General features: G+C 66.6%; 54 protein-coding genes, 2 tRNA genes and 2 pseudogenes (2 of these 58 running past the window's edge). 26 read left to right on the top strand and 32 right to left on the bottom strand.

All coding sequences use genetic code 11. The annotated features are described in order from the left end of the window. The 3 genes from ribH to QFZ54_RS14130 form a co-directional block, all read left to right on the top strand. Positions 1-255: the 3' portion of a 6,7-dimethyl-8-ribityllumazine synthase gene (gene ribH, locus QFZ54_RS14140; RefSeq protein WP_307088088.1), read on the top strand. Its footprint begins 168 nt before the window's first position; 255 of the gene's 423 nt are visible here — the last part of the coding sequence; its start codon lies off the left edge, out of view; the stop codon is at positions 253-255. A gap of 18 nt (positions 256-273) precedes the next feature. Further along, complete coding sequence (locus QFZ54_RS14135) at positions 274-465, top strand: DUF4169 family protein (RefSeq protein WP_307088086.1); 192 nt, start codon at positions 274-276, stop codon at positions 463-465. A gap of 175 nt (positions 466-640) precedes the next feature. Then, the gene (locus QFZ54_RS14130) at positions 641-1,456 is read left to right on the top strand and encodes a DUF1206 domain-containing protein (RefSeq protein ID WP_307088083.1); all 816 of its coding nucleotides are present in this window, start codon (positions 641-643) and stop codon (positions 1,454-1,456) included. Between the two features lie 119 nt (positions 1,457-1,575). Here the strand turns inward: QFZ54_RS14130 and QFZ54_RS14125 are convergent, their stop codons facing one another. Continuing rightward, positions 1,576-2,070, bottom strand: coding sequence for a hypothetical protein (locus tag QFZ54_RS14125; RefSeq protein WP_307088081.1), 495 nt, complete (start codon positions 2,068-2,070; stop codon positions 1,576-1,578). Positions 2,071-2,198: 128 nt separating this feature from the next. Continuing rightward, complete coding sequence (locus QFZ54_RS14120) at positions 2,199-3,287, bottom strand: alkene reductase (protein WP_307088079.1); 1,089 nt, start codon at positions 3,285-3,287, stop codon at positions 2,199-2,201. Positions 3,288-3,413: 126 nt separating this feature from the next. On the opposite strand from QFZ54_RS14120, the pseudogene QFZ54_RS14115 reads away from it, so the two are divergent. The 6 genes and pseudogenes from QFZ54_RS14115 to QFZ54_RS14090 all read left to right on the top strand — a co-directional run bounded on the left by QFZ54_RS14115 (position 3,414) and on the right by QFZ54_RS14090 (position 9,459). Then, positions 3,414-4,332 (top strand): annotated as a pseudogene (locus QFZ54_RS14115) (DMT family transporter). Beyond that, the gene (locus QFZ54_RS14110; protein ID WP_307088077.1) at positions 4,329-4,982 is read left to right on the top strand and encodes a COQ9 family protein; all 654 of its coding nucleotides are present in this window, start codon (positions 4,329-4,331) and stop codon (positions 4,980-4,982) included. The pseudogene QFZ54_RS14115 and the gene QFZ54_RS14110 overlap by 4 nt, the downstream one beginning before the upstream one ends. Positions 4,983-5,165: 183 nt before the next feature. Further along, positions 5,166-5,441, top strand: coding sequence for a FeoA family protein (locus QFZ54_RS14105; RefSeq protein WP_060526089.1), 276 nt, complete (start codon positions 5,166-5,168; stop codon positions 5,439-5,441). Positions 5,442-5,450: 9 nt separating this feature from the next. Further along, positions 5,451-7,313 carry a ferrous iron transport protein B gene (gene feoB, locus QFZ54_RS14100; protein ID WP_307088073.1) on the top strand — a complete coding sequence of 621 codons (1,863 nt, stop codon included), beginning with the start codon at positions 5,451-5,453 and terminating at the stop codon, positions 7,311-7,313. A gap of 8 nt (positions 7,314-7,321) precedes the next feature. Beyond that, the gene (gene ssb, locus QFZ54_RS14095) at positions 7,322-7,921 is read left to right on the top strand and encodes a single-stranded DNA-binding protein (protein WP_307088071.1); all 600 of its coding nucleotides are present in this window, start codon (positions 7,322-7,324) and stop codon (positions 7,919-7,921) included. A 5-nt stretch (positions 7,922-7,926) separates the two neighbouring features. Next, the gene (locus QFZ54_RS14090; protein WP_307088069.1) at positions 7,927-9,459 is read left to right on the top strand and encodes a sensor histidine kinase; all 1,533 of its coding nucleotides are present in this window, start codon (positions 7,927-7,929) and stop codon (positions 9,457-9,459) included. Here QFZ54_RS14090 and QFZ54_RS14085 read toward each other — a convergent pair. The 4 genes from QFZ54_RS14085 to metX form a co-directional block, all read right to left on the bottom strand. Beyond that, the gene (locus tag QFZ54_RS14085; RefSeq protein ID WP_307088067.1) at positions 9,449-9,832 is read right to left on the bottom strand and encodes a response regulator; all 384 of its coding nucleotides are present in this window, start codon (positions 9,830-9,832) and stop codon (positions 9,449-9,451) included. The genes QFZ54_RS14090 and QFZ54_RS14085 overlap by 11 nt on opposite strands. Positions 9,833-9,926: 94 nt before the next feature. Continuing rightward, positions 9,927-10,514, bottom strand: coding sequence for a methionine biosynthesis protein MetW (gene metW, locus QFZ54_RS14080; protein WP_307088065.1), 588 nt, complete (start codon positions 10,512-10,514; stop codon positions 9,927-9,929). Then, on the bottom strand, positions 10,511-10,945 hold the full coding sequence (locus tag QFZ54_RS14075) for a GNAT family N-acetyltransferase (RefSeq protein WP_307088064.1): 435 nt from the start codon (positions 10,943-10,945) through the stop codon (positions 10,511-10,513). Before QFZ54_RS14075 ends, metW begins: the two co-directional genes overlap by 4 nt. Then, positions 10,942-12,096: a homoserine O-acetyltransferase MetX gene (gene metX, locus QFZ54_RS14070; RefSeq protein ID WP_307088063.1), complete on the bottom strand. Its 1,155-nt coding sequence runs from the start codon at positions 12,094-12,096 to the stop codon at positions 10,942-10,944. The genes QFZ54_RS14075 and metX overlap by 4 nt, the downstream gene beginning before the upstream one ends. A 431-nt stretch (positions 12,097-12,527) precedes the next feature. Here metX and hisC point away from each other — a divergent pair, with 431 nt between their 5' ends. Together hisC and QFZ54_RS14060 are read left to right on the top strand one after the other, a co-directional pair. Beyond that, complete coding sequence (gene hisC, locus QFZ54_RS14065; protein ID WP_373458598.1) at positions 12,528-13,625, top strand: histidinol-phosphate transaminase; 1,098 nt, start codon at positions 12,528-12,530, stop codon at positions 13,623-13,625. Then, a complete protein-coding gene (locus QFZ54_RS14060; RefSeq protein WP_307088060.1) occupies positions 13,625-14,533 on the top strand; it encodes a prephenate/arogenate dehydrogenase family protein in 909 nt (302 codons plus the stop codon). Before hisC ends, QFZ54_RS14060 begins: the two co-directional genes overlap by 1 nt. A 143-nt stretch (positions 14,534-14,676) precedes the next feature. Here the strand turns inward: QFZ54_RS14060 and QFZ54_RS14055 are convergent, their stop codons facing one another. From QFZ54_RS14055 to ftsE, 4 genes are read right to left on the bottom strand one after another with little or no spacing between them, the layout of a single operon-like run. Further along, positions 14,677-15,357 carry a lysophospholipid acyltransferase family protein gene (locus tag QFZ54_RS14055; RefSeq protein WP_307088057.1) on the bottom strand — a complete coding sequence of 227 codons (681 nt, stop codon included), beginning with the start codon at positions 15,355-15,357 and terminating at the stop codon, positions 14,677-14,679. Beyond that, positions 15,354-15,890, bottom strand: coding sequence for a YdcF family protein (locus QFZ54_RS14050; RefSeq protein WP_307088054.1), 537 nt, complete (start codon positions 15,888-15,890; stop codon positions 15,354-15,356). Before QFZ54_RS14050 ends, QFZ54_RS14055 begins: the two co-directional genes overlap by 4 nt. After that, on the bottom strand, positions 15,887-16,786 hold the full coding sequence (locus QFZ54_RS14045; RefSeq protein ID WP_307088052.1) for a cell division protein FtsX: 900 nt from the start codon (positions 16,784-16,786) through the stop codon (positions 15,887-15,889). Before QFZ54_RS14045 ends, QFZ54_RS14050 begins: the two co-directional genes overlap by 4 nt. Further along, positions 16,783-17,511: a cell division ATP-binding protein FtsE gene (gene ftsE / locus QFZ54_RS14040; RefSeq protein ID WP_307088051.1), complete on the bottom strand. Its 729-nt coding sequence runs from the start codon at positions 17,509-17,511 to the stop codon at positions 16,783-16,785. Before ftsE ends, QFZ54_RS14045 begins: the two co-directional genes overlap by 4 nt. A gap of 165 nt (positions 17,512-17,676) precedes the next feature. Between ftsE and QFZ54_RS14035 the strand changes: the two genes are divergently transcribed. Then, positions 17,677-18,468, top strand: a complete 792-nt coding sequence (locus tag QFZ54_RS14035; protein WP_307088049.1) for an MJ0042-type zinc finger domain-containing protein — start codon at positions 17,677-17,679, stop codon at positions 18,466-18,468. Here QFZ54_RS14035 and QFZ54_RS14030 read toward each other — a convergent pair. Beyond that, on the bottom strand, positions 18,465-19,829 hold the full coding sequence (locus tag QFZ54_RS14030) for an MATE family efflux transporter (protein WP_307088047.1): 1,365 nt from the start codon (positions 19,827-19,829) through the stop codon (positions 18,465-18,467). The two genes, QFZ54_RS14035 and QFZ54_RS14030, sit on opposite strands and share 4 nt — an antisense overlap. Before the next feature lie 112 nt (positions 19,830-19,941). Here QFZ54_RS14030 and QFZ54_RS14025 point away from each other — a divergent pair. Both QFZ54_RS14025 and QFZ54_RS14020 read left to right on the top strand, forming a co-directional pair. Beyond that, positions 19,942-20,028, top strand: a tRNA-Leu gene (locus QFZ54_RS14025). A gap of 77 nt (positions 20,029-20,105) precedes the next feature. Further along, the gene (locus tag QFZ54_RS14020; RefSeq protein ID WP_175518116.1) at positions 20,106-20,258 is read left to right on the top strand and encodes a hypothetical protein; all 153 of its coding nucleotides are present in this window, start codon (positions 20,106-20,108) and stop codon (positions 20,256-20,258) included. Between the two features lie 178 nt (positions 20,259-20,436). Here QFZ54_RS14020 and QFZ54_RS14015 read toward each other — a convergent pair whose 3' ends face one another. The 6 genes from QFZ54_RS14015 to QFZ54_RS13990 all read right to left on the bottom strand — a co-directional run bounded on the left by QFZ54_RS14015 (position 20,437) and on the right by QFZ54_RS13990 (position 29,165). After that, on the bottom strand, positions 20,437-20,679 hold the full coding sequence (locus QFZ54_RS14015) for a hypothetical protein (RefSeq protein ID WP_307088044.1): 243 nt from the start codon (positions 20,677-20,679) through the stop codon (positions 20,437-20,439). Positions 20,680-20,697: 18 nt separating this feature from the next. Beyond that, positions 20,698-25,737 (bottom strand): hypothetical protein, encoded by a 5,040-nt coding sequence (locus QFZ54_RS14010; RefSeq protein ID WP_307089474.1) that lies wholly within the window; start codon positions 25,735-25,737, stop codon positions 20,698-20,700. Between the two features lie 84 nt (positions 25,738-25,821). Then, on the bottom strand, positions 25,822-26,907 hold the full coding sequence (locus QFZ54_RS14005; RefSeq protein ID WP_307088043.1) for a hypothetical protein: 1,086 nt from the start codon (positions 26,905-26,907) through the stop codon (positions 25,822-25,824). Between the two features lie 57 nt (positions 26,908-26,964). Then, entirely contained in the window at positions 26,965-27,465 is a 501-nt protein-coding gene (locus QFZ54_RS14000; protein ID WP_307088042.1) for a hypothetical protein, read from the bottom strand. Between the two features lie 11 nt (positions 27,466-27,476). Continuing rightward, positions 27,477-28,418 (bottom strand): hypothetical protein, encoded by a 942-nt coding sequence (locus QFZ54_RS13995; RefSeq protein WP_307088040.1) that lies wholly within the window; start codon positions 28,416-28,418, stop codon positions 27,477-27,479. Positions 28,419-28,703: 285 nt separating this feature from the next. Further along, entirely contained in the window at positions 28,704-29,165 is a 462-nt protein-coding gene (locus tag QFZ54_RS13990; RefSeq protein ID WP_307088038.1) for a hypothetical protein, read from the bottom strand. A gap of 475 nt (positions 29,166-29,640) precedes the next feature. Here QFZ54_RS13990 and QFZ54_RS13985 point away from each other — a divergent pair, with 475 nt between their 5' ends. Genes QFZ54_RS13985 through QFZ54_RS13965 form a run of 5 tightly spaced genes read left to right on the top strand, consistent with a single transcriptional unit; the run spans position 29,641 to position 35,149 of the window. After that, entirely contained in the window at positions 29,641-30,705 is a 1,065-nt protein-coding gene (locus QFZ54_RS13985; RefSeq protein ID WP_307088037.1) for a type III polyketide synthase, read from the top strand. Beyond that, a complete protein-coding gene (locus tag QFZ54_RS13980) occupies positions 30,702-31,382 on the top strand; it encodes a methyltransferase domain-containing protein (protein WP_307088035.1) in 681 nt (226 codons plus the stop codon). Before QFZ54_RS13985 ends, QFZ54_RS13980 begins: the two co-directional genes overlap by 4 nt. Then, a complete protein-coding gene (locus tag QFZ54_RS13975) occupies positions 31,361-32,449 on the top strand; it encodes an NAD(P)/FAD-dependent oxidoreductase (RefSeq protein ID WP_307088033.1) in 1,089 nt (362 codons plus the stop codon). The genes QFZ54_RS13980 and QFZ54_RS13975 overlap by 22 nt, the downstream gene beginning before the upstream one ends. 31 nt (positions 32,450-32,480) lie before the next feature. Beyond that, positions 32,481-32,891: a peptide-methionine (R)-S-oxide reductase MsrB gene (gene msrB, locus QFZ54_RS13970; RefSeq protein ID WP_307089472.1), complete on the top strand. Its 411-nt coding sequence runs from the start codon at positions 32,481-32,483 to the stop codon at positions 32,889-32,891. A gap of 44 nt (positions 32,892-32,935) precedes the next feature. Next, on the top strand, positions 32,936-35,149 hold the full coding sequence (locus QFZ54_RS13965; RefSeq protein WP_373458528.1) for a transglycosylase domain-containing protein: 2,214 nt from the start codon (positions 32,936-32,938) through the stop codon (positions 35,147-35,149). On the opposite strand, the gene QFZ54_RS13960 is transcribed toward QFZ54_RS13965, so the two are convergent. The 3 genes from QFZ54_RS13960 to QFZ54_RS13950 are packed head-to-tail and all read right to left on the bottom strand — an operon-like array spanning position 35,125 to position 36,851. Then, complete coding sequence (locus QFZ54_RS13960) at positions 35,125-35,799, bottom strand: M48 family metallopeptidase (protein ID WP_307088031.1); 675 nt, start codon at positions 35,797-35,799, stop codon at positions 35,125-35,127. The genes QFZ54_RS13965 and QFZ54_RS13960 overlap by 25 nt on opposite strands. 15 nt (positions 35,800-35,814) lie before the next feature. Then, the gene (locus tag QFZ54_RS13955; protein ID WP_133020171.1) at positions 35,815-36,249 is read right to left on the bottom strand and encodes a YcgN family cysteine cluster protein; all 435 of its coding nucleotides are present in this window, start codon (positions 36,247-36,249) and stop codon (positions 35,815-35,817) included. After that, positions 36,246-36,851: an SCO family protein gene (locus tag QFZ54_RS13950; protein ID WP_307088029.1), complete on the bottom strand. Its 606-nt coding sequence runs from the start codon at positions 36,849-36,851 to the stop codon at positions 36,246-36,248. Before QFZ54_RS13950 ends, QFZ54_RS13955 begins: the two co-directional genes overlap by 4 nt. Before the next feature lie 79 nt (positions 36,852-36,930). Here QFZ54_RS13950 and QFZ54_RS13945 point away from each other — a divergent pair, with 79 nt between their 5' ends. Next, positions 36,931-37,539, top strand: a complete 609-nt coding sequence (locus tag QFZ54_RS13945) for an ankyrin repeat domain-containing protein (protein WP_307088027.1) — start codon at positions 36,931-36,933, stop codon at positions 37,537-37,539. A gap of 158 nt (positions 37,540-37,697) precedes the next feature. Here QFZ54_RS13945 and QFZ54_RS13940 read toward each other — a convergent pair whose 3' ends face one another. From QFZ54_RS13940 to tsaD, 3 genes are all read right to left on the bottom strand, one after another. Next, the gene (locus QFZ54_RS13940) at positions 37,698-38,207 is read right to left on the bottom strand and encodes an MmcB family DNA repair protein (protein WP_307088025.1); all 510 of its coding nucleotides are present in this window, start codon (positions 38,205-38,207) and stop codon (positions 37,698-37,700) included. A gap of 61 nt (positions 38,208-38,268) precedes the next feature. Then, a complete protein-coding gene (locus QFZ54_RS13935) occupies positions 38,269-39,246 on the bottom strand; it encodes an NAD(P)H-dependent glycerol-3-phosphate dehydrogenase (RefSeq protein ID WP_307088022.1) in 978 nt (325 codons plus the stop codon). Further along, on the bottom strand, positions 39,243-40,268 hold the full coding sequence (tsaD, locus tag QFZ54_RS13930; protein ID WP_307088021.1) for a tRNA (adenosine(37)-N6)-threonylcarbamoyltransferase complex transferase subunit TsaD: 1,026 nt from the start codon (positions 40,266-40,268) through the stop codon (positions 39,243-39,245). The genes QFZ54_RS13935 and tsaD overlap by 4 nt, the downstream gene beginning before the upstream one ends. A 64-nt stretch (positions 40,269-40,332) precedes the next feature. Here tsaD and hemC point away from each other — a divergent pair. Continuing rightward, positions 40,333-41,239: pseudogene (gene hemC, locus QFZ54_RS13925) on the top strand (hydroxymethylbilane synthase). Beyond that, positions 41,236-42,897, top strand: a complete 1,662-nt coding sequence (locus QFZ54_RS13920) for a uroporphyrinogen-III synthase (protein WP_307088020.1) — start codon at positions 41,236-41,238, stop codon at positions 42,895-42,897. Before hemC ends, QFZ54_RS13920 begins: the two are co-directional and overlap by 4 nt. 158 nt (positions 42,898-43,055) lie before the next feature. Here QFZ54_RS13920 and QFZ54_RS13915 read toward each other — a convergent pair whose 3' ends face one another. After that, entirely contained in the window at positions 43,056-43,847 is a 792-nt protein-coding gene (locus QFZ54_RS13915) for a DUF72 domain-containing protein (RefSeq protein ID WP_307088018.1), read from the bottom strand. Positions 43,848-43,888: 41 nt separating this feature from the next. Continuing rightward, on the bottom strand, positions 43,889-44,554 hold the full coding sequence (locus QFZ54_RS13910) for a Crp/Fnr family transcriptional regulator (protein ID WP_307088016.1): 666 nt from the start codon (positions 44,552-44,554) through the stop codon (positions 43,889-43,891). 131 nt (positions 44,555-44,685) lie between these two features. Between QFZ54_RS13910 and QFZ54_RS13905 the strand changes: the two genes are divergently transcribed. Then, positions 44,686-45,459: a class II aldolase/adducin family protein gene (locus QFZ54_RS13905; protein ID WP_307089466.1), complete on the top strand. Its 774-nt coding sequence runs from the start codon at positions 44,686-44,688 to the stop codon at positions 45,457-45,459. Between the two features lie 26 nt (positions 45,460-45,485). Continuing rightward, positions 45,486-46,652, top strand: coding sequence for an alpha-hydroxy-acid oxidizing protein (locus QFZ54_RS13900; protein WP_307088013.1), 1,167 nt, complete (start codon positions 45,486-45,488; stop codon positions 46,650-46,652). A gap of 10 nt (positions 46,653-46,662) precedes the next feature. On the opposite strand, the gene QFZ54_RS13895 is transcribed toward QFZ54_RS13900, so the two are convergent. From QFZ54_RS13895 to QFZ54_RS13865, 7 genes are all read right to left on the bottom strand, one after another. Beyond that, on the bottom strand, positions 46,663-46,848 hold the full coding sequence (locus QFZ54_RS13895; protein ID WP_307088011.1) for a Trm112 family protein: 186 nt from the start codon (positions 46,846-46,848) through the stop codon (positions 46,663-46,665). A 2-nt stretch (positions 46,849-46,850) separates the two neighbouring features. Then, positions 46,851-47,039: a hypothetical protein gene (locus tag QFZ54_RS13890; RefSeq protein ID WP_307088009.1), complete on the bottom strand. Its 189-nt coding sequence runs from the start codon at positions 47,037-47,039 to the stop codon at positions 46,851-46,853. Further along, entirely contained in the window at positions 47,036-47,677 is a 642-nt protein-coding gene (locus QFZ54_RS13885; RefSeq protein WP_307088007.1) for an LON peptidase substrate-binding domain-containing protein, read from the bottom strand. Before QFZ54_RS13885 ends, QFZ54_RS13890 begins: the two co-directional genes overlap by 4 nt. Then, positions 47,674-48,570: a tetratricopeptide repeat protein gene (locus QFZ54_RS13880; protein ID WP_307089464.1), complete on the bottom strand. Its 897-nt coding sequence runs from the start codon at positions 48,568-48,570 to the stop codon at positions 47,674-47,676. Before QFZ54_RS13880 ends, QFZ54_RS13885 begins: the two co-directional genes overlap by 4 nt. Positions 48,571-48,866: 296 nt before the next feature. Next, positions 48,867-52,367, bottom strand: a complete 3,501-nt coding sequence (locus QFZ54_RS13875; RefSeq protein WP_307088005.1) for an error-prone DNA polymerase — start codon at positions 52,365-52,367, stop codon at positions 48,867-48,869. A 13-nt stretch (positions 52,368-52,380) separates the two neighbouring features. Then, positions 52,381-53,850, bottom strand: a complete 1,470-nt coding sequence (locus tag QFZ54_RS13870) for a Y-family DNA polymerase (RefSeq protein ID WP_307089462.1) — start codon at positions 53,848-53,850, stop codon at positions 52,381-52,383. Then, complete coding sequence (locus tag QFZ54_RS13865) at positions 53,819-54,622, bottom strand: ImuA family protein (protein WP_307088003.1); 804 nt, start codon at positions 54,620-54,622, stop codon at positions 53,819-53,821. The genes QFZ54_RS13870 and QFZ54_RS13865 overlap by 32 nt, the downstream gene beginning before the upstream one ends. A gap of 165 nt (positions 54,623-54,787) precedes the next feature. Here QFZ54_RS13865 and QFZ54_RS13860 point away from each other — a divergent pair. After that, positions 54,788-54,862 (top strand) — tRNA-Gly (locus QFZ54_RS13860). Positions 54,863-54,978: 116 nt separating this feature from the next. Next, positions 54,979-56,030 carry the 5' end (the start) of a penicillin acylase family protein gene (locus tag QFZ54_RS13855; RefSeq protein ID WP_307088001.1) on the top strand. 1,144 nt of this gene lie beyond the right edge of the window, so 1,052 of the gene's 2,196 nt are visible here — the first part of the coding sequence; the start codon lies at positions 54,979-54,981; its stop codon lies beyond the right edge, outside the window.

The following is a 56,030-nucleotide window of genomic DNA, read 5'->3' as shown; positions in this document are numbered from 1 at the left end:
ACGTTCGACGCCTATGTCGCGCTCGGCGTCGTGATCCGCGGCGAGACCTATCATTTCGAGATCGTCGCGGGCGAGAGCGCACGCGGGATCATGCAGCTGACGATGGACGGCCTGCCGATCGGCAACGGCATCCTGACCACGGAAAACGAAGCGCAGGCGCTTACGCGCGCACGGCCGACCGAGGGCGACAAGGGCGGTGGTGCGGCCAACGCCGCGCTGGCGATGCTGGCGCTGAAGGACCGCTTCCTCGCGTGAGCTGCGCGCGTGGGTGAGGTGATCAACCTGCGGCTCGCGCGGAAGCAGCGGGCGAGAGTGACGGCCGAGCAGCGCGCGAACGAGAACCGCCGGCTGTTCGGCCGGACCGCGGCGGAGAAAGCAGCCGAAACGCGTGCGCGGGATCGGGTCGAAAAGACGCTCGATGGCGCGCATCTCGATAAGCAGCCGCCGAATGGAAAAACGGAATAACGCGCCCTCGTCATCCTAGCGAACGCCAGGATCGAGAGCCGAAAGCGGGCGGCTTCCGTGACGCTGGATCCTGGGTCGAGCCCGGGATGACGAGACCTTGGGCATCGGCAACACCCATCCCCGCAGGAACGTCCAGACCGCAGCGCCGTTATGCCCCCGTAACAAGGGGCCCATCATGATTTCGGATGCGAATGCGACGTTGCTCGCCAAACTCGGCTTCGCTGCGCGAGGCGTGGTCTATATCCTGGTCGGGTGGTTTGCCGTCGACGCGGCATTACGCGGTGGCAAGATCGCCGACAACCAAGGCGCGATCGGGTCGATGGCGGACCAGGCGTTCGGTCCGGCCCTGCTCGCGATCGTGGCGGCCGGTCTGCTCGGCTACGCGGTCTGGCGGTTGACCGAGGCGGCCGCCAACCCAGAGCAGATCGGCAGCGACGTAAAGGGCACCCTCAAGCGGATCGGGCACGTCGTCAGCGGGATCGCGCATCTGATCCTGGCCTGGACCGCTGCCAAGCTTGCCATGAAGACGGGGTCTCGCGACGCAGCCGTCTCACCCGGCGACGAGAGCGCGCGCGACTGGACCGCATTGCTGCTCGACCAGCCGGCCGGGCGCGTTCTGGTCGGCGCGGTCGCGGTCGGCGTGTTGGTTGCGGCCTTCCAGCAGGCGCAAAAGGCATGGCGCGGCGATTTCATACATGACCTTCGCGGCGACGCCCCCGCCCCCGGCTATGTCTGCACGATGGGCCGGATCGGCTATGGCGCGCGCGCACTCGTGTTCCTGATCGTCGCCGGGCTGTTCGCACTCGCCGCGTGGACCGCGCATGCGAGCGACGCGGGCGGCGTGGCGGAGGCTCTGGAGCAGCTGCAATCGCAACCGGGCGGCAAGTGGCTGCTCGTGCTTACTGGGATCGGTCTGGCGTTGTTCGGCGCGTACAGTCTGGTCGAGGCACGCTTCCGGCGGATCCACGTCGACCTGCCGGGGACCAATTAGGCCTCCGACAGTGTGTCGCCGAGACGGCGATGCTAGCGGACGGCGGCATGCACACGAAGCTTCGACGCCCCGACCATCCGAATGTCGATTACCGGATATTCCTCCACTACGACGCTGCGTCAGATTTCGCTGGCCGTTTCCAGTAACGCCGCCTCGACCTCCTCGACGCTGATGCCGAATGCGCCCGCCAGCGCCGCTAGCGACGCACCGCGATCCGCCAGCGTCCGGATCCGCTTCGGATCGACGATGGTCGTGTAACCGCGGGTATCGCGCTCTTTCTTGGTTTCCTCGCCACTCCGCGCCAACGCGCCGGAGCGGCGGCGTTTGGAAATCTTGAGTGCTTCGACGTCGTTGGTCGGCGGCGCGTCGAGCCGTGCCTTGATCCGCCCGTCTTCTTCGATACGACGGCTTTCGCGGGCGCGTTCGCGTTCCTGGGACTGGAGATCGCGCTGGGCAGCACGCGACTCGGATCGCTGTTCGGACGCGGCGAGCCGCTCCTTGGCGCGTTGCTCGCGGCCGTTGGCCCGCTCCTCAGCACGCTTTGCGGCACGATCGGCGGTGCCTGGCGTGAGCGGCCCCGTTCCCCTGCCCCCGCTTGGCCAGCCGTCGGTCATTGCATATCCTGTCGTCACCGGTGCGCCGTTCGACGCGGAGGCGCGCTGCTAGGCGATGGCGGCACCGGTGACTAGAGGCTGACCTTCACGATCCCCCCCAAAGGGGGAGGATCGAGCATCGCCACGCGTCAGGCGTTCGCAGTCTCGAGCGCGGGGTAGTCGATGTAACCCTCGGGGCCTTGGCTGTACCACGTCTTCGCATCGTCCTTCGCCAGCGGTGCGCCATCGCGCAGACGCTCCGGCAGGTCCGGGTTCGCGATGAACGGACGGCCGAAGCTGATCGCGTCGGCATCGCCCTTGTCGAGTTCGGCCTGCGCCTTCTCCAGCGTGTCGTAATCCGAGTTCACGACCAGCACGCCCTTGAAGACCTTGCGGATCGCCGGGCTGAGCTTCGGTACGTCGGTCTTGCCGAACGTGCCGTCCGGGCCAGGCTCGCGCAGTTCGAGGAACGCGATGCCGAGATCGGACAGCGCCTTGGCAGCGGCCGTGAACAGCGGCTCGGGGTTGCTGTCGTCGACACCCTGCGAGTCGCCATTGGGCGACAGGCGGACGCTGACGCGATCGGCACCGGCGACCGAAATCACCCGCTCGGCGACTTCGCGCAGCAGGCGAACGCGATTGTCGATCGAGCCACCATATTCGTCGGTGCGCAGGTTGGCGTTGTCGCGCAGGAACTGGTCGATCAGATAGCCATTGGCGGCATGGATCTGCACGCCGTCGAAGCCGGCGGCCAGCGCATTCTTAGTCGCCAGTTCATAGTCGTTCAGCAGGCGCGGAATCTCGTTCAGTTCGAGTGGACGCGCGACCTCGAAGTCCTGCTTGCCCTCGAACGTGTGCGCCTGGCCTTCGGTCGCGGTCGCCGACGACGAGACCGGCTGGCCGCCGATCACCGACGAATGGACCTGACGCCCCATGTGCCAGAGCTGCGCGACGATCCGGCCACCAGCGGCGTGCACCGAGTCGGTGACGGGCTTCCAGGCGGCGACCTGCGCATCGGTCCACAGACCCGGTGCGAACGGCCAGCCCAGGCCTTCGCGGCTGATGCCGGTGGCCTCCGAGATGATCAGGCCGGCGCTCGCCCGCTGCGTATAATAGTCGACCATCATGTCGGTCGGAACGGCATCCCTGTCGGCACGCCCCCGCGTGAGCGGCGCCATGATGATGCGGTTCGGCGCGTCGACGGCACCAAGGGTAATGGAATCGAAAAGGCTCGGCATGGGGGCTCCTTATTGGCCTGACGGGCGGAAGATAGGGCGCTACAGCGCGGCATGCATCGCCCCGACCCGCAAACATTATCTAGCGTGCCCGATACGGTACCCGAGCTTGCGCCCGGCGTGGGCAGCATGGCGGCCCCGGGCATGATCGCATTCGCGGCCCTGGTCGTCGCGAACGTCGCACTAGCGTTCGGACCGTGGTTCGTGCGCGCGACCGAGGTTGGGCCGGTCGCCGCAGGATTCTGGCGACTGACGCTCGCGGTGCCGTTCCTGATCGCACTCGCGATGCAGCAGGGCGCCCGGCCGACCCGGCTGAGCCGTGGCGTGTGGATCGGGCTTGATCGCGGGCGGCGTGTGTTTCGCCGCCGATCTCGGCGCGTGGCATCTCGGGATACACCGGACCACGCTCGCCAACGCGACTCTGTTCGGCAATGCGGCGACGCTGATGTTCCCAATCTACGGATTCCTGATCGCGAAGGCATGGCCGACGCGGACGCAGGGCTGGGCGCTGGTGCTGGCGGCGGCCGGTGCGGCGTTATTGCTCGGGCGTTCCTATGAGCTTGATGCGAAAAACCTCGCGGGCGACCTGCTCTGCATCCTCGCGGGGCTGCTCTACACGGTCTATTTCATCCTGATGGCGCGCGCGCGGGCGACGCTCGCGCCGCTGTCCGCGCTGACCCTGTCGACGCTGGCGGGGATCGTGCCGCTGCTCGTGTTCGCGCTGGCGATGGGAGAGCGAGTGCTGCCGGCGCACTGGGGGCCGCTGATCGGGCTCGCTTTGTGCAGCCAGGTGCTCGGCCAAGGGCTGATGATCTATGCGCTTGGCCGATTCACACCGCTGGTGATCGGGATCGCATTGCTGATCCAGCCGGTGGTGGCGGGCATGGTCGGTTGGCTGGTGTACGGCGAGCGGCTCGGCGCGGCCGATCTGGTCGGCGTCGTGATGGTCGCGATCGCGCTGGTGCTGGTAAGGCAGGGCCCTCCCCCCGAATTACCTCTTGAAGACACGCTTGATACGTCTGATTTTGAACGGCAGGAGACGGTATGACCCAGGACCTTACGCTCGACGAAATCCGCGCAAAGCTCGCCCCCGGCATTGCTGCCAACGCGGCGTTCGACGGGTGGAGCGACGCCGCACGCGACATGGCTGCGCAGGCCGGGGGGATCGATACCGACATCGCCGCATTGGCGTTCAAGGACGGCCCGGTCGACATGATCGACGCGTGGTTCGCGCATATCGACGACGTGATGCTCGCCGCGGTTCCGCCCGAGCGGCTCGCGCTGATCAAAGTCCGCGAGAAGATCACCGCGTTGGTCGAGGCGCGGCTCGATGCGACGTCGATCGACCGCGAATCTCTGCGGCGCGCGGTGGCGATCCTCGCTCTCCCGCAGAATTTGGCGAAGGCGACGCGCCTCGGCTGGCGGACGGTCGACACGATCTGGCGCGCCGCCGGAGACGTCGCGACCGACTATAATTACTACACCAAGCGGACCATCCTGCTCGGCGTGTATGCGTCGACGATCACGGTGTTTCTCGACGACGAGAGCGAAGGCCTTGCTGACACGCGCGCGTTCCTGCGGCGCCGGATCGACGGGATCATGCAGTTCGAGAAAGCCAAGGCGGGTTTTCTCAAGCGCACTGAGCACGGTTTCAGCCTGTCGCGATTCGTCGGCCGGTTGCGTTATCCGACGGCCTGAGGGTTTAAGCGCGGGACGCTTCCCCAAACTCCGTCATCCTGAGCTCGACCCGGGACCCAGAACGATGAACGTCTCCGCATGTGGCTCTGGATCCTGACTTTCGTCAGGATGACGGGGCGTTAGCGGTCGGTTGGTTCGCTTTGGGCTTCCCTTACCCGGGGGTTACTGATAATCAGTCGCATCATGGACACTCGCCCCGATCGTTCCGTCAGCCTCGAAACCCTGCCGCGCAAGCAGCACGCTATTGTTGCGGCAATCGAGTGGGCGCGGCTCGCGGGCCCGGAAGCGCGGCGATTGCGCGAGCTGGGCTTCGATGAGGGCGTGGATGTCGAGGTGCTGCACCGCGCGACTCTGGGCCAGGGCCCGATCGCCTGCCGGATCGGCCGCATGACCGTCGCGCTCCGCCGCGCGGTTGCCGGCGCCATCCACGTTTCTCCCATGCCTGCCGCGGCCGAATAATCCTTTAGAATGAACGCAGCACCGCTGGTTGCGCTGGTCGGCAATCCCAATGCCGGCAAGAGCGCGCTGTTCAACGCGCTTACGGGTGCGCGCCAGAAGGTCGGCAATTATCCCGGCGTCACGGTCGAGCGGAAAGTCGGGCGGCTGATGCTCGATGACGGGCGGCCGGTCGAGCTGGTCGACCTACCCGGCGCATACAGCCTCGAACCCTCCTCCCCCGACGAGCGGGTCACGCGCGACGTCGTCACCGGCACGCAGGATGGCGAGCGCCTTCCCGACGCGCTGGTCGTCGTCGTCGATGCCGCCAATCTCGACAACCATCTGCGCTTCACGCTCCAGCTGATCGCGCTCGGCCTGCCGGTCGTGGTCGCCCTCAACATGGTCGACCTCGCCGAGCGCGACGGGCTGAAGCTCGATCCCAAGGTGCTCGAACACGAACTCGGCGTGCCGGTGATCCCGACCGTTGCGGTGCGCAAACGCGGTCTCGACGAACTCAAGGCCGCGCTGTCCGGCATCGTCATCAATGGACCCATGCGGCTGCGCAAATCCGACGGAAGCGTACAGGACGACATCGTCACGCTCCAGCGTCGCGCGCGCACGATCGCTACCGCCGCGACCGTGTCCGAGACGACCGTCCGCCGCTGGACGCACATGCTCGACGCGGTCGCGCTGCACCCTGTCGCGGGGCCGATCCTGCTGCTGGCGATCATGTTCCTGATGTTCCAGGCTGTGTTCAGCTGGGCTCAGCCGTTCATGGACGCGATCGACGGTGGCTTCACCGCGTTGCAGGCGTTCATCACATCCGAGCTGCCCCAGTCGTTGCTTCGCTCTCTGCTGGTCGACGGCGTGATCGCCGGCGTCGGCGCGGTGATCGTCTTCCTGCCGCAGATCCTGATCCTGTTCCTCTTCATCCTCGTCCTCGAGGCGAGCGGCTACATGGTCCGCGCGGCGTTCCTGATGGACCGGGTGATGGCGAGCGTCGGGCTGTCGGGTCGCGCGTTCATCCCTTTGCTGTCGAGCTTCGCCTGCGCGATTCCGGGGATCATGGCGACGCGGACGATCGACGACGAGAAGGACCGGCTGACGACGATCCTGATCGCGCCGCTGATGACGTGTTCAGCACGCCTGCCGGTCTATACGCTGATCATCGGCGCGTTCATTCCCAACACGCAGGTGCTGCCGTTCGTCGGATTGCAGGGGCTGGTGATGCTCGGCCTGTACGTGATGGGCATCGTCGGCGCGTTCGTAGCCGCGCTGGTGCTGCGGCGGACGGTGACCAAGGGCGTGTCGTCGGGCTTCATGATGGAGATGCCGAAATATCAGTGGCCGCAGTGGCGCGACGTCGGCATCGGCCTGTGGAGCCGCGCGCAGATCTTCCTGAAGCGCGCCGGCGGCATCATCCTGATCTCGACCGTGATCCTGTGGGTGATGCTGAGCTTCCCCAAGCCGCCCGAGGGCAGCAAGGTCTCGCCGGTCGATTATTCGGTCGCCGGGCGGATCGCCAACGGCATCGCGCCGGTGTTCGCACCGATTGGCTTCAACCGCGACATCGTCCTCGCGCTGATCCCGGCGATGGCCGCGCGTGAGGTGGCGGTGGCGGCGATCGGCACGGTCTACGCAATCGACGACCCCGACAGCAACCAGGGCGGCAAGGCGATGGTCGAGAACCTGCGCGGCCGCTGGAGCCTGCCGACCGCGCTCGCCTTCCTGATGTGGTTCGTGTTCGCGCCACAGTGCATTTCGACGATCGCCGTCACCCGTCGCGAGACGAATGGCTGGAAATGGCCGGCGTTCATGGTTGGCTATTTGTTCGCCGCCGCCTACATCATGGCCGGAATCACATATTGGCTGGCGGTGTTCGCCGGCCTCTGAGGGGCATCATGGCAGGCAGCGTCAACAAGGTCATCATCGTCGGCAATCTGGGTCGCGATCCGGAGAGCAAGGCGTTCCAGAATGGCGGCAAGGTCGTCAATCTGCGCATCGCGACATCCGAGTCCTGGAAGGACAAGAACTCGGGCGAGCGCAAGGAAAAGACCGAATGGCATTCGGTCGCGATCTTCAACGAAGGTCTGGCGAACGTCGCCGAGAAGTATCTGCGCAAGGGCTCGAAGGTCTATATCGAGGGCGCGCTCCAGACCCGGAAGTGGCAGGACGCGCAGGGCCAGGACAAGTATTCGACCGAGATCGTGTTGCAGGGCTTCAACAGCGTGTTGACGATGCTCGACGGCCCCAACGGTGGCGGCGCAGGCGGTGGTGCAGGCGGCGGCGGTGGTAGCCGTGGCGGAGGCGACGACTGGGCTGGCGGCGGCGGCAACGACTTCGGCGGTGGTTCGTCGGGTGGCGGCGGCGGTTACGGCGGCGGTGGCAGCCGTGGCGGCAGCGCACCCTCGGGCGGCGGTAGCGGTGGCGGCGCACGCGGCGGCAGCTTCGGCCAGACCGGCGGCTTCTCGGACGATCTCGACGACGACGTGCCGTTCTGATCTCCATGACGACGCTGTATTCCGTTCCAAAGACCGGTGTGTTCGACGAGGCCGAGCGCTCCCGCGTCATCGCGTCCTACGATGTCGCCGGCGCGCGCGCGAAAGGTCAGCTGGACGACATCGTGTCGTTCGCGGCGGAGCTTTGCGGCGCGCCGGTCGCGCTGCTGAGCCTGGTCGAGGAAGAGTATCAGCGTTTCCTGTCGCGCACCGGCACCGATCTGGAGCAGACGCCGCGCAGCATGTCGTTCTGCGCGCACGCGATGCACCATCACGAGGTGATGGAAGTGCCCGACGCGCTGGAGGACCCGCGCTTCGTCGACAATGCGCTGGTAACCGGCCCGCCCTATGTGCGGTTCTACGCGGGTGCACCCTTGGTCTCCAGCGAAGGCGTGCCGCTGGGCGCGCTTTGCGTTCTGGCACCCGATCCTCGCGAGGGGCTTACCCGGTTCCAGCGTGACGGCATGACGTTGCTCGCGAAGGCCGCCATGGGCCGGCTCGACGATCGCCGCGCCGCACGCGAGCAGGCGATGGCCGAGGCCGAGGCACGGCGGACGCTGGAGGCGAGCGACCTCCGCTTCCGTACGCTCGCGGACACGATGCCGCAGATGGTGTGGTCGACGTTGCCCGACGGCTTCCACGATTATTTCAACGCACGCTGGTACGAATTTACCGGCACGCCCGTGGGCACGACCGATGGCGAGGGCTGGAACGACATGTTCCACCCGGAGGATCAAGATCGCGCCTGGGCGTTGTGGCGTCACTCGCTCGACACGGGCGAGCCGTACAATATCGAATACCGGCTCCGGCATTTCGACGGCACCTATCGCTGGGTGCTCGGCCGTGCGCTGCCGGTCCGCGACGAAAGCGGCGCGATCCAGCGCTGGTTCGGGACGTGCACCGACATCCACGAACAAAAGCTCGCATATGAAGAGCGCGAGGTCATCAGCCAGGAGCTGAGCCACCGCATCAAGAACATCTTCTCGGTGATTGCCGGGCTCATCGCGTTCTCGGCGCGGGGCAAGCCTGAGTTCGCCGGGATCGCGACCGACCTACGCCACCGTATCAACGCACTGGGCCGCGCGCATGATTTCGTCCGCCCGCACAGTGCCAATTCACGACCGTCGATGGCGCAGAACAGTCTGCGCGGCTTGCTGCACGAGTTGTTCGAGCCGTATCAGCGGATCGACGGCGCGCGTGTCAGCGTCGTAGGCGACGATGTGACGATCGATGATCGCTCGGCGACGCCGCTCGCGCTGATGTTTCACGAACTCGCAACCAACGCGACCAAATATGGTGCGCTGGCGACAGAACTCGGCACTGTCGAGATCACCGTCTCGGCAAATACCGATACGGTTACATTGAACTGGCGGGAAGTGGGAGGCCCATCCGTCACCAAGCCGACGACACCAGCCGGTTTCGGCACGCAGCTGATCGAGATGAGTGCGGTGCGTCAGTTGGGTGGTAGCGTGAACCGAACCTGGAACGATGATGGCCTGATCGTAGACCTGACTATTCCAAAGGCTGCGTTCAGCCGCTGATGCGGATGACGTCGTCGTGCGCGGTTTGCTCGTCGTTGCACGCCAAAGCCGCGGCTGCGAGGATCGCCGCATCGCTGAACGGCTTGCGGATATAGCCGAGGCACTCCGCATCGCCGATCTGCGCGGGATTCGCGGTCACGAACACGACCTTGACGCCGTAATCCTTCGCCATCCGCCTGGCGATCTCCGGTCCCGTAGGTCCGTCGCGCAGATTGATGTCGACGAACGCGAAGTTGCAACCCGGTGCCGCCGCAATCGCGCTGTCGCGATCCGCCGCGATCGCTGCAACGCCGTAGCCGGCATCCATCAGGATCCGCTCGAGATCGAGCGCGACGAAGATTTCGTCTTCAACAATGAGGGCGGTCTTGGTCATCGGCGAAGTAACCAGCCGCCGGCCTATCGGTTCCGTTTTATTACTGATCTCAATCAGTATAGCGCGACATAGTGTTACATTTGTCGCTGCGCGGTCATGGCCGAAGCAGAAATACCGCGTGTTCGGCCAACAGGTTGGCAGCGCCTTTGCCCGTCTGCTTGTCCCCTGACAGAAACCAGGCGCCCTCGACCGTGATCCCTCGCGTTTTGACGAAGGCGCGAAAATCGTCGATCGTGACGTGGTGGATGTTGGGCGTGTCGTACCAGCTCTCGGGCAATTGCCGCGTCACCGGCATGCGACCACCCCAGAGGAGCGACAGCCGCACGCGCCAATGCGCGAAATTGGGAAAGCTGACGAAGGCGCGTCGACCGATCCTGAGGAGATGATCGAGCACGAGGTCGGGTGCGCGTGCGGTCTGCAGGGTCTGGCTTAGGATGGCGTAGTCGAAGCTGCCGTCGGGATAGCCCGCGAGATCCACGTCCGCGTCACCCTGGATCACCGACAGGCCGCGCGCGACCGCCGATGCCACGTTATGCGCGTCGATCTCCAGCCCGCGTGCGTCCACGTTGCGGGTGTCGCGCAGTGCAGCCATCAGCGCTCCGTCGCCGCAGCCGATGTCGAGCACACGACTGCCCTGTGCGACGTTTTCGGCGATGACGGCGAGGTCGGTCCGTAAGGTCATGGTGCGGTCCGCAGTTGCTCGGCCAAGCCCGGCGCGAGGCGTTCCATATAGCGGTCGGCGCGGACCAGCGGATGGAAGCCGAGGTCCGCATAGACGCCGTGCGCGTCCGCGGTGACGAGGCCGAACCTGCGCAACCCGGCAAACGACGGATGTTCGAGGAACCAGCTCACCATTCGGCGCCCGAGCCCCTGCCCGCGCGCGGTCTCCTCGACCCAGACGTCGGCGAGCCACGCGAACGTGGCGTGATCGGTGATCATCCGCGCGAACCCGACCTGCGCGTCGTCTTGATACGCACCGAGGCAGTGCGAGCCTGCGATCGCGCGTTCGACCAAGTCGCGTTCGATCCCCGGCGACCAGTAGCTGCCGGCCAGCCAGGCGTGGATGCGGTCGACCTGCAACCGGCTCGCGTCGTCCGAAAGGATGATCGTCATCGTCCTGCCCTCAGGAAGCCGTCGACGACCCGGTTGAGATCGGGCGCCTCCAGCAGGAACGCGTCGTGGCCGTACGGGCTCGACAGCTCGACGAAGCTGACCGGTGCGCCGGCTGCGTTCAAGGCCTGGACGATCGCGCGGGATTCGGCAGTCGGGTACAGCCAGTCGGTGTCGAAGCTGACGAGGCAGAACCGCGATTTGGTCGCGCGAAACGCGTTGGCGAGCAGCCCGCCATGCTCCTCGGCGAGATCGAAATAATCCATCGCCCGCGTGATGTAGAGATACGAGTTCGCATCGAACCGGTCGGTGAAGGCCAGCCCCTGGTGGCGCAGATAGCTCTCGACCTGGAAATCGGCGTCGAACCCGAACGACTTCGCGTCGCGCGCCTGGAGGCGACGACCGAATTTCTCGGTCAGGCCGGCTTCCGACAGATAGGTAATATGCGCTGCCATCCGCGCCACTGCGAGGCCCGCGGTGGGCGCCGCACCGTCATGATACTCGCCACCTCGCCAGTTCGGATCGGCCATCACCGCCTGACGCCCGACCTCATGGAACGCGATGTTCTGCGCGGTATGGCGCGCGGTCGAGGCGATGACGACACACGCCTTCACGCGGTCGGGGAAGGTCGCGGGCCAGCTGAGCGCCTGCATGCCCCCCATGGATCCGCCGACCACTGCATGGAGCACGTCGACGCCGAGATGATCGAGCAGCATCGCCTGCGCACGCACCATGTCGCGGATCGTGATGACCGGGAATCCCATCGCCCACGGCCGCCCGGTCGCCGGGTTGATCGTCGCGGGTCCCGACGAGCCCATGCAGCTGCCGAGCACGTTCGCGCAGACGACAAAGTGCCGCGCGGGGTCGATCGGCTTGCCTTCGCCGACCATGCGGGTCCACCAGCCGGGTTTGCCGGTGCGGGGGTGATTGGAGGCGACGTGCTGGTCGCCGGTGAGCGCGTGGCAGATCAGGATCGCGTTGGAGGCGTCGGCGTTGAGCGTGCCGTAGGTCTCATACGCGATGTCGACCGGCGACAGCAGCACGCCGCCATCGAGCCTGAGCGGTCCCCGCAACGTGACGCGACGGGCGAGACCGAAGCGCTGGTCGGTGTCGTGGTCGATGGTCGCAGGGTCGAGCATGCTGCGCGCTACCATAAGCGCCCGCCGTCATGCCAGCGCCGCATCCTCTATCCTCCCCCGCCAGGGGGGGTGGCTGGCGCTTGCCAGACGGAGGGGGGAGAAAGGGAAACCACTGTTGCGTCACCCTCCCCTCCGTCGCTGCGCGCCACCCCCCCCTGGCGGGGGAGGATCGTTCGGACCGCACCGTCATCCGTCATCCGTCATCCGTCATCCGTCATCCGTCATCCGTCATCCGTCATCCGTCATCCGTCATCCGTCATCCGTCATCCTGACGAAAGTCAGGACCCAGGGCAACGCGCGCTAGCCTCCGTGGCTCTGGGTCCTGACTTTCGTCAGGATGACGGGAGAAGGTGGGCCACTGATCCTTCCGGACGACCTCCACCCTCGCACAAATATTTGCCACCGCGGCACCGCGCCCGCTATGTCCCGCGGCCATGACAAACATCATGCCCGCACCCGCGCCGAAGCCCTGGATTCTGGGGATCGCGCCGTACACGCCCGGCCGCTCGACGACCGACGATGGCCGCACGGTGATCAAACTGTCGTCGAACGAAAACCCGCTCGGCACCAGCCCCGCCGCGAAGGCCGCGTTCGATGCCGCCGACCGGACGCTGGAACGCTACCCCGACGCCGGCGCGACCGCGCTGCGCGAGGCATTGGCGGCGCATTACGACCTCGATCCGGCGCGCGTGATCTACGGCACCGGCTCGGACGAGATCCTGCATCTGGTCGCGGGCGCCTATGCGGGCCCCGGCGACGAGATCATCCACGTCCGCTACGGCTTCGCGGTCTACGAGATCGCGACGCGTCGGGTGGGAGCGGAACCCGTCATCGTCGACGACCGCGACTACGCCACCGACGTCGACGCGATCCTAGCCGCGGTCACCGAGCGCACCCGCGTCGTGTTCGTCGCCAACCCGAACAACCCGACCGGCACGTTCACGCCGCGCGCAGAGATTGCACGCCTGCATGCGGGGCTGCCGAAGTCGGTGCTGCTCGTGCTCGACCAGGCCTATGCCGAATACCTCTCGCCCGAGGAGGACGATGCCGGCCTCGCGCTGGCGATGACCGAGGCGAACGTGCTCGTCACGCGGACCTTCTCGAAGATCCACGGTCTTGCCGCCGAGCGGATCGGCTGGGGCTATGCCTGCGCGCCGATCATCGACGCGATGCACCGCATCCGCGCACCGTTCAACGTTACCACCGCAGGCCAGGCGGCGGCCGTCGCGGCGATCGCCGACACCGCCTTCGTCGAGGCAACGCGCGCGCATAACGACCAGTGGCGCGGCTGGTTCGTCGAGCAGATCGGGCAGATGGGCAATGCCGGTCTGCGCTGCGTACCGTCCAAGGCGAACTTCGTGCTGGTGCTGTTCGAGGGCAGCCTGACCGCCGACGCCGCCTATCACGGGCTGATGGAGGCGGGCTATATCGTCCGCTGGCTGCCCGGCCAGGGCCTGCCCAACGCGCTGCGCATTACGATCGGCACCGAGGAGGAAACGCGCGGCGTCACTGCGGCGCTGCGCAACCTGGTCGAAAGCGCCTGATGCTGCCGTTCGCGCGCGTCACGATCATCGGGCTGGGACTGATCGGCTCGTCGGTGGCGCGCGCGGTGCGGGAAACGATGCCGACGGTCCGAGTTACCGGCTACGACGCCGACGCCAGCGTGCGCGAGACCGCGGGCCGGCTGCAGTTCTGCGACGACGTCGCGGGTTCGGCGGGGGCGGCGGTGATCGACGCCGACCTTGTGATCCTGTGCGTGCCGGTCGGCATCATGGGCGACGTCGCGCGCGAGTTCGCGGCCGAACTTCCCGCCGACGCGGTCGTCAGCGACGTCGGCAGCTGCAAGGCCGAGATCGTCCGCGCGCTCACCGAGGCGCTGCCGAACGCGATCGTCATCCCCGCGCATCCGGTCGCCGGCACCGAACGCAGCGGCCCCGAAGCCGGCTTCGCGACGCTGTTCCGCCACCGCTGGTGCATCGTCACGCCCCCCAAAGGTGCCGACCCGGTCGCGGTCGAGCGTGTCTCCGAGTTCTGGCGGCGGCTCGGCGCGCAGGTCGAGACGATGGCACCCGAGCATCACGACCGCGTCCTCGCCGTCACCAGCCATCTGCCGCATCTGATCGCCTATACGATCGTTGGCACCGCGGGCGATCTCGAGGAGGTGACCCAGTCCGAGGTCATCAAATATTCCGCCGGCGGCTTCCGCGACTTCACCCGGATCGCGGCGTCGGACCCGACCATGTGGCGCGACATCTTCCTCAACAACCGCGAGGCGGTGCTGGAGATGTTGCAACGCTTCTCGGAGGATCTGAGCCATCTCCAGCGTGCGATCCGCTGGGGCGACGGGGATGCGCTGTTCGACCTGTTCACGCGGACGCGGGCGATCCGGCGGAGTATCGTCGAGCAGGGGCAGGACGACGACGTGCAGGATTTCGGGCGGACGCACGGCTGAGGGGGGCTTTCGCTTGCGCTTCCCCAAACGCAACCACCCCGGCGAAGGCCGGGGCCCAATTGGGTAGGCTGGAGTAACGGTTCGCAACGCACATCATTGACGTCCCCCAATTGGGCCCCGGCCTCCGCCGGGGTAGTGAACCGCTAATCCAGCGCGTTCATCGCCGCATGGACGCGCTGCTCCGCCTCTTCACGCGGCAAGCCCGGCGGCACCACCTCGCCGAACCGGAACGTAATCACCCCCGGCAGCTTCGGCCCCTTCTTCGGCCACACCAGTCCGCTGTCGCAGGCGATCGGCACCGTCGGCATCTTCAGCGCGCGATAGAGCCCGGCAAACCCCGGCTTCAATGGCGGATGCTCACCGGGCAAAACGCGCGTCCCCTCGGGAAAGATTAGAATCGATCGGCCCGTGGCCTTGGCGGCGCTTGCTTCGCGCATCATGTTGCGCATCGCCTTCGCCGACGCCTCGCGGTCGACGACGATTGCGCCATAACGCCGCGCCGCCCAACCCCAGGCCGGGATATCCGCCAGTTCGCGCTTCAACACGATGGCCGGACCGTCAAGCAACCCCTGCAATTCGAGCGTCTCGAACATCGCCTGGTGCTTGCAGGCATAGAATGCCGGCTCGGTCGGCCGCGTCCCTTCGATCCGAATATGCACGCCTAGGATCCACCGCGCGCACCAGCGGTGGAAGCGAGTCCAGATCGTCGAATGCACGATCACCGCGCGCGAGCCGAACAGCGCCGAGATCGGCACCGTCACCACGATCGGCACCGAGATCGTGTAGAAAACGAGCATGAACGCCCAGTTGCGCAACCAAATCATCCGCCAAATCCAATCCACAATGCGATCCGGCGAAGGATCAACTTGTTGTATTCGTTGACCAAGGTTCCGAGCCGCGGCGTACCCGGCACCCCGTCGCCGAGGATCACGACATTCTTGTCGAGCGCCGCCGACAGCTCCATCCGGGCCCGTGCGACATGCCAATCCGACGTCACCAGCCGCACCGACCGGTATTTGTGCACGCGCACCCACTGCGCAGTTTCTTCCGCATTGGACCGCGTATCGACTGCGTCCGCACCCAGATCGATGCAGCACGCGAACAACGCCGGCGACGTGCGATACTCCAGCGCGAGATCGATCGGCCGCACCCCCGGCGCGACACCCGTCACCAGCATCCGTTTCGCCTGGTGATCGCGGATCAGCGCGATGCCGCGGTCGATCCGCCCTGCTCCACCGGTCGGCACGACGATCGCATCCGAGGTGAAGCCGTCGAGCGGCTTGGGCAGCAGCAGCATGAAAACCGCGAACCCGAATGCCCAGGCAAGACCCAGGATGCCGAGGAACCGCACGATCACAGGATATGCCTCAGCGCGCGGACGATCGTCATGCGAGCGGCGAGCGTCGCGAGCACGACGAACGCGATTGGGAGCAGCGCGAGCACCACCCAGTCGATTCCACCGAGCGTCACCCCGCCAAGCAGTTCCGAACCCAATCCGTGCAACCTGTTACCGATGAACGCGATCACCAGCAACGCCGCGACACCGCCTCCGACGCCACCGATCGTCGCATCGAGCGCGATCCGCCGCTGGAACAGCCGCGAGATCTGGAGGTCGGTCGAGCCGAGCATGTGCATCACCGCGATCGTCTCGCGGTGCGTCTCAAGCCCCGCGCGCGCGGCGAGCACGACGACCGCGGCGGTCGCGCTCGCCATCAGCAGGACCAGCGCCAACGCGAGGAACGTCAGCGAGCGCATCACGTCGTTGACCGGCGACATCCAGCTTTCGTGGCGATCGACGCGGACGATCGGGCTCACACGGCGGACACTGGTCGCGACACGCGCCGCCGCCGCCTCATCGTGGTCGGCAAGGTCGACATCGATCATCGCCGGCACAGGCAGTTGCGGGTCGGCGCCGTCGGACCCCAGCCAGGGCTGCAGCAGTCGCGTGAGTTCGGCGCGATTGACCGGCGTCGCCGTCGCCACCGCAGGCATCGTCCGCAATGCAGCAAGCACGCGCGCTGCAACCGCATCGCGGCGCACCGGATCGCCATCGACGATCTGCACCGTCAACCGCCCCACCAATTGCCGATCGAGCAATCGCGCCGCGCCCGCCGTCGCCAGTCCCAAGGCGGCAGCGAGCATCGTCAGGAACAGCATGATCGCCATCACCCACGTCATTGCGCGCAATCCACCCGCTTCGTCGAGCACGCGCCGTTCGGCCGAAGACCGCGCTTTGGAGGCGCGACCTATCATTCGGGCCGCGTCGGTGGATAGCGGAGCGAGCCGGTCGGATCGAGCAATCGTCCGCGATCGAGCCGCATCATCTGCGCACTGGGTATCCGCCCGAGCAGGTGAAGGTCGTGCGTCGCGACCACGACCGTCGTCCCCAACTTATTGAGCGATTCGAACAAATGAAGCAACCGCTCGGCCATGTCGGGATCGACGTTGCCGGTCGGCTCGTCCGCGACCAGGATTTCGGGGCGGCCGATGACGGCGCGGGCGATCGCGACGCGCTGTTGCTCGCCACCCGACAGCGTTGCCGGCCGCGCATCCGCACGCTCGGTCAGCCCGACCCAGGCAAGCATCTCGCGCACCGGCTGCTCGATGTCCGCCTCGGGCATGCCGGCGACCCGCAACGGCAGCGCGATATTGTCCCAGGTCGACAGATGCGGCACGAGCCGGAAATCCTGGAACACCACGCCGATCCGTCGACGAAAGCCGGGCAACCGGTCGCGCGAGAGGACCACCGTATCCTCGCCGAACAGCCGGATCACGCCGCGCGTCGGCCGTTGCGCGAGATAGAGAAGCTTGAGCAGCGAGGTCTTCCCCGCACCGCTCGCGCCGGTCAGGAAATAGAACGCACCGCTCCGCAGGGTGAAGCTGACGTCCGACAGCGTCTCCGGTCCGGCACCGGGCCCGGAGTCTGACTCGGTGCCGTAGCGAAGCCCGACATTTTCGAATTGGACGATATTCGCCATGACGTGGTTGCGCCCGCTCTCGCCCGCTTGATGCCCGTGCCAATGCCCGTATCGGCGCTTTCGCATGAAAGCGCGGGCCGCTTCAAGCTTGCCACATATGCGGGCCGCGTGCTTATTCGCGGCCAAGAACGGTCGCGCTCCGGTGACCGCTGGTGAAGCGTATCCATGATCCTCCAATGTCCCGAGTGCAGCACGCGCTATCTGGTCCCCGACAGCGCGATCGGGACCGACGGCCGCACCGTGCGTTGCGCCAACTGCAAGCATAGCTGGTTCCAGGCCGCCGCACCCGAGGTCGAGGACGCGCTGGAGACGCCTGACTCGACCCCGCTCGCACCTGCGCCACCACCGCTCGCCCCGTTAGCGAGTCCGCCGATTGCCCCACTGGCGAGTCCGCCGGTCACGGAGCCGGTCGAACGGTTCGCGCCGTTCGCCCCTGCCGCGCCGATCACGCCCGAGCCTGCGGTCGTTGCACTCACGTTCGTCCCGCCGGCACCGCCACCGACCCAGAATTTGCCGGCTCGCCTGCGTCGCAACACGAGCCGCCGCTGGACGATCGTCGCGGTGCTTGCCGGGCTGTTGATGCTGATCGCGGCCGGGGCAATCGTGTATCTCGGCGCGCCGGGTGTCGCGGCGAAGCTCGGTCTCGGGATCGGCAGCGACGAGACGCCGTTGCGGCTGCGCGACAACCCGATCGAGCGCCGCGAACTGGATAACGGCTCGGAACTGTTCGCGGTCAGCGGCCAGGTCACCAACCCGTCCGATCAGCGCCAGCGTGTGCCCGACATCCGCGCCGAACTCCGCGATGCGCAGGGGCGGCTGGTGTATAGCTGGACGATCACGCCGCAGCAGCGGACCCTGGCACCCGGCGGTGCGATCAACTTCAACTCCGCGACGCTGAACGTGCCTGCGAATTCGAAGCGCCTCGAACTGAGCTTTGCCGGCGAGGCGACCCGCTAGGCGCGTCGCAAACGCCGGCTCACGAGCCAGAACCGTGCGCCGTGCAATAGGGCCGCGGTCAGCATGCCGAGCCCGGACGCATAGACCAGCGCCATCGGTCCCACCCCGACGTGGACCATCCACCAGCCCGCGCCGCCGGTAACGACGAAATACGCGGCGATGCTGTTCACGCCCGCAACGACCTGATCGCCTAGCGAGCGGAGCGCATAGACCAGCACCACCTGCGCGCCGTCGAACAGGATGAACGGCGCCCATACCGGCAGCATCGCCAGCGCGACCGCGTGCGTCGCGGCATCGGAGGGGAACGCCCCGACGATCGGCCCGCGCGCGACGATCAGGACGATCCCGCACACTCCCAGCGCGAGCATCGACAGCCCGGTTGCGATCAAGGCGCGAGAAATACCCGCCTTCGGATCCCCCTCGCCCACCGCATTGCCCACGCGGACGCCACACGCCGACCCAAGCCCGAGCGCCAGTGCGAACGTGACGTTGTGGACCGAGAACACGATCTGGAACGCGTGCGCGACATCGTCGCCGAACTGCGTCGACAACGCGATCAGGATCGAGAAGCCGGCCAGCTCGAGTCCTGACGCGACCGCGGGGACGATACCGAACACTGCCAGGGCTGCGATACCGGCAGGCACGCCGCGCCATGCCGCGAGATCGATTCGCCGAACGCCCCGCTCTTTCGCTCGCGGGAGGGTCAATGCGGCGGTGATCATCCCGACCGCTCCGAGACCCGACGCGATCGCGGTCGCCGTCGCAGCCCCGACCGCGCCCATCGCCGGCAGCCCGAGATGCCCACCCGACATCGCCCAGGCGAGCACGGCGTTCAGCGGCAGGATCGACAGGTTGACCACCGCGACGCGCCGCGGTCGGCTGACGCCCTCCAGGAAGAAGCTGGCGGCGACGATCATCAGCTGCGGCGGATAGGTGAAGGCCATGACGCGCACGACCTGCCCGGCCGGCTCGACCAGCGCGGGCGCGACACCGATCCCGGCGAGCATGGCGTCCGCGGACACGAACATGACGACGCCTACGACAAGCCCGAGCAGCAATCCCAGCACAAGACCTTCGCGGAGCACCTGTCCGGTACGCGGCAAATCCCCCGCCCCGTCGGCACGCGCGGTATGGACCAGCACGCCCGACAGCCACGCGAGCCCCGTGACGATCGCGATGAACGTCAGCGAGCGGCTCGCCCCCAGCGCAGCGACCTCGTGCGCGCCGACGAGGCCGACGACGATCACGTCGGTGACGTGGAGGATCGTCCAGTTGAGGCTGGTCAGCATCACTGGCCATGCAAGCGCGAGAACGCGACGCGTTTCGGCTTTCATATCGGTCGAGAGAAAGGGCGCAGCCATCGTTTGCGGTACCGGACGAACGGTTTTTCGCAAAGGCCGTTGCGCGATGCGGAAAGCCTTGCTAGTGGCGCTCGCCTACCAGATGCCGGGTCCGCCCGGTGATGTTTCATGGGCGGCCATGGCGGAACTGGTAGACGCGCAACGTTGAGGTCGTTGTGGGCGAAAGCCCGTGGAAGTTCGAGTCTTCTTGGCCGCACCATTTTCTCCGATAGAGTAAACACCCCCCTCGAGGGTCCCCCTTTCGCTGCCGTGCGTTGGGCGTGGCGGAGGCATTGCATGAGTTCGATCGACGACACGATCATCGAAACGCCCGAGGGCCCGATGACGTTTGCGCAGTGGAAGAAGAAGAACCCGGTCCAGCTGCCCTCGCGCCGGACCAAGGGGAAGAAGCTGCCGAACAAGGTGAAGCTGACCACCGACGAGAAATAGGCGCGCGTTTGGGTCGCGCGGTCTGGCCCGAGGATAACGCGCTCCCCTCCCTGGAAGGGAGGGGTTGGGGGTGGGTCGGCCCGCTCGTGCCACGCCAGTCCGGATTATGCGGAAGCCGACCCACCCCCGGCCCCTCCCTTCCAGGGAGGGGGGAAGAACAGTCGCATCCCGCATTACCTCAGTGTTTCCCCGACCCCATCTGCGCCCGGATCATCCGCGCCTGGAACTTCACCCGCTGCCAGAACGTCGCGTCGTCGAGCCGCCATTGCCGGATCGCCTGGGTCGCCAGCGTCTCGATCAACGCCTCGCTCATCGCTGCGTCCTGCATCGCGAACGCTCGCGCTAAATCCTCGGCGCACGGACCATGGTCGGTGAAGTCGCGTGGCTGCGGCATGGGTGTGGGCTGGCTCGGTATCGGCATTCCTGTCTCTCCCCGTAATTATCGCCGCCCGGCGAACAGCGCGCGCGTTGCGCCACCGAGCGCGGGGCCAAGCGTCGTCTGGTCGAACTTCAGCCGCATCGTGACGTACGGCCCCTGCCGCGTGTAGCGGTCGTCCTCAAAATCGCGGTCGCGGTAGCCGGACACGTTGTAGCCGGCGCTGATCCACGTATTTTGCGCGGGCGACACGCCGACCGACGGCCCACCGCTCCACGACCAGGCGGCGCGCGCCCATGCATGCTGGACCGAGCCGCTCACGCCGATATCGAACCGCGTGCCGACATCGTGGCGGAGCTCGAACCCGGTGACGTCGATATACCCGTCATAGGTGTCGTCGGCGAACCGCCCCGCGACGTATTTCGCGCCGTAATACAGCGTCGCCTCGGTGCCATGACCCAACCCTTCCGGGCCGGTGCGATAGTTCAGAGCCAGGTTGTTGATGATCCGCGACGTCACCTGGTCGCCGCCGCCGTACGCCGGCACACCGAGCGAATTGGAGTCCGAGAACCCCGCATCCGCGCTCTCGTGCCGCAGTTCGAGCCGTTCTAGCACCGACCAGCGGCTGTCGAGCGGACGGAAGGCGAGCGCCATGTCGGCGGTGGCATAGGTCGCGACCGCGCCGGTCTTGTCCTTGATCGTGTACCCCTTGATGCTCGACGCCAGGGTCTTGCCCTGCCCCAGCGTACGCAGGAAGTTGGTCGTAATCCCCCAGCGGTCGCCGCTGTCGGCATGGCGGTATTCGAGCCGCCCATTCACGGACCACAAGGTCTGGCGATAAGTCGCGCCGATCGTGGCAGCCGCGTAATCGCCGTTGGTCTGGTCCTGCCCGACATAGCCACCCGACGTGACCGGCTGGAACGGATTGACCACCGCGCCTTTCGGGATCTCGCCCTTCACCGTATTGCTCGCATCGAGCGTACCGTCGATGGTCCAGTTCTTGCCGATCGGCACCGACTGGCTGAGCCCGTATTGCGCGTAGGTCCGCGCGCCGTCCTCGCCCATCGCCTGCTGGTTCAGCGTGCTCATCAGCTTGGCACCGGTCCACGGCGCGACGTCGAAGCCCGCCTGCTTGGTGTGCGCGACATAGCCGTCGCCGTTCGCAATCTCGTAGCCGCCGATCAGGCGGATGCCGGGCGTGATCCGGTAGGCCAGCTGGATCTGGTGGCGGATCGGGAAGTCGACGCTGTCGCTTTGCCCGCCCGGCGCGAACTGGGTCTGCAAGGTGACGCTCAGCTTGCTGTCGAACAGAAGTTGCGTGCCGCCGACCGTCAGGAGACGGCTGTCACGGGGCTTGCCGTCGATGCCGCGGTCGGCCGCATATTGCCCACCGACGAAGATCGTACCCGATTCGCGACGATATTCGATCCGGGCGTCGGCGGCGGTCCGCGTCCCCGCGCTGTCGAGCTGTTGCTGGTGCCACACCACACCCGTCAGGCTCAGCCGATCGGTCAGGCGAACCCGGCCGTCGAGCCCGAACTTGCGCGTCCCCGCCTCGACCAGATTCTGCTGGCCGACACCGAACGCGGTATCCTGCTGGCGGGCATAGGCGAGCAGGTCGAGCTTTGCGCCGTGATGGTCGATCTCCGCAAGATAGGCGAGCCCCTGCCCCAATCCGCCGCGCCCGCCTTTGGCGATCTCGCCGCGCACTTCGGTGTTCGCGGTGACGCGCGCCTTGATGTCCGCGCCGAGCACGATGGCTTCACCGTTGGTCTCGTCGCGGATCATCGCCGCACCGACTTCGACGCGACCCTTGACCAGCTTGGTCGCGACGCGCGCCGCAGCGGCCAGCTTGGCGGATCGGCCGCTCTCGACCTCGTAGTCGGCGACGATGAAGGTCGGATTGAGGTTGCTGTCGCGGCTCAGGACGGGGTTGCGGAACCGGACCGTGCCCATCGACGTGTCGATGTCGTAGTCGATGTGCCGGGTCAGCTGCGTGGTCGCCACGATCAGTTCCGAGCGGAAGCGGTCGCGCGTCTCGAGCCGCAGCTTGTCGCTGTTCGGCACGATGTTGCGGCCCGACAGGCGGTACGGACCGCTCAACCCGTTGCCCTGGATCTCGTCGCGCGAATACAGCGTGTCGGTATGCGCCGCGAACCCGGTCGCTCGCACGCGCTTGCCTTCGTACGCGGTTTTCACGCCGTTGAGCGTCCGGTTGTAGCGGGTCAGCTGGGTATCGGTGAAGCCGGTCTCGAAATCGCCGAACAGCGCGTAGAATTCGCGACGCTCGAGCCGCAGGTACAGCTTCCGGCGGGTCGCCGCGTCGTAGCCCTGGCGCGAACCGTCGCCGTACACGGTGTAATAGCGGTCGGGGTCGATCGTCCCGAGCAGGCCGCGGTCGGGATCGTATTTGCGGTCGCTGTCATAGGCGATCGTCGCCAGCCACGATCCCTTGACGCGTCCCTTGGCATAGAAAGCGAGCTGGCCGTCCGTGACGACGCTGTTGCGCTCGGACCGTGGCAGGCCCGACTGGCGCTTGCTAAGCATGTCGTAGCCGAGCGAGCCCGCGCCGAACCCGACCACGACCCAGTCCTTGGCGGACGCGGCGAGCCAGGCACGAATTTCGTTGGTGTGGACGACCTTTTCCTCGGTCAGCGAAACCGCGACGCGGACCGCGCCCGCCTGGGTGGTCGGCTGGAGCGCGAGGAAGGCAAGCCCGTCGTCGCCCACCACCAGCGCGGTCGTCGACGAGCGCTCGCGACCAGCCAGCTGGCGGCTCTGTTCGAGCGCGACTTCGACGGCGGCGATGTAGGGCTGGTCGACCGCGAACGGTACGATCGTCCCTGCCCGCACCGGCCGGCCGGCCTTGTCGGTCACGCGCACCGCGATCAGCGGGCGGGTGAGCCCATCCGCAACCAGCCGGCTGTTGGCGGCATCGAACACCGCGCGGACCGGGAGGCCCGCATAATGCACGACCCGGTCGAGCGTCTTCACGACGCTGCCATCGGCGGAAAGCACGCGGGCCTGGAGACGATTGTCACCGTCGACCAATGGGATACCCGTCCAGCGCGAGACTGCGATATCGGTGCCGTCGCGGGTATCGGTGCCGTCGAACGCGATCGGTTCGACCTGCTTGCCGTTGATCGTGAGCGCGACACGCTGCCCTGGCAGATGCCGGACGACGGCGCGAACGACCGGAGCGCGCGGGTTATGGTCGGCGAGCGGGAACAGCCAGTCTACGCCGGCGGTCTGGCCGCTGGCGAGCCAGTCGCGGCTGCCCGCGGCGGTGGCGTCGTCGACGACCGTGATCGGCAATGCGGCGTCCGCAGCCTTGGCCTTGCCCGTCGGCTTCAGCTGGAAGTCGACGCGTTTGAGCAAGCCGCCATCACCCTCGACGAACCGCGAGATCGCACTGTTCGCCTGGCGCGTGTCGATGTCGCAGGCGACCGGCGCATGCGTCGCGGGAATGCTCGACGTGTCGATCTGGACGACGTGACGCCCGGCGCGGACGCCCTCGAAATGGTACAATCCGTCGCGATCGGTGGCGACGAACGTGCCGTCCTCCATCAACAGGCGGATGCCGGCCACGCCCTTGCGCTTGTCGACCGGATCGCCGCAATTGCCCTCGGTGACGCGGCCGATGATCGTCATCGCATCGGTGAACAGCAGCGGACGCAGGCGGACCGATGCCGCGGCTTCGTTGCTGGTGACGGTTCCCTGCCCGACGACGCGCGCACGGTTGAGCGCTTCGCCCGTGGGTGCGCCGGGGGCGATGCTGACGACGTATTTCAGCTCGGTCGAAGCACCGGCAGCGAGCAACGGTATCGCGAAATCGAGCGTTCGGCCGTCGCTCGACACGGTCGGCTCTTCGCCGCCCCGCGCGGAATTGCGTTCGTAACGCAGTCCCCTGGGCAGCGTATCGGCGACGTGAAGCCCGCGCGCTGGAACCGTGTCGCGGTTGGTGATGCGCAACAGATACTGGACGAAATCCCCCGGCGACGCCTCACGCACCGACGCCGTCTTGGTCAGCAGCAAAGTCCCCGCGCCGGGGCTGTCGAGCGGAATGTCGGCGGCGAACGGCTCGGGCGTCGACAGCGTCAGCGATGCGCCGAAACTCGTGTCGTTGAGAATATAGGGCCGCCCCTGCGGGTCCTTCAGCGCGGCCAGCGTCGCGCGGTCGACGGTCGATGGCGCGGTATAGGTGCCGGGTGGTGCTACCTTCAGGAAATACCGGCCGGGCGCGGTCAGCGGGAAACGATATCGCCCCGTCTCGCCCGGATAGACGCGGCCGCTGGCGTCGGTGACGGCTTCGCCGGTGACGACGGTGGAGGGATAGCGGCTCGTACCATCGTCGCCGAATACCGTCGCGGGCTGTCCGGTCTCGTCGACCAACGACATGACGGTGCCATCGACCAACGCGCCGGTGCGCGAATCGAAGGTGTAGCCGGCCGGGTCGATCAACAGCGATGCCGTCGACGACAGGCTGTAGCCATCCTCGGCGAAACTCAGCGTGATCGCCGCGCCGCGCTGGTTGCGGATGTCGCAGGCGGCGAGTTCGGGATGCTTGCCAGTCGCGACCGCAGGGATGCCGCCGGCGAAGATGCCGCTGGCGACCGCCGTCTCGGTCAGCGTCAGCGTGGTCTGGATGGTGCCGACCTCGACCGCGATGATCGCGGTTTCGCGCACGTCGGGATCGCGGTTGCCGGCCTGGTTGTCGAGGACCAGGATCATGTCGGCATAGATGTCGATGGTCGCGATCGGGGACGACGCGGCATAGGTCGCGGCGTCGATCGGCGCCGGCGTGAAGAGAAGCGTCGGCGCGGTCTGGCACACCGCGCCGGTCATCGCGAAATTTGGCGGCGGCAGGCGAAACGTCAGCGTCGTCGGCCGCTTGGCGCGGTTCACGTCGAGCGAAACCATGTTCGAGGTCACGGTGCGAACGCCCGATTCGCTGTCCGAATCGTCGAACGACAGCGTCGCGGTATTCTGGATACGCGTTTGGCCACCAGTCTGCGCCGCGACCGGCAGGCAGCCGATCACGAGCCCGAACAGGATCGTCAGAACCAGCGCGCAAAGGCGCGAGAGGCGGCGGAGGCTGGACATCAAGGGTCGTCTCCCGGCGCGCGTCGCGACACGCGCCGGGATCGGTCGTTCCTTATCGAGGGACGGGGACCGCGAGCGGCGGGTTTAGTTGATCTTCACGCGGAAGCTGGCGGCGACCGGTAGCAGCGAGGTCACCGTCGGGATCGTCACACTCACCTTCCGGGCAGTCGCGTCGTACGATCCGGTGATGCCGCTCAACGGCAATACCGTCCCACCGGCGTCGCTCAGCGGGAGGCCGTCCAGCACGCACTCGTTGCCGAGCCCGATGCCGCCGACCGTGATCGAGTTGGCTTCATACGTCGTATTGGCGGGAATGAGATCGGTCAGGTTGACGTTGCGCGCCGGGGTCAACGTCGTCGCGTTTCTCACGATCAGACAATAGCGCACGATCGCACCGGGAATGGCCTTCGGAAACCCGATGTCGTTGACCGGGTCGGAGATGACCGTCGACGATTTCGCGATCGAGAGTTCCACGTTGCGGGTCGTGATCTCGTACGCAAGCGTCGAACGGCCGTATCCGTTGAATGCGAGGTCGCCGAAGCCCGAATCATTGTCGGCAAAGACCACGTCGACCACGCCGTCACGGTTGGCGGCGAGGCCGTTCGATACCAGCGCATCGCCCTGCTGCGTTGCGTCGCCGCCCGCAGCGATCTGCGCCACCAGCGTGACGGTGGCGAGTGCCGCCTGCTGATCGGCAGGAACGTTCGCAACGATGAAGACGGTCCTGGTCTGGTCCGCCGGGAGTTCGTTGATGTAGGTCGCGGTATCGGCACTGGTGTACGTGTTGTTGCCATCCGAATCGACGACGATCCGTATGTTGCCGACGTCGAAGTTATCCCCCGTGAAGATACCGCCAATGAGGCTTTGTACGGACGACAGGATGAAGTCCTGGGTTCCGTTGGTGTTGTTGGTGACGGTGAACTTCAACACCGCGTCGGCCTCTCCGATCGCGACAGGCGTGTTTCCAGCCAGTGGCGCTACGGTCAGGTTGGCCTTCAGATCGACGACGAACGACGCGGCGTTCGACTCGGCGGTCTGTTCCACGCCGTTGACGGTGTAGCTCGCCAGCGCGGTGTTGGTGATCGTCGTGCCGGCAGTGGTGCCGGCGGGTGGCGGCGCGGTCTGTGCCGATGCGGTTCCGAACGACACGACAGCGGCCGTTCCGGCCATCAGCGTGCGTATTACCCCTTTTGCGTGCATTATCTTGGTCTTCCTATGTTGGATCGGTCAGGTGTGAAGGCGGAATGACGGTCTCATTTGAGGACCGCCTGGAACGCGAACTGGCCCTGCGAACCGGCTGCTAGCGGGCTCGCGAGGCGCCACCGGACGCTGGTGACGTCGTTGGGGCTCGCCGCGCGCGTGCTGCCGTCGGGGCTGCGGACGCGGGAGGGTGGCAAGCGAACCGAAAGTCTTGCCGTCGACCGACACGTCGGGCGCGGGCGAGCCGGGATTGGCCGATCGATAGGCGATCTGGCGCGGCAACGGGTTGTCGAGCACGACGTTCGCAAGCGGCTGAGCGCCGGTGTTGCGATAGGCCAGGATGAAGATGACCTTGTCGCCCGGCGTCACCCGCGACGGCTTCACCAGCGTGACCCGTGTGGTGCCGTCGGGCGCGGCACTGCGCGCCTCGACCATGATGCTGCTGGTGACCTGCAACGGACCGGCCGCCGCGGATGCGACCGCCGCGGTAGTGGCCAGAACGGCGGCAATCATTGGACGCGTAATCATGGCTTGGCTCCTCATTGGATCTTGGCTTTGAACTGCACGGTGTGGACGGATCCGGCGGCGACCCGGCCGAGCGCGACCGTGATGCCGGCGCCTGGTGCGGCGTTCGGGTCGAAGCGTCCGGCGTCGGCGTCCGCGCCATCGCTGAGCGGCACGCCGTCGAGCACGAGGCTGCCGGGGACGAAGACGGTGCCTGCGGGGATCGGATCGGCGATCCGCGCGCCGGTGACGGCGTCGGTGAAGCGCGCCTCGAGTGAATAGGTTATGATCGAGTCGCGGACCGCGTTCTGCGAGCCGTCGGCGGCGCGTACCGACTGGCTCTTGAGCAATACGGGGCCGGCGGGGGCCGTGCCGAGCGGAACCGCAACGCTGGCGATCGCGCCGGTCATGCCGACGACCGCATCGCCGCCGCCATCACCCGCGCCGGGATAGACGCTGCCGTTCGCACCCGATCCGGTCGTCGAGCGCGCGGTAAGGGTCAGCGTGGCGTTCGCGGCGCCCTCCGCGGTGGCGACCAGGATCGCGAGCAGCTTGATCGACTGGCCGGGTGCCAGCAGCGGCGTCGTGCCGTCGACCGGCGCAATGTCCTTTGCGGGATCGTAAAGGCCGTCGCCGTCGGTATCGATGACCAGCGCGCGCAACGCGACCGCGCGGGACGACAGGGTCGCCGCGATCGCGAACGCTTCGGCACCATTGTTCAGATTGGTCAACGTGAAGGGTATTGCGACCGGCCGGGACGTGACGACGACCGCATCCTGCCCGTCGCGGACGAGCGCCACATCGAGCCGTTCGGCGACGATGATCGTGACGGTGTTCGAATTCGTCGACCGGGCCGTACCGCCGATATCGTACTGCAAGCCTGCCGTATTGACGATCGGGGTGCCGGCCGACGTGCCGGTCACGGGAGTTTGCGCAAGGCCAGGCTGGGATAGCGCGCCGACGAGTACCCACGTCATCAAGCGCGGACCCGCCAAGATGCGCGGACGCGATCTAATCCTCACCCCACTCGATGAAATCCGACGAATCAATGTGTGCCCCACCCTTTGACCGGGGCACCGTCTTCGATCCGACTTAACCAAATACTACGAAATCAAAACGGGGGTTATATTCTAAACTATGATAGTTAATCGGACAACATCCGTTCCGACTTGCATTTACTAATCATCAACGCTGTAATGGTGTTATTTGCCGTTACTGGGCTAATCTACTATCATAACGGTTGAAAATCCCGACTGACGGCCTCAGCGGCGAAGAAGGGCGCGCAAATAGGCTTTCATCTGTTGATCGCCGGCATGGCTCAGCGAAATCTCGACGCGCCGCCGATCGGTGGGGTCGATGACGCGATCGATCAGTTTCAGCTTGTGGAGATGCTCGATCCAGCGCTGCGATGTGGTGACCGGCGCGTCGGACATGCTGACGAGCGCCTTGATGTTCATCGGCATCCGATCGTCACGCGCCGCGAACAGCGCGAGGAGCATGTCCCATGCCGGCTCGTGAAACAGTTCGGCTGGCAGGAACTGTCGCCGCATACGCCGTTCCGCGAGTATCACATTCGCGTGATCTACGAGCGCTGCCTCGTTGGGCTCCTCGCTTGGCAACACCGGTTCGGCGGCTTTCGCAACCCTTCCGTTGAACTCTTCGGCCACCGCCGAAAGTTTGGCAGTCAGATCCTTGATCAAGTCCACGACTGTCTCGTTCTTCACGAAAGGCTCCCCGTTGCCCATTGATACTCGTTACGCGACCGGAAGGTGCGGTGCCTGCAGCTTTGTCGCCGCTATCGCACGTTACCACCGGCCATCTCAAACCCAGGCTGAGACGCCCTGACGATCGGATTAAATCCTAAAAGCTCGGTCTCGCATTTCCAGTTTATTGATCGCGGAAATGGGCACAATCCGACAACACTACATTTAAGTCGGTTATTCAAACCTATTCTATGTTAATATATCCGGATTGAATTTGATGCGTCGGTGACGAACTCAATTCAGTTCTATATTGGTCCTCAATTCGGTTTATTCGGTACGTGCGCCGCTACACCGTCGTTGGCTGCGACGACGAAACCTCGCTGCATCCGCCGAAGCCTCCAATGCACAGTGCTATCGGCAACCAACCAACATCGAACTCCCCTAGTCCGATTGAACGTGCCATGCGTTGGGCATCGATCGCAGGCGAAAGGGTATCGTGTCCGCTTATCTCAATGCCGTAGGGTCCGCCGTTCCCGGTCATGATATCCACGCGGCGTTCATCGCGTGGGCGCGAGGGCGCGTCGATGCGCGGGCCGAGCGCGTGTTCGACCGGATGGCATCGCGGTCGGGTATCGGCCATCGCTGGTCGGTGTTGCCACCTACCCCGGAGGGTGGTTCGCCGGTCGACGATGCCGGCTTCTACGCGGCGGAACCCCATCCGGGGACGAGCGCGCGGATGGTCCTGTATGCCGAACACGCACCCGACCTGGCGATCCGCGCGATCGAGGCGTTGCGCGCGAAGGTCGCGGTGGAGGGAATCACGCATCTCGTGGTCGCGAGCTGCACCGGCTTCGTCGCGCCCGGCATCGACCAGATCATCGCGCGCAGGCTTGGCCTTTCGTCGAGCGTCGAGCGGCTGCTGATCGGTTTCATGGGGTGTTATGCGGCGATCGTCGCATTGCGGAGTGCGCGGCATATCGTCCGGTCCGAGCCCGACGCGCGCGTGCTGGTCGTGACGGTCGAGCTGTCCACGCTGCACCTGCAACCTGCCAATGATATCGAGGCGTTGCTGGCGATGCTGCAGTTCGGCGATGGCGCCGCCGCCGCGCTGGTGACGGCGGATGCGACCGGGTTCGAGCTCGAAGCGCCGTTTGCCGCGTCTTTGCCGGATAGCGAGCAGTTGATCCGCTGGGACGTCACCGATGCGGGCTTTGCGATGCACTTGTCGGGCGAGGTGCCGGGACGGATCGCCGCCGCCCTGACCGACGAGAATTTTCGTGCGATCGTGAGTGCCGGACTGCCGCCGGAATCGATCGACGGGTGGGCGGTCCATGCAGGTGGGCGATCGATCCTCGATGCGGTCGAGCATGCGATGCATCTGAAGCCCGAGGCGCTGGCGGCATCACGGCAGGTGCTCGCGGACAACGGCAACATGTCGTCGGCGACGTTGATGTTCGTGCTCGAGCGACTGCTGGCTGGGCCATCGGTCGCGCACGGCGTGGCACTGGCGTTCGGGCCTGGCCTCGCGGCGGAAGGCTTCGGGTTCCGGAGCGCGGCATGAGACTCGCGGTCCGCAGTCAGGCCGAAGAGCTGATGGACGCCGACGATCTCGATGCGGCGACCTATGCGGACGTGGTCGGCGATCTCGCGACGGTCAACACGGTCACGATGGCGCGCCGCCCGACGCTGGATTTCCTCACGCGAGCGACCGCAGAGCGAAAGAGCTTCCGGTTGCTCGACGTTGGGTTCGGCGATGGCGACATGCTGCGGCGAATCGCGCGCTGGGCTAAGGCGAAGGGTATCGAAGCCGAACTCGTTGGGGTCGATCTCAACCCGCGCAGCGAACAGGCGGCGCGGGCTCATGGCGGCGACATCCGCTATGTCACGGGCGACTATGCCGACCTTGCCCATGAGCCGTGGGATGCGATCGTCAGCAGCCTCGTCGCGCATCACATGAGCCACGACCAGCTGATCGCGTTCCTGCGCTTCATGGAGCGCCACGCGAACGCGGGGTGGTTCGTCAACGACCTCCACCGCCACGGGTTCGCGCATTGGGGCTTCCCGGTTCTCGCGACGATCGCGCGCTGGCACCCGATCGTGAGACACGACGGGACGCTGTCGATCGCGCGCAGCTATCGCCCCGACGAGTGGCCACCGCTGCTCGCCGAGGCGGGCATCACCCAGGCGAAGGTCCGCCGCGTCTTTCCGTTCCGGTTATGCGTCGAACGCCTGCGCTGATCGTCGGCGGCGGGCTTGCCGGGGCCGCGACCGCGATTGGCCTCGCGCGCGCTGGCCTGCCGCATCTGCTCGTCGAGCGATCGCGCGAGACCGGCGACGCGATTTGCGGCGGGTTCCTGAGCTGGCGGACGCTGGAAACGCTCGACGGACTCGGGATCGATCCCGACACGCTGAACCCCGAGCGCGTGACGCGCGCTCGCATTTTCGCGGGTGATCGCCGGGCGGAGGCCGCACTACCCCATCCGGCGGTCTCGGTGTCGCGTCGTCGGCTCGATACCGTGCTATTGGCGGAGGCCGAACGGCTCGGAACGCCAGTCGAGCGCGGCGTCACCGTGCGCGAGATCGACGCGACGAGCGCACGGCTCGCAGACGGCGCGACGATCGCGGCCGATACGCTCTTCCTTGCGAGCGGCAAGCACGACGTTCGCGGCATGGCGCGCCCCGAGGACGCGCGCGGTGCCGACCCGACGCTGGGGATACGTGTGCGTATCGTCCCTTCGTCGGCGCTGGCCAAATCGCTCGCTGGTGGCATTGAGCTTCATCTGTTCGACCGCGGTTATGCCGGCTTGGCGATGCAGGAGGACGGCACAGCGAACCTGTGCATGGCCGTACATCGCTCGCGGCTCCAGGCGGCTGGCTCGCCCGCGCAATTGCTCGAAGCGCTTGGTAAAGAGATGCCCGCGCTCGGCGAATGGGTCGCGCTGATCGAACCGAACGCGTCGATCGATGCGATCGCCAACGTCCCTTACGGCTGGCGCCAACGCACCGGCGTCGACGCTATCTTCCGGCTCGGCGACCAGGCCGGCGTCATCCCCTCGCTCGCCGGCGAAGGCATGGGCATCGCGCTCGCCAGCGGCGTCGCGGCGGCCAACGCGTACGTCCTCGGCGGCCCCGCCTCCGCCGCGCAGTGGCAGGAGGACTTTGCCCGTCGCCTTGCCCGCCCGATCGGTATCGCCGGCATCGTACGTCACATCGCCGAAAGCGAACGCGCCGCGTGGTTGCTTCCGTTCATGCGCCCGGCACTGATCCAGGTCATCGCTAACGCAACCAGAATGGGGCAGTCTTGAAAACCGCCCTGCCAGCACGAGATGCATGTCCATGGACCAGCTCAATCTTTCCGAGGCCGAATGGCGCAAGCGGCTAACCCCCGAACAATATCACGTCCTCCGCGAAGCCGGCACCGAGCGCGCCTTCGCGGGCGTCCTGACCGATAACAAGGCCGATGGCATCTATCGGTGCGCGGCGTGCAGCAACGAACTGTTCGACAGCGCGGACAAATATGATTCCGGCTCGGGCTGGCCGAGCTTCACCCAGCCGATCGGCCCAGACGCGGTCACCGATCACGCCGATCGCAGCCACGGCATGACCCGTATCGAGACGCGGTGCGCGCGGTGCGACAGCCATATGGGGCACGTCTTCCCCGACGGTCCACCACCGACCGGGCAGCGCTATTGCATGAATTCGCTCTCGCTCGAATTCCGACCGCGCAAAGCGAACGTCGCGGCCTGATGTCGCTTGTAGGGCGGGGGCATCGCGCGTAATTCTGCGGCCACATGGCTCGTACGCGTTCTGCTTCCCCGTCCCGTCGGTCCCCAACTCCCCCGGCGTCACGCTGGCGGCGGCGGCTGGTCGTGTTCCTTCAGCTTTGCGTCGGGATCGGCGTTCTCGCGCTCGGTGCGCTGGCGATCGCGGTGTATATCGCGATGTCGCAGCTGCCGAGTTTCGACAGCCTGAAATCATCGCCCAACGGCCAGATGATCCGCGTCCATGCCGCCGACGGCACCGTGATCGTGTCGATGGGCCCGAGCTTCGGCGAGTGGCTGCCCTATACGCAGATCCCGCGGGTCATGCGCGACGCGACCGTCTCGGTCGAGGATCGCCGCTTTCGCTCGCATATCGGCATCGATCCGGTCGGTATCGCACGTTCGGTGAAGGTGCGGTTCGATCGCGGTCACTGGACGCAAGGGGGGTCAACGATCACGCAGCAGCTCGCGCGGACCGTCTTCCTCAACAACCAGAAGAAGTTTGGCCGAAAATTCCGCGAGGGCATCCTGGCGTTCGCGCTCGAATGGAAGTTTTCGAAGGACCAGATCCTCGAACTCTATCTGAACAAGGTCTATTATGGCGGCGGCGCCTACGGGATCGACGCCGCGAGCCGGAAGTTCTTCGGCCACGGCGCGGACCATCTGAGCCTTGCCGAAGCGGCCGTCATCGCTGGCCTGGTCAAGGCACCGTCCAACTATTCGCCGACCGCCGACGCAGAGGCCGCGATGGGTCGCGCCGGCGTCGTGCTTGAGACGATGCGGGAAACCGGCGTGATCTCCGCATCCGAGGCTGCCGACGCCGACGTGTCCGGGCTGAAACTCGCGCCCGAGCCGAAGCAGAACAGTGTCCGGTATTTCACCGACTGGGCGATCCCACAGCTCGAGACGCTGATCGACGAGACGACCGAGCCGCTCGAGGTCTGGACCACGCTCGACCTCAACATGCAGCGCCAGGCCGACGAGGCGATCCGCGCGAATGCACCCCCGGGCGCGCAGGGCGCGCTGGTGGCGCTCGACCGTGGCGGCGAAGTGCGCGCGATGGTTGGCGGCAAGGATTACGTCTCGTCGATCTACAATCGCGCGACGCAGGCGGTCCGCCAGCCGGGCTCGTCGTTCAAGCTGTTCGTGTACCTCGCCGCACTGGAGGCAGGGCATAAGCCCGAGGATTCGATCGTCGACGAGCCGGTGACGATCAACGGCTGGAGCCCGCGCAACGATTCCCGGCGCAACTCCGGCGCGGTCTCGTTGCGGACCGCGTTCGCCTATTCGCTCAACACCATCGCCGCGAAACTGGGGCAGGAGGTCGGCTTCAACACGGTGGCCGACATGGCGCGGCGGTTCGGCATCACGACCCCGGTCAACACGCACCCGTCGATGGTGCTCGGTACGTCCGAGGTCCGCGTGATCGACATGACTCGCGCGTTCGCCTCCGTCGCCAGCAAGGGGGTCGCCGTCACGCCCTACGGGATCACGCGCGTGACCGCCAACGGCCAGACGATCTACACGCATGAGGTCGATCGCAGCCACGTGCTCGTCGCGCCTTACGTCGCCGCCGAGATGACCGACCTGCTGCAGACCGCCGTCAACACCGGCACCGGTCGCGCGGCGCAGATCGGCCGCCCGGTTGCGGGCAAGACCGGTACGACCAGTTCGTCGAAGGATGGCTGGTTCCTGGGCTTCTCGAGCGGGATCACCACCGGCGTGTGGATGGGACGTGACGATGCCAAGCCGATTGCCGGCCTGCACGGCGGCACGGCGCCCGCAAAGGCATGGGCCGCGTTCATGAAGCCCGCGACCGCCAACCGTCCGATCGAGCAGTTCGATACGAAGGTGACCCTGCCGGAGTGGCAGCTCGAGCCCGATGAGGAGAGCTATTTCGGCCAGCCCGACAATGGCCAGATGGCGGTCGACGCGGACGGCAATCCGATCGATCCGGGCCAGCCGCCGGTGCCGACCGATGCGCAGACCGGCGACACGATCCCGCGGCCCGATGCGGACCAGCCCGAAGCGGCACCGGCTCCGCCGCCACAGCAGATGAACCAGGATTGGATCGACCGTGTCATCGGCCGCAACCAGCCGCGACAGGAGCAACCGGCAGGACGCCAGCCGCTAACCCGCGACGTGCCCCGCGATCGGTATCAGGATGACCGGTACCGGGACGGCCGATACCAAGACGACCGCAGTCAGGATCGTCGCTATCAGGACGAGCGTCCGAACCAGTGAAGCCCCGCGCCGTGCGTGCGTAGCCAGACGCGCGCGGGCGTCGGGTCTTCGCCGTAGAGCTGCTCGACCAGCGCATGGAAGACCGGTGCGTGGTTCATGTGGACGCGGTGTGCGACTTCGTGCGCGACGGTGGCGCGGCGGACCCAGCTCGGCGCGAGGATCAGCCGCCAGCTGTAGCGGATGACCCCGCTCGATGCGCAACTGCCCCAGCGACCTTTCGCATCGCCGACCGCGACCTGGGCGACACTGACCTTGGCCTTGGCGGCGTATTCGGCGGTTTCGGTTTCCAGGACGGCGAGCGCGGTGCGTTTCAACCATGCCTCGACGCGACGCGCGATGGTTTCGGGGGGCCCTGACAATGACAGGACCGAGCCTTCGCGTATCACGGTGCGGCGGCTGCCCGGAGTCCACTCGATCGTCAGTGGCTCGTCGGCGACGGTGATGACAGCGCCCGGCACGAACGGGCGCGGCTGGGGGAGCAGCGCGCGCTGTTCGGCGATCCAGCCGGCCTTGTCCTCGGCCCATGCCAGCGCCTGCTTCAACGCGGCGCGCTTGGGGAGGACAAGCCTTGCCCGGCCACTCGCGGGATCGATCGACAGACGCGCGCGGCGTGCTCGCGGGTGACGGACGATCTCCAGGCCCTCGATCATCGGGCTATCACCGGGTCAGAGCTCGCGGTCGATCACGTGATATTCGAGCTCGCCGGCCTCGTCCTCGCTGATCGTCCAGCCGCGCACCGATTGCTTGGCGCGGTGGACCGCCTCTCGGTCGCCGCAGACCAGGTAATGCCATTCGGGCAATTGCTCGCCGGCCGCGCGCAGGCGGTACGCGCAGGTCGAGGGCAGCCAGTCGATCCCGCGGACGTTGCCGGTCGTCAGCCTTACGCACTCGGGGACATAAGCGTGGCGATGGCGGTAATCGGAGCATTGCCCGCTGCGCCGGTCGAGCAGGCGGCACGAGACGTTGGTCGCGACGAGTTCGCCGGTATCCTCGTCCTCGAGCTTGTGGATGCAGCATTTGCCGCAGCCGTCGCACAAGGCTTCCCATTGGCCGCGGTCGAGCTGGTCGATCGGCGTATCTTCCCAGAAGCGCGCGCTCACCGGACCCAGCGCTTGATTTCCGTCACCACTGCGTCGGGCCCTTGTTCCTGCGGCAGCAAAGCGAGAGGCTTGCCGTCCGGGTCCATCAGATAGCCCTGGCGAGAGTGGTTTACGAGGTAGCCCCCGCTCGGACCGGCGCCGGGCGATGCGTCGCCCTTGCTGGAATAGACGGCGTATTCGGTCTTGATCTTGGCGATCTGGTCGTCGGTGCCGGTCAGGCCGACCATGCGCGGGTGGAAGGCGGAGACGAACTGGTTGAGCACCGCAGGCGTATCGCGCGCCGGGTCGACCGTCACGAACACCGGCACGATCTTCGCGCCGATCGCGGGATCGCTTACCTCGAGCTTTTTTACCGCGCCGCCGATCGCCTGGACATCCGTCGGACACACATCGGGACAGAAGGTGTAGCCGAAATACATGATGCGGTATTTGCCTGCGAACGCCTGTTCGGTGACGGTCTGCCCGTTCTGGTCGGTCAGCGTGAAGGCACCGCCGATCCGCGCGCCTTCGAGCGGCGGCTTGGCGGGGGGCTGGGACGAGTTGCACGCAGTCAACGCCAAGGTAGGCAGCGCGAGCGCGCAGAGGAGGAAACGGAGGGTCATGGTGCCGCCAGCCTTGATCTGTTCGCTACTGCGGCGCAAGCGTCACCCGATATCCAGGACGAACCAAGGAAGTCTCTCGATGCGTATCCGCCTGATGCTCGCCGCTACCCTCCTGACGCCTGCGCTGGCCTGCGTCGCGACGCCCGCGTTCGCGCAAGGCCAGTCGGAAGGGTACAAGTTCCTGTCCGCGGTGCGCGATGCGAAGAACAACGAGGTGCTGGAGATGCTCGGCAAGCCGGGCAGCAACATCATCAACACGCGCGACGTCACTAGTGGCGAGGGCGCGCTCCACATCGTCATCAAGCGCAGCGACGAGGTGTATCTGCGCTTCCTGTTGCAGAAGGGCGCGGATGCGAACTTGCGCGACGGCAAGGGCAACACGCCGTTGTTGCTCGCGGTGACGCTGGGACAGACGGGCATGATCCCGATCCTGACCGCGGCGGGGGCGAACCCGAATCTGGCGAACTCGGCGGGCGAAACGCCGCTGATCCGCGCGGTACAGCGGCGCGACGTTGGTATGATCCGGGTGCTGCTGGCCGAGAACGCAGATCCCGATCAGGCCGACATCATCGCCGGCATGTCCGCGCGCGCCTATGCCAAGCAGGACGGACGCAATCCGATCGTGAGCAAGCTGCTGGAAGATGCGCCGAAAAAGGTTCGGAAAGCGGTTTCGGGTCCGAAGTTCTAAACTTCGTAAACGAGTAATGAAACTACCAACGCACCTTCCCCCCTCCCTGGAAGGGAGGGGTCGGGGGTGGGTCGGCCAGCTTGTGGCGCAACCGCTGCACGATACGGAAACCAACCCACCCCCGGCCCCTCCCTTCCAGGGAGGGGAGGCCTTAGTTCTCAGAACGCCAGCCCGTCGGCATCCGGGTCCATCTGCGCGATCAGCCGCCGCGCAGCGCGTCGCGCGAACGCCAGCGTACACCGCTTGCGCACATGCGCCGGCAGCGGCACGGTATGCGCCTCCCGCACAATCGCCGCGTCGTAACGATCCGCGACGATGACCCCCGTCCGCTCGGGAAGGAACGCGGGACCATTTAAAGGCCCGACGTCGAACCCGGCCGGAACCGCCCAGAAATACCGGTCGCAATGCCCGAGATAGTCCGGCCACTTCCCGTCGCCGAGCAGGTCCGCCCGCGACACCTTGATCTCGACGATCACGATCTGTCCGCGCGCATCCACCGCCATCAGGTCGGCGCGCCGCCCGCCGTCGAGCGGCACTTCGGTCATCGCGGTGAGGTCGTGGCGCAGCAACATCCGGATCACGCCGCGCGCCACGTCGGCGGCACACATCACCGCATCGGGAGGCGATCCGGGTTCGTCGGTGCAGGAGTCCGGCGGCATATCGAGCATGCACCGGAAATAGAACAATCCACGAACGAGGCAAGCCCATTCGCGGATTGCTCGCGCGCGGTCAGCCCGCCTCGCCCTTCAACGGCCGGGCGAGCAGGTCGCCGATCACGTCGCTCACCGGCGCGCCCTCCAGCAGGCGGCAGACCGCTTCGGTGATCGGCATGTCGACGCGCGCGTCGCGGGCGGCTTCGCGGAGCACGGGCGCGGTGAAGGCGCCTTCCGCGACGGTCCGACGATCCGCCAGCAACGTCGCCGCGGAATCGCCGCGCCCCAGGCCGACGCCCAGCGAGAAGTTGCGCGAACTGGTCGAGGAACAGGTGAGCACGAGATCGCCCAGCCCCGAAAGCCCCGCCAGCGTCTCCGCCCGCGCACCACGTGCGAGGCCGAACCGCGTCATTTCGGCGAACCCGCGCGCGATCAAGGCGGCGCGGGCGTTCTGGCCCAGCCCGGCCCCCTCAACGACTCCGCAACCGATCGCGAGGACGTTCTTCACTGCGCCACCGATCTCCGCACCCGCAACGTCGGTCGAAGCGTAGGTCCGAAAATGGCGCGCCGCGAGCCGTGTCGCGAGCCGCTCGCCGAGCGCCGTATCCTCGCAGGCAAGCGTCACCGCGGTCGGCAGTCCAGCGGCAACTTCGTGCGCGAAGGTCGGTCCCGAGATCACCGCGATCGGTGCACCTGGATGCACCGCGCGAGCGACCTCGCCGACGAGCCGCTTGCTCCCCGCCTCGATCCCCTTCGCGCAGAGCACGAGCGGGATGCGGCCGATCGGGGCGGCGGCGAGCACGCTGCCGACGTGCTGGGCGGGTGCGACGACGAGTATCGCATCCATCTCCGCCAGCGCGGCGAGGTCGTCGGTCGCGCGGATCGTCGGCGACAGCGCTACGCCCGCGAGGAACAGACTATTCTCGTGAGACGCGTTGATCGAGTCGACGACATCGGTTTCGCGCGCCCACAGGATGACGTCGCGGCCGCCATGTGCCGCGACCTGTGCGAGCGCAGTGCCCCACGCGCCGCCGCCGATGACACCGATCTTCATGCCTTCACCCCCGCGCCACGCACCGCCTCGGCATTCGGATCGAGCGGCCAGCGCGGGCGGGCGGCGACGTCGAGCGGATCGGTAAGGCCCGCGGCAAATCGCTCGGCACCCGCCCAGCCGATCATCGCGGCGTTGTCGGTGCACAGCCACAGAGGCGGCGCGACGAAGCGGAGCCCGTGCGCGCTCGCGAGCCCCTGCAACGCTGTACGGACCGCGCTATTGGCCGCGACTCCGCCGGCGACGACGAGTGCGGTGGCACCGTGCGAGGTCCGCACCGCCTTCGTCGTGCGGTCGATCAGGCAATCCACCACCGCCGCCTGGAACGAGGCGGCAAGATCCTCGGGCGAATACTGGCCAACGACACGCGCTACCGCACTCTTCAGTCCGGCGAACGAGAAATGCGGTTCGGCCGAGCCTTTGAGCGGGCGCGGCAGGGGGACGGCCTTGGGATCTCCCAACGCCGCGGCCCGTTCGACGGCAGGACCGCCGGGGAAGCCCAGGCCCAAGAGCTTGGCGGTCTTGTCGAACGCCTCGCCCGCCGCATCGTCGATCGTCGTGGCGAGGCGCCGATATGCACCGACACCCTCGACCAGCAGCAACTGGCAATGCCCGCCCGACACCAACAACAGCAGATACGGAAACTCGAGGTCCGGATCCGACAAGCGCGGCGACAAGGCGTGGCCCTCGAGATGATTCACCGCGATTAACGGCTTCCCCGCGGCGTGTGCGAGCGCCTTGCCGGTGACGAGCCCGACCATCACCCCACCGATCAGCCCCGGCCCCGCGGTCGCGGCAATCGCATCGACATCGGCCAGCGTCAGCTTCGCATCGGCCAGGGCCGCGACGATCAGGGGCTCCAGCGCCTCGACATGCGCGCGCGCGGCGATTTCGGGGACCACGCCGCCGAACGGCGCGTGCGCCGCTTCCTGCCCGAGCAGCCGATGCGCCAGGACCTGCCGGTCGCCGGTGACGAGCGCGGCGGCGGTTTCGTCGCAGGAGGATTCGATGCCGAGAATGATCATCGCGCGTCTGTATAGGCCCGCGTGAAGCTTGTCGAAGGGGGCCCCTTTCTGCATGGCACGCAGGATGACATTTTTTCGGCTCGGTACGCGCGGTTCGCCGCTGGCGCTCACCCAGGCGGGCTTGGTCCGCGATGCCCTGTGCGCGGCGCATGGCTGGTCGCCCGACCAGGTCGAGACGGTCGTGATCCGCACCACCGGCGACCGCGTGCAGGATCGCGCGCTCGCCGAGATCGGCGGCAAGGCGCTGTGGACCAGGGAGCTCGATCGCGCGCTGCACGACGGCGACATCGACTGCGCGGTGCATTCGATGAAGGACGTCGAGACCATCCGGCCACACACGCTGAAGATCGCCGCGATGCTGCCGCGCGCCGACGTCCGCGATCGGCTGATCGGTGCGGAGACGTTTGCCGACCTGCGGCCCGGAGCCGTCGTCGGCACGAGTTCGCCGCGACGCCGTGCGCAGATGCTCAGGCTGAGGCCCGACCTGGAGATCGTCCTGATCCGCGGCAACGTCGATACGCGGCTCGGCCGCGTGGCGAGCGGCGAGATGGACGCCACGCTGCTCGCCGCCGCCGGGCTCGATCGCCTGGGGCGCGACGACGGCCATGCGATCCCGACCGACATCATGCTGCCCGCACCGGCGCAGGGCGCGGTCGGGATCGAGGTCCTCGACGGCAGTACCGCGCACGCGACCGTCGCGGCAATCGACCATGCCGACACGAGCCTGTGCGTGCTGACCGAGCGCGCGTTGCTGGCGCGGCTCGGCGCGGATTGCCACTCGCCGGTCGCGGCTCTCGCGTCGCTGGCAGGCGAGACGCTGACGTTGCGCGCCGAGCTGATCGCGGAGGATGGGATCGTGCGACGTCGCCGGATCGATCGAGGGCGGCGCGGGCGAAGACCTCGGCACGATGCTGGCGATCGACCTTCTTACGCGCGCGCCGGCCAGCGTCCGTCGGCTGTTCGCGGCATGACGCCCCCCCACGCCGTCGTCGTCGTTCGGCCGGAGCCCGGCAATGCCCGAACCGCGGCGGCGCTGCGGACGCTCGGGCTCGACGTGCGGCAGGTTCCGCTGTTCGCGGTAACGCCGGTCGACTGGAGCATACCCGATCCGGCGGGGTTCGACGGACTGTTGCTGACCAGCGCGAACGCGGTGCGGCATGGTGGCGCAGGACTGGACGTGTTGAAGCGCCTGCCAGTGGTCGCCGTCGGCGCCGCGACTGCGGCGGCAGCGAGCGATGCGGGTTTTGCAGTCGCGGTTACCGGGTCGGGCGATGCCCGCGACGCCGTTTCGGAAGCGCGCGACCGCGGCTTTGCGCGCCTGCTCCACCTTGCCGGGCGCGATCGTGCCCCGACCGACGACGGGGTCGAGGCCATTACCGTCTACGCCAGCGATGCCGTACCGATCGACGCCGACACCGCGCGATCGTTCGTCGATACCGTCGTCCTGCTGCACTCCGAACGCGCTGCTGTCCGGCTGAGGGAAGTGCTCGACGCGACTGGCATCGACCGGACCGGAATCGAGATTGCGGCGATCAGCGCGACGGTCGGAGACGCCGCCGGAACCGGCTGGGTCACCGTCTCGATCGCCCCGCAACCGAGCGACCCCGCGCTCGTCGCGCTCGCTGCTGCGCGTGCGAACATACGCGCGATTGACCATCCGGTGCATGGCGGGGATAAGCACGCCATGAGCGACCATGTGCCGACCGATCGCCCACGGGCACGCGGACCCAGAATGGGCGTCATCATCGCCCTGACCGCACTTGCGTTCATCGCCGGGCTGGCGCTGATGGCCTATGCCGCCAGGAAGCTGCCCTGGTTCGATGCGACGCGGTCGGCCACCACAGGCGCACCCGTCGCAGGGCAGAAAGTCGGCGCGAGCAGCACCGGGTATATCCCCTCGCAACCGCTAGGTCCGGATGGCCAGCCCCAGGCGGCTGCGCCGGTCGACACCGCGGTGCTGGCAACGCGCGAAGCGACGTTGGCGGGCCAGTTGACCGCACTCGAGGCGCGCACCGCGGCGATCACCACCGATGCAGCCGCGGCCAGCGGACAAGCCACGCGCGCGGAAGGCCTGCTGGTGGCTTTCGCCGCGCGGCGTGCGCTCGATCGCGGGGTCGGGCTCGGCTATCTGGAGGAGCAATTGCGCTTGCGGTTCGGCCAGGCTCAGCCGCGCGCGACCATGCTGTTGATCCAGTCCGCGCGCCAACCGGTGACGCTGGAGGACCTTCGCCAGGGGCTCGACGCGATCGCCCCCGATATCACGAGTTCGACGGGTGAGAACTGGCTCGACACGATCCAGCATCAGATCGATTCGTTGATCGTGTTGCGCAAGGCCGGAACACCCTCGCCAATGCCGGCCGACCGCCTGGCACGTGCACGACGCCTCCTGGGCGCGGGGCAGGTCGAGGCGGCACGGGCCGAAGTCGCCCGCCTGCCTGGTGCGGCCCAAGCCGGCAACTGGATGGATGCGGCACGGCGCTATGTCGTCGCCCGCCAGGCACTGGACGTGATCGAGAACACCGCGCTGATCGGACAGGCAGGACAACCCCAGCCCGCGCCGGTCGTGATCCCGACGCCCGAAACGGCACCGCCCGTGATAGACACCGCCCCCGACCCGTCGGGCGTCTGAACCACAATTACGGCCTACGCCCTTGGGTCGTACAAGATGGTCCAACCTGCTGCAATTTAGCCCATGGCCGTGCAGAGGTTCGCGATAGGCTTTGTCCGAGCAACGCATGACGGACCCGGGTGAGCCGTCCGCAGGGGCGTTCGGATAGCTCGGCGTACTTACCCCTCCACCCTCTCGATCAACGCCATCGCCGCGTGTGGCGCGCGAACCTTGGCGCCGTTGATGAAGAACACGAACGTCTCCCGCGTCTTCTTCGCCGGCGTGGCATCCTCGACATAGGGCAAGCCCTCGGGGCGCCCGCCCGCCGCCCATATCTTCGCCTTGTCCGCCCATTCGTCCAGCGCGGTCGGGGCGTAGCCCGCGACATAGCGCTCCTCGGCGTCCTCCAGTCGCGCATAGACGAAGTCGCCGGTCACGTCGGCGATCGCCGGATATTCCGCCGACTGCGCAAAGACGATCGCGACGCCAGCATCGCGGCACATCGCGACGAATTCCGGCACCGCGAAACTCTCGTGCCGGACCTGAATCGCATGCCGCAGCGCGAGGCCGTCCTGCTTGGCCGGCAACAGTTTCAGGAACGCGGCGAAATCGTCCGCGTCGAACTTCTTCGTTGCCATGAACTGCCACAGGATCGGTCCGAGCCGGTCGCCGAGCTCGACGATCCCCTGCCCGGTGAACTTCGCGATCGACTCCCCCGCTTCGGCCAGCACCTTCCGGTTGGTGCAATAGCGCGACGCCTTGAGCGAAAAGACGAACCCGTCGGGCACCGCCTTCGCCCAGGACGCGAACGTCGCCGGCTTCTGGCTGCCGTAATAGGTGCCGTTGATCTCGATCGCGGTGACGTGCTCGGCGGCATAGTCGAGCTCGCGCTTCTGCGGCCATTTCTCCGGATAGAAGGTCCCGCGCCACGGCTCGTAGGTCCAGCCGCCAATACCGATTCTGATGGTCATGGCCGCGAGTGTAGCGCTCCGCGGACAGGCTTGGCGATGCCCTATTCGGTGATGACGCCGCGCAGCCCCGGCAGGTCGAGGATACGCACCTGCGCATAGGCGACCGTGACCAGGCCATCGCGCTCGAACCGCTTCAGATGCCGGTTGAGCGTCTGGCGCGCGATGCCGACAACACCGGCAAGCTCCTCCTGACGGATCGTGATCCGACCGTCCCCCGCCTGCGATGCTCGCATCAGCGCCTGCGCCAGCCGTACCCGGATCGACTGTCCCACACTCTGCGCAATGAACCGCAATGCCGTGCGTTGATGCGCACACACGAGCAGGCCGAGATCGCGGTAGAGTTCCGGGGCCGCCGCTGCCGCTCGCGCGAACGCCGCTACCGACACATGCACCAGTCGCGCCGCGCCGAACGCCGTCGCGTCATGCGGTCTTGGATGACCGTCGAACGTGGACAGTTCCCCGAACCACGTCCCCGGCCGCACGATCAGGGCGAGCAGTTCCACACCATTGGCGGACAGCCCTTTCAGCCGGACCTGCCCGTCCAGAACCGCCCACAACCCGTTCGGCGGATCGCCCGAACCATAGATCCGCTCGCCATTCTCCAGCACCTCGACCCGCGCCTCCTGCAACAGGCGTTCGCGACGGCAGACCGGTATCGCGGCGAACCACGTGTCGGTCGCCAATATCTCGTGATCCGTATCATGCATCGCCCGAAGCTAGGCAAAATTTCGGGAATGTCACCATCGAGACAAAGTTTGCCGAATGCCGGTCGTACAAGAGGCAAAACATAAGGAGGCGGATGATGGCAACGGCACTGAAGGCGATGGAACCGGCTGCGATGGCGACCGCGGCAACGACGACGACCAAGGACCAGGTATCGGCCGAGGAATGGGCGCTGCGCGTCGATCTCGCCGCCGCGTACCGGCTGGTCGCGCTATACGGCTGGGACGACCTGATCTTCACGCATCTGTCGGCGCGAGTCCCCGGCCCCGAGCATCATTTCCTGATCAATCCGTACACGCACATGTTCGAGGAGATCACTGCGTCGTCGCTGGTCAAGATCGACGTCGACGGCAACAAGGTCATGGACACCCCTGCCCCGGTCAACCGCGCGGGCTTCGTGATCCACTCGGCGGTCCACGCCGCGCGCCATGACGCCGTGGCGGTGCTGCATCTCCACACTCCGCACGGCCAGGCGGTGTCGGCGATGGCCGAAGGGCTGCTGCCGCATACGCAGACGGCGATGATCGCCGGGCACGACGTCGCCTATCACGACTTCGAGGGTATCGCGACGGAGCTGGAGGAACGCGAGCGGCTGGTTCAGGATCTCGGCACCAAAAACGCGATGATCCTGCGCAACCACGGCACGCTGACGGTCGGTGAATCGGTACCCCAGGCGTTCCTGCGGATGTATTTCCTCGAACGCGCCTGCGAGGCGCAAGTGCTGATGCTCAGCGCCGGTCGCGAGAATCTGAACAATCCGAACCAGGGTGTTGCCGAGAAGGTCGAGGGGCAATCGAGCGCGACCGGGATGCGCATGCTTGCAGACGGGCTCGCCTGGCCGGCGCTGTTACGGAAACTCGACCGCGTCAATCCGGGCTATCGGGACTGACCGCGAAGACGTTCGGAGGGCGACGCATGCCGCATTACGGCGATTACCAGAACGAGATCTATTTCGCCGGGCTTGCCGGCGTCGTCCCGAAGGTGCCGGTCGATTTCGCGTCGCTCGAGGCTCGCGCCGCGGCGGCCTTGCCACCGTCCGTGCTCGGCTATCTGCAGGGCGGATGCGGCGACGAGTTCACGCAACGTCAGAATGCCGACGCGTTCCGGCATTGGGGCATGACGCCACGCATGATGGTCGATGCGACGCGTCGCGACCTGTCGATCGACCTGTTCGGGATGACGCTGCCTAGTCCGATTTTCATGAGCCCGATCGGGATCAACGGGCTGTGCACGCAGGACGGCCACGGTGATCTCGCCGCCGCGCGGGCGGCCGCGCTGACCGGCGTCCCACTGATCCAGTCGACGCTGTCGAACGACCCACTCGAAGACATCGCCGCGGCGATGGGCGACACGCCCGGCTTCTTCCAGCTCTACACGCCCAAGGACAAGCCGCTCGCCGAAAGCCTCGTCCAACGTGCCGAAGCGGCGGGTTACAAGGCGATCGTCGTCACGCTCGACACGTGGGTGACGGGTTGGCGTCCGCGCGACCTAAACGTCGCGAACTTCCCGCAATTGCGCGGCCATGTGCTGGAGAACTATTTCAGCGATCCCGTCTTCCGCGCGATGCTCGCCAAGCCGCCGCGCGAGGATCTGTCGGCGGCAGTGCGGCAATGGGCCGGGACGTTCGGCAAGGTTCTGACATGGGACGACATGCCGTGGCTGCGATCGATGACGTCGCTGCCGATCGTCCTTAAGGGGATCTGTCATCCCGACGATGCGCGGCGCGCGATCGATCTGGGGGCGGACGCGATCTACTGCTCGAATCATGGCGGGCGCCAGGCGAATGGCGGGATCGCCGCAATCGACATGCTGCCTGCGGTGGTCGAGGCGAGCGGGACCGTCCCGGTGCTGTTCGATTCGGGCATCCGCTCGGGTAGCGACGTCGTCAAGGCGCTCGCGCTCGGCGCCACCGCGGTTGGGGTCGGCCGGCCCTACACGTACGGCTTGGCGCTAGACGGCGCGAACGGCGCCGCGCATGTGCTGAAATGCATCCTCGCCGAAGCCGACCTGTTGATGGCGGTGAACGGCTACCCGACGATCGCCGCCGTTCGAGAGGCCGGAGCGACGCGGACGGGCCGCTGAAGACGGGCGATCAGGCGGCGGTCGCGTCGGTCCGGCGTGCCTCTTCGACCAGCATCACGGGCACGCCGTCGCGGATCGGATACGCGAGCCCGGCGGCGTCTGAAATCAGTTCCTGCGCGGCCTCGTCATAGCGAAGCGGCGTGCGCGTCGCGGGGCAGACGAGGCGTTCGAGCAACCACGGGTCCAGGGGCTTCATCGTCAAACTCTTTCCCCGCGCGACGGAGGCGCGGCAGCGGCCTGCCCAATGCGACCGGACTCGCTGCCGATCCGCCGCTGCGTCGCGACGTGTTCGATCGCGGTGATCTTCTTCGGATCGAACAGATTGGCGAAGAACATGCCGATCATCATCACGGCACCGTGCGCGCGACCCTTGCTGGGCGACTTCACTGCAACGTCACCGATTCGTTGCCGTCGTGCCGCCCGAAGAACTGCATCAACTGGATGATCAGCTCGGCGCGCTGCTCGATGTTCGGCGCTTCCAGCAACGCCTGCTTTGCGGCCGCATCGAACGGCGCGATCTGGGCGATGCCGTTAACCAGGCTCTCGTCGTCGAGCCGTCCGACCGCATCCCAGTCGACCGCATAGCCCTGCATGTCCGCGAACCGACGCGATTCCAGTTCCAGTGAAGACCGCCGCCCGAGCGACAGAGAGTCTTCCTCGATCAACGGCAGCAACTCCGCCTCGACCTGCCGGAACGCGGTCGTCACGTCCAACTCGCGAACGATCCGGAACAGCGCGATGCCTTCCAGCACGACGTTGTAGCGCCCATCGTCGAGCGCCTCGACCTCGGCGATTTTGCCGACGCAGCCGATGTCGTACAGCGCATCCGCGTCGTCATGCGGTCCGCCCCGGGGCTGGATCATGCCAATCCGCCGGTCGCGCGCCATCGCATCGCTGATCATCGCCCGATAGCGCGGCTCGAACATGTGCAGCGGCAAATGCATGCCGGGGAACAGCAGCGCCCCCGGCAGCGGGAAGATCGACAGTCGCGTGGTAGCGCGCGGGGGGGCGGACTCGGTGGTCATCCGAACAGGATCGCAGACAGACGACGGCGCTGTCCAGACACCCACGGGTCTTCGAGCCCGACGACCTCGAACAATTTCAACAACTGCGTCCGCGCCGCGCCCTCGTTCCAGTCGCGCTCGGTGGCGATGATGCCGAGGAACGTGTCGGCGGCGGCATCGCGGTCGTTCGCCGCCATCTGGCCGTTGGCGAGCGCGAACCGGGCCTGCAGGTCGTCGGGGTTCGCCTCGACCGCGGCGATCAGCGGCGACAGATCCTCGACCGGCGGCGCCGACTGCGCGAGCGCGAGCGCGGCCTGCGCGCGCTGGATCGCGGGATCCTTGGCGATCGCTGGATCGAGGTTCGCCAGCCAGTCGCTCGCCTCGTCGAGCTGCCCGGTCGCGGCCAGCGCGCGGACGAAGCCGGCATGGACCTGCGGATGCTCGGGCGCGATCTCGGCGATCTCGCGGAAGATGCCGAGCGCGCGCTCGCCGTCACCCTCGGCCAGCGCCTCTTCGCCCACCGCGATCAGCGGCTCGACATCGGGCGCCGCGTCGGTCACGCCGGCTTCGATCGGCAGCTGCTTTAGCAATTGGTCGAGGATCACGCGTAGCTGCGATTCGGTGCGCGCGCTGGTCATGTCGGCGACCAGCTGGCCCTGGAACATCGCATAGACGGTCGGGATCGATTTGATCTGGAATTGCGCGGCGATGAACTGGTTCTTGTCGGTGTCGACCTTCGCCAGCACGACGCCCTTGTCGGCGTAATCCGCCGCGACCTTCTCCAGCGTCGGCGTCAGCGCCTTGCACGGCCCGCACCATTCCGCCCAGAAATCGATGATCACGAGCTTCGTCATCGACGGTTCGACGACATCGCGACGGAATGCCTCGACGGCATCCTTCTCCGCGGGGGACATTCCAAGCGTGGCCAAGTTCAACTCCCGTGTGGTTCTAGCGCGGTATTTGGGGGCGCTCCCGATTAATGCCACCTTTAGGATGGTTCGGTACGCACGACAAACCCAGCCTACCCTCCTGCCGCACGTCGTCCCGGGCTCGACGCGGGATCCAGAGGACTTAGGCGCCGTTTTCCTGCGCACGCAGGAATCCAGGGCCAAGCCGAACGACCGCGTACGGCGTTCGAAACCCTGGGCTCCTGCGTTCGCAGGAGAACAAGACTGTCGCAGAAGGCCCGCGTTCGTCGCGATGACGGAGGTCAATGGAAGTCGCGCGACTTGGGCAGCACGCGCACGTCCCGCGGATGCGTCGCGCGCGGATGATGCGCCCGGGCATCCGGACTCCGCGTAAGCACCGGCCGGATCACCTCGTCGACGCGCGCGAGCGGCGGCTCCAGCGCATGATCCTCCGACAACAGCCGCAGCATCTCGGTGCGGTCCTGCACCCGCGACGTCATCAGATGCGTCACGCCTTCCTCGCTGCGCTGGATCACGCCCTCCAGCACCATCAGCCGTGACGCCATCACCGCGCGTCGGTTCGCTTCGAAATCGCGTGCCCACATCAGCCCATTGGTGATCCCGGTCTCGTCCTCGATCGTCACGAAGATCGCATTGCCCTTGCCCGGCCGCTGGCGGACCAGCACCACGCCCGCAACCTTCGCGCGCCGCCCGTCCTTGGTAGCGTTGGCCTGCGCGCTCGACAGGATTCCCTCGGCTGCAAAACGCGTGCGAAGGAACGCCATTGGATGCCCCTTCAACGACAGTCGCGTCGTCTGGTAATCCGCCGCGACCTGTTCGGAGAGCGGCATCGGCGGCAAATCCGCGTCGGGTTCCTGACCGAGTTCGGGTACTTCGGCGGCGGCGAACAGCGCGAGCTGCTTGGGCGGCGTCCGACGCACGTCCCACAAAGCCTCGCGCCGCTCCTTCGCGACCGACCGGAACGCATCCGCATCGGCGAGCAGGTTCATCGCCCGCTGTGGCAGGTTCGCCCGCCGCACGACGTCCTCGATGCTAGCGAACGGCGTGGTCCGAACGCGAACGATCTCGTCGGCCCAATCTTTCCGAAACCCATCGACCTGCCGGAATCCGAGCCGCAAATCCTCCCCGGCACGGGGAGGGGGACCATCCACAGGATGGTGGAGGGGGGGCGCCGCAAACGCTCCGCCTGGAAGAGTAGCATCCCCAAACGCGGCGTTTGTAACAGCCCCAGCCGCAAGCGATACGTCCGCGGAAGCACCCCTCCACCCCGTTTCGCGCGGTCCCCTTCCCCGTGCCGGGGAGGATAAGCTGTTATCCCATCCGCTCGCATTCACATCGACCGGCAGTACGCACACCCCGTGCTCGACTGCATCGCGCACCAACTGCGCCGGCGCATAAAATCCCATCGGCTGCGAATTCAGCAACGCGCAACAGAACACCGCCGGATGAAAGCATTTGATCCACGACGACACATACACCAGCCGCGCGAACGACAGCGCATGGCTCTCCGGAAAACCGTAGGACCCAAACCCCTCGATCTGCTTGAAACAGCGCTCCGCGAACTCCGCCTCATATCCCCGCGCGACCATCCCGCCGATGAGCTTCGCCTGGAAGTTATTCATTCCCCCGACCTTGCGAAACGTCGCCATCGACTTGCGGAGTTCATTGGCCTCGTCAGGGGTGAACTTCGCCGCGACGATCGCCAGCTTCATCGCCTGTTCCTGGAACAAAGGCACGCCGTATGTCTCGCCAAGCAGCACTTCGAGTTCGTCGCTTCGGCCATGCTCGGGCGATGGCGAGGGATAGACCACCACCTCCTTCTTCGCCCGCCGCCGAAGATACGGATGCACCATGTCACCTTCGATCGGCCCGGGTCGAACGATCGCGACCTGGACCACCAGATCGTACAATTTCCGCGGTCGCAGACGGGGTAGCATGTTGATCTGGGCGCGGCTCTCGACCTGGAACACGCCAATGCTGTCGCCATCGCAAAGCATGTCATAGACCTTCGAATTCTCGTCGTTGGCAATCGTCTTCAGCTCATGGTCGCCGAGTCCGTGCTCCCGCATCAGATCAAAGCTCTTGCGGATGCAGGTCAGCATGCCAAGCGCGAGAATGTCGACCTTCATCAGGCCAAGGCAGTCGATGTCGTCCTTGTCCCATTCGATGAACGTACGATCCTCCATCGCGCCGTTATGGATCGGCACGATCTCGTCTAGCCGCCCCTGCGTCAGCACGAAGCCGCCGACATGCTGCGACAAATGACGTGGAAATTCGAGCAGCCGTTCGACCATGTCCCGCAACCGGGCGATTTCCGGATTGGCCACGTCGAACCCCGTTTCGGCAAATCGACGTTCCGGGAAACGGTTTGAAAAGCTGCCCCATACGGTGCTGGTCAGGCGTTGCGTGACGTCTTCGGTAAAGCCCAACGCCTTGCCTACCTCGCGCACGGTGCTGCGCGAGCGGAAGTGGATGACCGTCGCGGCGATCGCCGCGCGCTCCCGACCGTAGCGCCCGTAGATATACTGCATCACCTCTTCGCGCCGCTCATGCTCAAAATCGACGTCGATATCAGGCGGTTCGCTGCGCTCGGCGGAGACGAAGCGCGAGAACAGCAGATCGTGCTTCATCGGATCCACCGACGTGACGCCGAGCACGTAGCAGACCACCGAGTTGGCGGCCGATCCGCGTCCCTGGCACAGGATTGGCGGATCGGCACTGCGCGCGAACCGGACGACGTCGTGGACGGTCAGGAAGTAATAGGCATAGTTCTGTTGCCGAATCAGCGCGAACTCGTCGCGTAACGATGCCACCAGCTTGTCCGGCACATAGCCATCATATTGGTCGATCGCCGATTGCCAGGCGAGATGCTCCAGCCAGTCCTGTGGATCCCAGCCTGCCGGGACGGGCTCATGCGGATATTCGTATTTGAGTTCGTTGAGCGTGAAATCGATCCGCGCGAGCAGCTTTGCCGTCTCGGCGATCGCGTGCGGCCGGTCGCGGTAAAGGTGTGCGATCTCGTCCGCATCCTTCAAATGGCGTTCGCCATTGGCACCGAGCCGTTTGCCGGCTCGCTGGATCGTCGCGCCCTCACGGATGCAGGTGACGATATCGTGAAGCGAGCGATCATCGGCGACCGCATAACGCACGTCGTTGGTCGCCAGGATCGGCACGTGTGCCTTGACGGCGATCCGGGCAAGCCGGGTTTGGCGTCGCCGATCGCGACCGCCATGCGGCATCGTAACCCCAAGCCACACCGATCGCCGCGCCAGCGGACGGAGCGCGACAAGTGTGGCTTCGAGACTGGCATCGTTGCGCGTGGGAAGCACGAAATCCTTGTGCGCGACCACCGGGCGAGCGGTGCAATCCGGCATGACGATCAGCAATATATCGCTGAGATGCGCAAGCAGATCGTCGAAGCCGAGGATGCAGCCGCCTTTCTCGGCGCGCCGGTTACCCAGCGTCAGCAGCCGCGTCAGCCGCCCCCATCCGGCGCGCGTCGCGGGATAGGCAACGATGTCCGGCGTACCGTCGGCGAAGACGAGCCGCGCGCCGACCACCAGCTTGAAATCGAACGACGGCAGCATCGCGCCGAGCTGCCCCCGTTTTGCGCGTTCCAGTGCATCATAAGCGCGGACCACGCCAGCAACCGTGTTGCGATCGGCGATACCGATGCCGGCCAGTTTTAATTCGATTGCGCGACCAACAATGTCGCTCGGATGGCTGGCCCCGTCGAGAAACGAGTAATTGGTCGCCGCGACCAGTTCGGCGAACCCGGTCATGACGCTTGCGTGGTCATGCGAAGACGCCGTGGAGGTACCAGCGCGGCGCCTCCATCTCGGAATACAGGCCGTGGCGGAAGATCCAGAAGCGGCGGCCGCGGCGGTCTTCGATGCGGTAATAATCGCGCGTCGGGATATCCTGGCGCCGCCACCATTCGCCCGCGATCCGCTCCGGACCCTCGCTATGTGCGACGTCGTGCACGGTGCGGCGCCAGCGGAACCGGTGCGGCGGGCCGTCGGGGACTTCGGCCATCATCGATTCGATCGGCTGCGGCGGGTCGAACAGGTAGATCGGCCGGAGCGGCGGCTCCCCCGTCTCGGGCGCAGTCCACGGCGTCGGGGCGGGCGCTTCGGCGGCGGGCAGCATCAACTCGGCCTGTTCGGGAATATGACTGTCGCGCGCCGAAAACCGGCGCACGCGCGCCCGGCCCAGCCGCGTGCCGAGCTGGTCGACGAGCTGTGCGACTTCTCCCTTCTGCGCTTCGCCGCCCTCCAGCTTGAGTTGCGACGCATCGAGTTTCTCGGCCAACGCAACGTCGAGCCGGACCAGATCATAGCCGAACCCCGGATCGAGCGGATCGGCGAGGCTGTCGATCCGCTCGCGGAACAGGCGCATCAGCAGCGCTACGTCGCGCGTCGGCTGGCCAGTCTCGATCCGCAACCGCTGGACCAGGCCGTCCGCGCGGAACAGCCGTGCTTCCCAGCGCCGCCCGCCCTCATGCCGATCCGCAAGCTGTCCCGCAGCCTCGGTGGCAAGTTCGGCCAGCATCTCCAGCGCATATTCGGTCCGCGCGATCGGTTCGGCAAAACGACGCTCGACACCGATCTTCGCCACCGTCCGCCGCGCGACGATCGGGCCCTTCACCGACCCATCGAGCCGGCGGATCATCATTGCCGCTTCCTCGCCGAACCGCGCGGCAATGGTCGCGAGCGGTCGTGCCATCACGTCGCCAACCGTCTTCAGACCGGCGCGCGACAAGGCGGTGGTCGCATCCTCGTCGAGTCCGAGCGCCGCGACCGGCAACCGCTTCACCGCACGCTTTTCATCCGGAGCCGGCGCCCCTGCGAACCGGGCCAACGCGCGCGCGGTGTCGGGCGTGTCGCCGAACGCGTGGCGCACCAGCAGTCCGCGCCGTGCAAGGCGCTCCTCCAGATCGGCGGCGAGACGGCGCTCGCCCTCGAACTCGTGCACGCACCCGGCGATATCCAGAATCAGCCCATCGGGTTCGTCGAGCGCGACCGAGGGCGTATAGCGCTGGCATCCATCCGCCAGCCGCTCGAGCCATTCGTGATCGGCATGCGCGTCATGCTCGTACACCTCCAGTTCCGGCACCCGCGCCCGCGCATCAGCCAGCGTCAGCCCCGGCTGGAGGCCTGCCCGCACCGCCTCACGGTCGAGCGCCTTCAGCCGCACCCCACCCGAAACCGTCTCGACGAACGCGATCGGCGTCTCAGCCCGTCCGACGAACAGATGCGGCCGCATCGTCCGCAGCCGCTCGATCGGCAGCCACGGGAATACCAGCGCCAGGTAGCGCCGCGGGATCGCCGCCTGAATCTTCGATGATGGCGGTTTCGAAGGCGGTTTGGTCGAAGATGTACGCGTCACGGTCCCACTCCACGCGCCAGCGAAGACCAGCCTGGCCTCCGCGTCGACGCAGCAATTCGATGTCGAAGGCAGGTTTGCCAGGTGCGTCGGCTTCCAGGGGGCGGGAGGAACATGCCGCCACCCGCCAGCGCGACGCGGCCGCACTCGGCACCGGTTCGGCCCCGATGCGCAGGCTTAGAATGGTCACGCCCGATGCTTCGGCAGCCAGCATCAGCCGCCGTGTCGCGGTCAGGTCGATCCCCGGCGCGCGTCCCCAGGATTCGATCAGCAACGTGCCGAGCCCGTGGCACCGCGCGGCATCGGCGGCCGCGCGCAGCAGGCTTGCCTCGTCGTCGACCAGGCCCAGTACCAGCGACGATACGTCGAGCCCCATCTCGACCAGCCCGGTCGCATGCAGCCGCCCGCCCTGTCGCTCGCTCGCCTCGGTCCGCAGCCACATGACCGGCGCCGCCTTTGCCGCCAGCACAGAAGCGACCGCGAACCCCGCACCACTCGCCGAATCGTCGATCGTCGCGAAAACTTCGTGAAGTTGCGCCTTGGCCATCCCCTGCGTCAGCCACGCATCGTCCGCACGGCCATCACCCTGTGTTGGCATCCCCGTCGTGGCAATCCGCTTCAGGCGGGCTATCAAGGCAAGCGACTCGTTCACAATTGTTCTTGTAATGTTCTAGTGCCGGAGTCGCCAAGCGGAATCTCGTTTGCGGTGAATTTCACGCGAAAGTCGAAAAGGCGCTTGCCGTCCCGGAAACACCGGGCTAACAGCGCGCCTCACCCAGTCACCGTGTCGCTTTCGACCGGAGACATAGGCGCCAGAGCGGGCGTAGCTCAGGGGTAGAGCACAACCTTGCCAAGGTTGGGGTCGAGGGTTCGAATCCCTTCGCCCGCTCCAGTTTTCTCAAGAAAACAGCGGTCCAGCGTGAGGCGACACAGCCTCAGCATTCCGATCCACCATCTTCACTACCAGTACGCATGGCATTTCCTATGCGGTCGCCTTACGCTCGCCGCATGGCAATCTTTCGACACGCGCGTCACCCGTTGATCCTGTCGGCTTTGCTGCTGGCCAACCCGTCCTCTGCGGCATCCGGTACTGCGCCCACCGACATGCAGCGATGGCAGGCGCAGGCCGAGCGCGTGACGATCACCCGCGACGACTGGGGCATTCCGCATATCAAGGGCCGGTCGGATGCCGATGCGGTGTTCGGGATGATCTATGCGCAGGCGGAAGACGATTTCGCGCGGATCGAGGCGAATTACCTGACCGCGCTCGGCCGGACCGCCGAAGCAGACGGTGAGGACGCGGTCTGGGCGGACCTTCGCCAGCGGCTGTTCGTCGATCCACCCACGCTGAAGGCGGACTATGCCGCGAGCCCGGTCTGGTTGCGCACTTTGATGCAGGCCTGGGCGGACGGGCTGAACTATTATCTCGCGACGCACCCGCAGACGAAGCCCCGCGTGCTGACCAGGTTCGAACCGTGGATGGCGCTCAGCTTCACCGAGGGCAGCATCGGCGGCGATATCGAGCGGATCTCGCTCAGCGACCTCAAGACCTTCTATGGCCGACCGACGCCACCGACGCCGGAAGAACTGGGCATGATCCCGCGCGAACCGTCGGGCTCCAACGGCATCGCCATCGCACCCCGGCTGACCGCGAACGGCCACGCGCTGTTGCTGATCAATCCGCACACCAGCTTCTATTTCCGGTCCGAGGCGCAGATGACCAGCGACGAGGGATTGAACGCGTATGGCGCAAGCACCTGGGGCCAGTTCTTCGTCTATCAGGGGTTCAATCCGAAGGCCGGGTGGATGCACACGTCGGCAACGGTCGACAACGTCGACGAGTTCGCCGAGCGGATCACGCGGCGGGCAGGCGGCTATACCTATCGCTACGGCAAGACCAGCCGGCCGGTCGTCGCGAACACCGTCCTGCTCCGCGTCCGCCAGCCCGACGGGACGATGGCCGAGCGTAGCTTCACGACCTATCGCACGCATCACGGCCCGATCGTCGCGACCAAGGGCGGAAAATGGATCGCCACCGCGCTGATGTGGCGTCCGGTGCC

Origin of the sequence: Sphingomonas faeni (genome assembly GCF_030817315.1) — a bacterium.
Taxonomy (GTDB): Bacteria; Pseudomonadota; Alphaproteobacteria; order Sphingomonadales; family Sphingomonadaceae; genus Sphingomonas; species Sphingomonas faeni_C.
Note: the sequence above shows the minus strand (reverse complement) of the source record. Positions and strands in the feature narration are given on the sequence as shown.

Bases quoted from the DNA above. Each gene is read 5' to 3' on its own strand.
- QFZ54_RS13995 (WP_307088040.1), bottom strand. From the start codon at position 28,418: ATGACGTGGGTACTCGTCGGCGCGCTATCCCAGCCTGGCCTTGCGCAA.
- QFZ54_RS13965 (WP_373458528.1), top strand. From the start codon at position 32,936: ATGGCTCGTACGCGTTCTGCTTCCCCGTCCCGTCGGTCCCCAACTCCC.
- QFZ54_RS14130 (WP_307088083.1), top strand. From the start codon at position 641: ATGATTTCGGATGCGAATGCGACGTTGCTCGCCAAACTCGGCTTCGCT.
- QFZ54_RS14075 (WP_307088064.1), bottom strand. From the start codon at position 10,945: ATGACGATCATCCTTTCGGACGACGCGAGCCGGTTGCAGGTCGACCGC.
- QFZ54_RS14005 (WP_307088043.1), bottom strand. From the start codon at position 26,907: ATGGCCGGAACGGCCGCTGTCGTGTCGTTCGGAACCGCATCGGCACAG.
- QFZ54_RS13945 (WP_307088027.1), top strand. From the start codon at position 36,931: ATGCGTATCCGCCTGATGCTCGCCGCTACCCTCCTGACGCCTGCGCTG.
- QFZ54_RS14110 (WP_307088077.1), top strand. From the start codon at position 4,329: ATGACCCAGGACCTTACGCTCGACGAAATCCGCGCAAAGCTCGCCCCC.
- QFZ54_RS13870 (WP_307089462.1), bottom strand. From the start codon at position 53,850: ATGCGGCCGCATCTGTTCGTCGGACGGGCTGAGACGCCGATCGCGTTC.
- QFZ54_RS13895 (WP_307088011.1), bottom strand. From the start codon at position 46,848: ATGAAGCCCCTGGACCCGTGGTTGCTCGAACGCCTCGTCTGCCCCGCG.
- QFZ54_RS13940 (WP_307088025.1), bottom strand. From the start codon at position 38,207: ATGCTCGATATGCCGCCGGACTCCTGCACCGACGAACCCGGATCGCCT.
- QFZ54_RS13975 (WP_307088033.1), top strand. From the start codon at position 31,361: ATGCGTCGAACGCCTGCGCTGATCGTCGGCGGCGGGCTTGCCGGGGCC.
- QFZ54_RS13950 (WP_307088029.1), bottom strand. From the start codon at position 36,851: ATGACCCTCCGTTTCCTCCTCTGCGCGCTCGCGCTGCCTACCTTGGCG.
- hisC (WP_373458598.1), top strand. From the start codon at position 12,528: ATGCCCGCACCCGCGCCGAAGCCCTGGATTCTGGGGATCGCGCCGTAC.
- QFZ54_RS13915 (WP_307088018.1), bottom strand. From the start codon at position 43,847: ATGACCATCAGAATCGGTATTGGCGGCTGGACCTACGAGCCGTGGCGC.
- feoB (WP_307088073.1), top strand. From the start codon at position 5,451: ATGAACGCAGCACCGCTGGTTGCGCTGGTCGGCAATCCCAATGCCGGC.
- metX (WP_307088063.1), bottom strand. From the start codon at position 12,096: ATGGTAGCGCGCAGCATGCTCGACCCTGCGACCATCGACCACGACACC.
- ssb (WP_307088071.1), top strand. From the start codon at position 7,322: ATGGCAGGCAGCGTCAACAAGGTCATCATCGTCGGCAATCTGGGTCGC.
- QFZ54_RS13905 (WP_307089466.1), top strand. From the start codon at position 44,686: ATGGCGACCGCGGCAACGACGACGACCAAGGACCAGGTATCGGCCGAG.
- QFZ54_RS13935 (WP_307088022.1), bottom strand. From the start codon at position 39,246: ATGAAGATCGGTGTCATCGGCGGCGGCGCGTGGGGCACTGCGCTCGCA.
- QFZ54_RS14120 (WP_307088079.1), bottom strand. From the start codon at position 3,287: ATGCCGAGCCTTTTCGATTCCATTACCCTTGGTGCCGTCGACGCGCCG.
- QFZ54_RS14010 (WP_307089474.1), bottom strand. From the start codon at position 25,737: ATGTCCAGCCTCCGCCGCCTCTCGCGCCTTTGCGCGCTGGTTCTGACG.
- QFZ54_RS14090 (WP_307088069.1), top strand. From the start codon at position 7,927: ATGACGACGCTGTATTCCGTTCCAAAGACCGGTGTGTTCGACGAGGCC.
- metW (WP_307088065.1), bottom strand. From the start codon at position 10,514: ATGACCTTACGGACCGACCTCGCCGTCATCGCCGAAAACGTCGCACAG.
- QFZ54_RS14085 (WP_307088067.1), bottom strand. From the start codon at position 9,832: ATGACCAAGACCGCCCTCATTGTTGAAGACGAAATCTTCGTCGCGCTC.
- QFZ54_RS13900 (WP_307088013.1), top strand. From the start codon at position 45,486: ATGCCGCATTACGGCGATTACCAGAACGAGATCTATTTCGCCGGGCTT.
- QFZ54_RS14060 (WP_307088060.1), top strand. From the start codon at position 13,625: ATGCTGCCGTTCGCGCGCGTCACGATCATCGGGCTGGGACTGATCGGC.
- QFZ54_RS13875 (WP_307088005.1), bottom strand. From the start codon at position 52,367: ATGACCGGGTTCGCCGAACTGGTCGCGGCGACCAATTACTCGTTTCTC.
- ftsE (WP_307088051.1), bottom strand. From the start codon at position 17,511: ATGGCGAATATCGTCCAATTCGAAAATGTCGGGCTTCGCTACGGCACC.
- QFZ54_RS14035 (WP_307088049.1), top strand. From the start codon at position 17,677: ATGATCCTCCAATGTCCCGAGTGCAGCACGCGCTATCTGGTCCCCGAC.
- QFZ54_RS14125 (WP_307088081.1), bottom strand. From the start codon at position 2,070: ATGACCGACGGCTGGCCAAGCGGGGGCAGGGGAACGGGGCCGCTCACG.
- QFZ54_RS14055 (WP_307088057.1), bottom strand. From the start codon at position 15,357: ATGATTTGGTTGCGCAACTGGGCGTTCATGCTCGTTTTCTACACGATC.
- tsaD (WP_307088021.1), bottom strand. From the start codon at position 40,268: ATGATCATTCTCGGCATCGAATCCTCCTGCGACGAAACCGCCGCCGCG.
- QFZ54_RS14020 (WP_175518116.1), top strand. From the start codon at position 20,106: ATGAGTTCGATCGACGACACGATCATCGAAACGCCCGAGGGCCCGATG.
- QFZ54_RS13910 (WP_307088016.1), bottom strand. From the start codon at position 44,554: ATGCATGATACGGATCACGAGATATTGGCGACCGACACGTGGTTCGCC.
- QFZ54_RS14105 (WP_060526089.1), top strand. From the start codon at position 5,166: ATGGACACTCGCCCCGATCGTTCCGTCAGCCTCGAAACCCTGCCGCGC.
- QFZ54_RS14000 (WP_307088042.1), bottom strand. From the start codon at position 27,465: ATGATTACGCGTCCAATGATTGCCGCCGTTCTGGCCACTACCGCGGCG.
- QFZ54_RS13980 (WP_307088035.1), top strand. From the start codon at position 30,702: ATGAGACTCGCGGTCCGCAGTCAGGCCGAAGAGCTGATGGACGCCGAC.
- QFZ54_RS13920 (WP_307088020.1), top strand. From the start codon at position 41,236: ATGACGCCCCCCCACGCCGTCGTCGTCGTTCGGCCGGAGCCCGGCAAT.
- QFZ54_RS13885 (WP_307088007.1), bottom strand. From the start codon at position 47,677: ATGACCACCGAGTCCGCCCCCCCGCGCGCTACCACGCGACTGTCGATC.
- QFZ54_RS14015 (WP_307088044.1), bottom strand. From the start codon at position 20,679: ATGCCGATACCGAGCCAGCCCACACCCATGCCGCAGCCACGCGACTTC.
- msrB (WP_307089472.1), top strand. From the start codon at position 32,481: ATGGACCAGCTCAATCTTTCCGAGGCCGAATGGCGCAAGCGGCTAACC.
- QFZ54_RS14030 (WP_307088047.1), bottom strand. From the start codon at position 19,829: ATGGCTGCGCCCTTTCTCTCGACCGATATGAAAGCCGAAACGCGTCGC.
- QFZ54_RS14045 (WP_307088052.1), bottom strand. From the start codon at position 16,786: ATGATAGGTCGCGCCTCCAAAGCGCGGTCTTCGGCCGAACGGCGCGTG.
- QFZ54_RS13960 (WP_307088031.1), bottom strand. From the start codon at position 35,799: ATGATCGAGGGCCTGGAGATCGTCCGTCACCCGCGAGCACGCCGCGCG.
- QFZ54_RS13880 (WP_307089464.1), bottom strand. From the start codon at position 48,570: ATGTCCCCCGCGGAGAAGGATGCCGTCGAGGCATTCCGTCGCGATGTC.